This window comes from Agrobacterium sp. (genome assembly GCF_059499945.1).
The window spans coordinates 53,543-109,770 of sequence record NZ_JCABZP010000002.1; the positions used below are offsets into that span (position 1 = coordinate 53,543).

56 protein-coding genes (2 of these 56 running past the window's edge) are annotated in these 56,228 nt (G+C 59.9%); 26 read left to right on the top strand and 30 right to left on the bottom strand.

The features are described 5' to 3' along the window. Positions 1-1,568: the 3' portion of an alanine--tRNA ligase gene (alaS, locus tag AC5I5B_RS01280; RefSeq protein ID WP_111834509.1), read on the top strand. Its footprint begins 1,096 nt before the window's first position; 1,568 of the gene's 2,664 nt are visible here — the last part of the coding sequence; its start codon lies off the left edge, out of view; it ends in the stop codon at positions 1,566-1,568. Between the two features lie 88 nt (positions 1,569-1,656). On the opposite strand, the gene AC5I5B_RS01285 is transcribed toward alaS, so the two are convergent. After that, positions 1,657-2,283, bottom strand: coding sequence for a glutathione S-transferase family protein (locus tag AC5I5B_RS01285; protein WP_003507880.1), 627 nt, complete (start codon positions 2,281-2,283; stop codon positions 1,657-1,659). A gap of 350 nt (positions 2,284-2,633) precedes the next feature. Continuing rightward, a complete protein-coding gene (locus AC5I5B_RS01290; protein WP_003507881.1) occupies positions 2,634-3,848 on the bottom strand; it encodes an NADP-dependent isocitrate dehydrogenase in 1,215 nt (404 codons plus the stop codon). Between the two features lie 215 nt (positions 3,849-4,063). Here AC5I5B_RS01290 and AC5I5B_RS01295 point away from each other — a divergent pair, with 215 nt between their 5' ends. The 7 genes from AC5I5B_RS01295 to AC5I5B_RS01325 all read left to right on the top strand — a co-directional run bounded on the left by AC5I5B_RS01295 (position 4,064) and on the right by AC5I5B_RS01325 (position 10,384). After that, complete coding sequence (locus AC5I5B_RS01295; RefSeq protein WP_020012867.1) at positions 4,064-4,594, top strand: hypothetical protein; 531 nt, start codon at positions 4,064-4,066, stop codon at positions 4,592-4,594. A gap of 116 nt (positions 4,595-4,710) precedes the next feature. Further along, complete coding sequence (locus AC5I5B_RS01300; protein ID WP_003507883.1) at positions 4,711-5,553, top strand: RNA methyltransferase; 843 nt, start codon at positions 4,711-4,713, stop codon at positions 5,551-5,553. Then, positions 5,537-6,358 carry a glutamate racemase gene (murI, locus tag AC5I5B_RS01305; protein ID WP_020810915.1) on the top strand — a complete coding sequence of 274 codons (822 nt, stop codon included), beginning with the start codon at positions 5,537-5,539 and terminating at the stop codon, positions 6,356-6,358. Before AC5I5B_RS01300 ends, murI begins: the two co-directional genes overlap by 17 nt. Before the next feature lie 392 nt (positions 6,359-6,750). Beyond that, the gene (locus AC5I5B_RS01310) at positions 6,751-6,990 is read left to right on the top strand and encodes a hypothetical protein (protein WP_003507887.1); all 240 of its coding nucleotides are present in this window, start codon (positions 6,751-6,753) and stop codon (positions 6,988-6,990) included. A gap of 186 nt (positions 6,991-7,176) precedes the next feature. Then, the gene (locus AC5I5B_RS01315) at positions 7,177-7,815 is read left to right on the top strand and encodes a LysE family translocator (protein ID WP_111834508.1); all 639 of its coding nucleotides are present in this window, start codon (positions 7,177-7,179) and stop codon (positions 7,813-7,815) included. Between the two features lie 37 nt (positions 7,816-7,852). Continuing rightward, complete coding sequence (locus tag AC5I5B_RS01320; protein ID WP_080816717.1) at positions 7,853-8,740, top strand: EamA family transporter; 888 nt, start codon at positions 7,853-7,855, stop codon at positions 8,738-8,740. 126 nt (positions 8,741-8,866) lie between these two features. Then, positions 8,867-10,384, top strand: coding sequence for a helicase HerA domain-containing protein (locus tag AC5I5B_RS01325; RefSeq protein ID WP_162692652.1), 1,518 nt, complete (start codon positions 8,867-8,869; stop codon positions 10,382-10,384). A gap of 231 nt (positions 10,385-10,615) precedes the next feature. Here the strand turns inward: AC5I5B_RS01325 and AC5I5B_RS01330 are convergent, their stop codons facing one another. Then, positions 10,616-11,599, bottom strand: a complete 984-nt coding sequence (locus AC5I5B_RS01330) for a TerC family protein (RefSeq protein ID WP_003495337.1) — start codon at positions 11,597-11,599, stop codon at positions 10,616-10,618. Between the two features lie 452 nt (positions 11,600-12,051). On the opposite strand from AC5I5B_RS01330, the gene rpsD reads away from it, so the two are divergent. From rpsD to AC5I5B_RS01355, 5 genes are all read left to right on the top strand, one after another. Continuing rightward, positions 12,052-12,669, top strand: a complete 618-nt coding sequence (gene rpsD, locus AC5I5B_RS01335) for a 30S ribosomal protein S4 (protein ID WP_003516040.1) — start codon at positions 12,052-12,054, stop codon at positions 12,667-12,669. A gap of 69 nt (positions 12,670-12,738) precedes the next feature. After that, positions 12,739-13,668: a glutaminase gene (locus tag AC5I5B_RS01340; RefSeq protein WP_003495341.1), complete on the top strand. Its 930-nt coding sequence runs from the start codon at positions 12,739-12,741 to the stop codon at positions 13,666-13,668. 63 nt (positions 13,669-13,731) lie between these two features. Continuing rightward, on the top strand, positions 13,732-14,646 hold the full coding sequence (gene ttcA, locus AC5I5B_RS01345; RefSeq protein ID WP_111834506.1) for a tRNA 2-thiocytidine(32) synthetase TtcA: 915 nt from the start codon (positions 13,732-13,734) through the stop codon (positions 14,644-14,646). A 16-nt stretch (positions 14,647-14,662) separates the two neighbouring features. Next, positions 14,663-15,490: an inositol monophosphatase family protein gene (locus AC5I5B_RS01350; RefSeq protein ID WP_099085251.1), complete on the top strand. Its 828-nt coding sequence runs from the start codon at positions 14,663-14,665 to the stop codon at positions 15,488-15,490. Between the two features lie 30 nt (positions 15,491-15,520). Then, complete coding sequence (locus AC5I5B_RS01355) at positions 15,521-16,345, top strand: inositol monophosphatase family protein (RefSeq protein WP_111834505.1); 825 nt, start codon at positions 15,521-15,523, stop codon at positions 16,343-16,345. Positions 16,346-16,579: 234 nt separating this feature from the next. Here AC5I5B_RS01355 and AC5I5B_RS01360 read toward each other — a convergent pair whose 3' ends face one another. From AC5I5B_RS01360 to AC5I5B_RS01375, 4 genes are all read right to left on the bottom strand, one after another. Next, complete coding sequence (locus AC5I5B_RS01360) at positions 16,580-17,788, bottom strand: multidrug effflux MFS transporter (RefSeq protein WP_031234083.1); 1,209 nt, start codon at positions 17,786-17,788, stop codon at positions 16,580-16,582. 137 nt (positions 17,789-17,925) lie between these two features. Next, positions 17,926-18,261 carry a Grx4 family monothiol glutaredoxin gene (gene grxD / locus AC5I5B_RS01365; RefSeq protein ID WP_060723270.1) on the bottom strand — a complete coding sequence of 112 codons (336 nt, stop codon included), beginning with the start codon at positions 18,259-18,261 and terminating at the stop codon, positions 17,926-17,928. Between the two features lie 154 nt (positions 18,262-18,415). Beyond that, the gene (locus AC5I5B_RS01370; protein ID WP_003507905.1) at positions 18,416-18,847 is read right to left on the bottom strand and encodes a hypothetical protein; all 432 of its coding nucleotides are present in this window, start codon (positions 18,845-18,847) and stop codon (positions 18,416-18,418) included. Beyond that, positions 18,844-19,092 carry a hypothetical protein gene (locus AC5I5B_RS01375; RefSeq protein WP_003507906.1) on the bottom strand — a complete coding sequence of 83 codons (249 nt, stop codon included), beginning with the start codon at positions 19,090-19,092 and terminating at the stop codon, positions 18,844-18,846. Before AC5I5B_RS01375 ends, AC5I5B_RS01370 begins: the two co-directional genes overlap by 4 nt. A gap of 110 nt (positions 19,093-19,202) precedes the next feature. Here AC5I5B_RS01375 and AC5I5B_RS01380 point away from each other — a divergent pair, with 110 nt between their 5' ends. Further along, positions 19,203-20,351 carry a hypothetical protein gene (locus AC5I5B_RS01380; RefSeq protein WP_111834504.1) on the top strand — a complete coding sequence of 383 codons (1,149 nt, stop codon included), beginning with the start codon at positions 19,203-19,205 and terminating at the stop codon, positions 20,349-20,351. 136 nt (positions 20,352-20,487) lie between these two features. Here AC5I5B_RS01380 and AC5I5B_RS01385 read toward each other — a convergent pair whose 3' ends face one another. The 3 genes from AC5I5B_RS01385 to AC5I5B_RS01395 all read right to left on the bottom strand — a co-directional run bounded on the left by AC5I5B_RS01385 (position 20,488) and on the right by AC5I5B_RS01395 (position 24,544). Next, positions 20,488-20,721 (bottom strand): BolA family protein, encoded by a 234-nt coding sequence (locus AC5I5B_RS01385; protein WP_003516012.1) that lies wholly within the window; start codon positions 20,719-20,721, stop codon positions 20,488-20,490. Positions 20,722-20,737: 16 nt separating this feature from the next. Further along, on the bottom strand, positions 20,738-22,972 hold the full coding sequence (gene purL / locus AC5I5B_RS01390) for a phosphoribosylformylglycinamidine synthase subunit PurL (RefSeq protein WP_111834503.1): 2,235 nt from the start codon (positions 22,970-22,972) through the stop codon (positions 20,738-20,740). 153 nt (positions 22,973-23,125) lie between these two features. Then, a complete protein-coding gene (locus tag AC5I5B_RS01395) occupies positions 23,126-24,544 on the bottom strand; it encodes an aminotransferase-like domain-containing protein (protein WP_003507913.1) in 1,419 nt (472 codons plus the stop codon). A gap of 93 nt (positions 24,545-24,637) precedes the next feature. On the opposite strand from AC5I5B_RS01395, the gene AC5I5B_RS01400 reads away from it, so the two are divergent. Beyond that, positions 24,638-24,943: a DUF1127 domain-containing protein gene (locus AC5I5B_RS01400; protein ID WP_111834502.1), complete on the top strand. Its 306-nt coding sequence runs from the start codon at positions 24,638-24,640 to the stop codon at positions 24,941-24,943. A gap of 360 nt (positions 24,944-25,303) precedes the next feature. Here the strand turns inward: AC5I5B_RS01400 and AC5I5B_RS01405 are convergent, their stop codons facing one another. The 14 genes from AC5I5B_RS01405 to bcp all read right to left on the bottom strand — a co-directional run bounded on the left by AC5I5B_RS01405 (position 25,304) and on the right by bcp (position 37,945). Next, positions 25,304-25,753, bottom strand: coding sequence for a hypothetical protein (locus AC5I5B_RS01405; RefSeq protein ID WP_376903711.1), 450 nt, complete (start codon positions 25,751-25,753; stop codon positions 25,304-25,306). A 33-nt stretch (positions 25,754-25,786) separates the two neighbouring features. Next, positions 25,787-26,458, bottom strand: a complete 672-nt coding sequence (gene purQ / locus AC5I5B_RS01410; protein ID WP_111834501.1) for a phosphoribosylformylglycinamidine synthase subunit PurQ — start codon at positions 26,456-26,458, stop codon at positions 25,787-25,789. Between the two features lie 20 nt (positions 26,459-26,478). Further along, the gene (gene purS / locus AC5I5B_RS01415; RefSeq protein ID WP_003507918.1) at positions 26,479-26,721 is read right to left on the bottom strand and encodes a phosphoribosylformylglycinamidine synthase subunit PurS; all 243 of its coding nucleotides are present in this window, start codon (positions 26,719-26,721) and stop codon (positions 26,479-26,481) included. Between the two features lie 36 nt (positions 26,722-26,757). Beyond that, a complete protein-coding gene (gene purC / locus AC5I5B_RS01420; protein ID WP_003507919.1) occupies positions 26,758-27,522 on the bottom strand; it encodes a phosphoribosylaminoimidazolesuccinocarboxamide synthase in 765 nt (254 codons plus the stop codon). Between the two features lie 203 nt (positions 27,523-27,725). Further along, positions 27,726-28,289, bottom strand: coding sequence for an alpha/beta hydrolase (locus AC5I5B_RS01425; protein WP_003507920.1), 564 nt, complete (start codon positions 28,287-28,289; stop codon positions 27,726-27,728). Positions 28,290-28,370: 81 nt separating this feature from the next. Next, entirely contained in the window at positions 28,371-29,678 is a 1,308-nt protein-coding gene (purB, locus tag AC5I5B_RS01430; protein ID WP_003507924.1) for an adenylosuccinate lyase, read from the bottom strand. A gap of 81 nt (positions 29,679-29,759) precedes the next feature. Next, the gene (locus AC5I5B_RS01435) at positions 29,760-30,266 is read right to left on the bottom strand and encodes a hypothetical protein (RefSeq protein WP_111834500.1); all 507 of its coding nucleotides are present in this window, start codon (positions 30,264-30,266) and stop codon (positions 29,760-29,762) included. A gap of 61 nt (positions 30,267-30,327) precedes the next feature. Then, on the bottom strand, positions 30,328-31,005 hold the full coding sequence (rpe, locus tag AC5I5B_RS01440) for a ribulose-phosphate 3-epimerase (RefSeq protein WP_003507931.1): 678 nt from the start codon (positions 31,003-31,005) through the stop codon (positions 30,328-30,330). 131 nt (positions 31,006-31,136) lie between these two features. Next, positions 31,137-32,318, bottom strand: a complete 1,182-nt coding sequence (locus AC5I5B_RS01445) for an ABC transporter substrate-binding protein (RefSeq protein WP_162695537.1) — start codon at positions 32,316-32,318, stop codon at positions 31,137-31,139. A 773-nt stretch (positions 32,319-33,091) separates the two neighbouring features. Then, positions 33,092-33,517: an NUDIX domain-containing protein gene (locus AC5I5B_RS01450; protein ID WP_020810920.1), complete on the bottom strand. Its 426-nt coding sequence runs from the start codon at positions 33,515-33,517 to the stop codon at positions 33,092-33,094. Between the two features lie 8 nt (positions 33,518-33,525). Next, a complete protein-coding gene (locus AC5I5B_RS01455; RefSeq protein ID WP_111792474.1) occupies positions 33,526-35,031 on the bottom strand; it encodes a DEAD/DEAH box helicase in 1,506 nt (501 codons plus the stop codon). Positions 35,032-35,250: 219 nt separating this feature from the next. Then, positions 35,251-36,549: a M23 family metallopeptidase gene (locus tag AC5I5B_RS01460; RefSeq protein WP_003507935.1), complete on the bottom strand. Its 1,299-nt coding sequence runs from the start codon at positions 36,547-36,549 to the stop codon at positions 35,251-35,253. 86 nt (positions 36,550-36,635) lie between these two features. Next, positions 36,636-37,463, bottom strand: coding sequence for a ferritin-like domain-containing protein (locus tag AC5I5B_RS01465; RefSeq protein ID WP_003507936.1), 828 nt, complete (start codon positions 37,461-37,463; stop codon positions 36,636-36,638). A 14-nt stretch (positions 37,464-37,477) separates the two neighbouring features. Then, the gene (gene bcp / locus AC5I5B_RS01470; protein ID WP_003507937.1) at positions 37,478-37,945 is read right to left on the bottom strand and encodes a thioredoxin-dependent thiol peroxidase; all 468 of its coding nucleotides are present in this window, start codon (positions 37,943-37,945) and stop codon (positions 37,478-37,480) included. Between the two features lie 234 nt (positions 37,946-38,179). On the opposite strand from bcp, the gene AC5I5B_RS01475 reads away from it, so the two are divergent. Further along, a complete protein-coding gene (locus AC5I5B_RS01475; protein WP_111834499.1) occupies positions 38,180-41,563 on the top strand; it encodes a YhdP family protein in 3,384 nt (1,127 codons plus the stop codon). A gap of 45 nt (positions 41,564-41,608) precedes the next feature. On the opposite strand, the gene tyrS is transcribed toward AC5I5B_RS01475, so the two are convergent. Continuing rightward, on the bottom strand, positions 41,609-42,862 hold the full coding sequence (gene tyrS, locus AC5I5B_RS01480) for a tyrosine--tRNA ligase (RefSeq protein ID WP_111834498.1): 1,254 nt from the start codon (positions 42,860-42,862) through the stop codon (positions 41,609-41,611). Positions 42,863-43,062: 200 nt separating this feature from the next. On the opposite strand from tyrS, the gene AC5I5B_RS01485 reads away from it, so the two are divergent. Further along, positions 43,063-44,184 (top strand): anhydro-N-acetylmuramic acid kinase, encoded by a 1,122-nt coding sequence (locus AC5I5B_RS01485; protein ID WP_111834497.1) that lies wholly within the window; start codon positions 43,063-43,065, stop codon positions 44,182-44,184. Positions 44,185-44,425: 241 nt separating this feature from the next. On the opposite strand, the gene AC5I5B_RS01490 is transcribed toward AC5I5B_RS01485, so the two are convergent. After that, positions 44,426-45,103, bottom strand: coding sequence for an alpha/beta hydrolase (locus AC5I5B_RS01490; RefSeq protein ID WP_003507952.1), 678 nt, complete (start codon positions 45,101-45,103; stop codon positions 44,426-44,428). 210 nt (positions 45,104-45,313) lie between these two features. On the opposite strand from AC5I5B_RS01490, the gene AC5I5B_RS01495 reads away from it, so the two are divergent. The 7 genes from AC5I5B_RS01495 (at position 45,314) to sufA (ending at position 52,432) form a co-directional block, all read left to right on the top strand. Next, complete coding sequence (locus AC5I5B_RS01495; protein WP_111834545.1) at positions 45,314-46,483, top strand: cysteine desulfurase family protein; 1,170 nt, start codon at positions 45,314-45,316, stop codon at positions 46,481-46,483. Positions 46,484-46,680: 197 nt separating this feature from the next. Beyond that, positions 46,681-48,150, top strand: a complete 1,470-nt coding sequence (sufB, locus tag AC5I5B_RS01500; RefSeq protein WP_060726327.1) for a Fe-S cluster assembly protein SufB — start codon at positions 46,681-46,683, stop codon at positions 48,148-48,150. 72 nt (positions 48,151-48,222) lie between these two features. Beyond that, positions 48,223-48,978, top strand: coding sequence for a Fe-S cluster assembly ATPase SufC (sufC, locus tag AC5I5B_RS01505; protein ID WP_003507958.1), 756 nt, complete (start codon positions 48,223-48,225; stop codon positions 48,976-48,978). Between the two features lie 24 nt (positions 48,979-49,002). Continuing rightward, the gene (gene sufD / locus AC5I5B_RS01510; protein ID WP_111796303.1) at positions 49,003-50,274 is read left to right on the top strand and encodes a Fe-S cluster assembly protein SufD; all 1,272 of its coding nucleotides are present in this window, start codon (positions 49,003-49,005) and stop codon (positions 50,272-50,274) included. Then, positions 50,267-51,517: a cysteine desulfurase gene (locus AC5I5B_RS01515; protein WP_087744168.1), complete on the top strand. Its 1,251-nt coding sequence runs from the start codon at positions 50,267-50,269 to the stop codon at positions 51,515-51,517. The genes sufD and AC5I5B_RS01515 overlap by 8 nt, the downstream gene beginning before the upstream one ends. Positions 51,518-51,553: 36 nt before the next feature. Then, complete coding sequence (locus AC5I5B_RS01520; protein ID WP_003507963.1) at positions 51,554-51,937, top strand: SUF system Fe-S cluster assembly protein; 384 nt, start codon at positions 51,554-51,556, stop codon at positions 51,935-51,937. A gap of 105 nt (positions 51,938-52,042) precedes the next feature. Continuing rightward, complete coding sequence (sufA, locus tag AC5I5B_RS01525; RefSeq protein WP_003507965.1) at positions 52,043-52,432, top strand: Fe-S cluster assembly scaffold SufA; 390 nt, start codon at positions 52,043-52,045, stop codon at positions 52,430-52,432. Positions 52,433-52,627: 195 nt separating this feature from the next. Here the strand turns inward: sufA and AC5I5B_RS01530 are convergent, their stop codons facing one another. Next, positions 52,628-52,903 (bottom strand): hypothetical protein, encoded by a 276-nt coding sequence (locus AC5I5B_RS01530; protein WP_003507967.1) that lies wholly within the window; start codon positions 52,901-52,903, stop codon positions 52,628-52,630. A 167-nt stretch (positions 52,904-53,070) separates the two neighbouring features. Here AC5I5B_RS01530 and AC5I5B_RS01535 point away from each other — a divergent pair, with 167 nt between their 5' ends. Together AC5I5B_RS01535 and AC5I5B_RS01540 are read left to right on the top strand one after the other, a co-directional pair. Further along, positions 53,071-53,310 (top strand): hypothetical protein, encoded by a 240-nt coding sequence (locus AC5I5B_RS01535; protein ID WP_495752199.1) that lies wholly within the window; start codon positions 53,071-53,073, stop codon positions 53,308-53,310. Continuing rightward, entirely contained in the window at positions 53,288-53,797 is a 510-nt protein-coding gene (locus tag AC5I5B_RS01540) for a DUF6714 family protein (protein ID WP_495752200.1), read from the top strand. The genes AC5I5B_RS01535 and AC5I5B_RS01540 overlap by 23 nt, the downstream gene beginning before the upstream one ends. Positions 53,798-53,889: 92 nt before the next feature. Here the strand turns inward: AC5I5B_RS01540 and AC5I5B_RS01545 are convergent, their stop codons facing one another. The 3 genes in view from AC5I5B_RS01545 to AC5I5B_RS01555 are tightly spaced (at most 14 nt apart) and all read right to left on the bottom strand, a layout consistent with a single transcriptional unit that may run on beyond the window. After that, positions 53,890-55,098, bottom strand: a complete 1,209-nt coding sequence (locus AC5I5B_RS01545; RefSeq protein ID WP_003507972.1) for an ABC transporter permease — start codon at positions 55,096-55,098, stop codon at positions 53,890-53,892. Continuing rightward, positions 55,088-55,807, bottom strand: coding sequence for an ABC transporter ATP-binding protein (locus AC5I5B_RS01550; protein ID WP_020012822.1), 720 nt, complete (start codon positions 55,805-55,807; stop codon positions 55,088-55,090). Before AC5I5B_RS01550 ends, AC5I5B_RS01545 begins: the two co-directional genes overlap by 11 nt. A gap of 14 nt (positions 55,808-55,821) precedes the next feature. Then, positions 55,822-56,228, bottom strand: partial view of an efflux RND transporter periplasmic adaptor subunit gene (locus tag AC5I5B_RS01555; RefSeq protein ID WP_060723292.1) — the end only. 892 nt of this gene lie beyond the right edge of the window; 407 of the gene's 1,299 nt are visible here — the last part of the coding sequence; its start codon lies off the right edge, out of view — the gene reads right to left on this strand; it ends in the stop codon at positions 55,822-55,824.

Consider the following 56,228-nt stretch of genomic DNA (forward strand, 5'->3'; position numbering starts at 1 on the left):
GCCTGTCACTTCTCTCCGACGCCACCTCGACCCTGCACAAGGGCGACATGCTGGACGGCGAAACGGCTTTCAAGCTTTACGACACCTATGGTTTCCCGCTCGATCTGACGCAGGATGCGCTGCGCGCGCGTGAGATCGGCGTCGATATTTCCGGCTTCACCGACGCCATGCAGCGCCAGAAGGCGGAAGCTCGCTCGCACTGGGCCGGCTCCGGCGACAAGGCGACCGAAACCGTCTGGTTCGAACTGAAGGAAAAGTTCGGCGCGACCGAATTCCTCGGTTACGATACTGAAACCGCCGAAGGCGTCATTCAGGCGATCGTCAAGGACGGCAAGTCGGTGGACAGCGCCGCCGAGGGCGAGACGGTGCAGATCGTCGTCAACCAGACGCCGTTTTATGGCGAGTCCGGTGGCCAGATGGGCGATACCGGCGTTATTTCCGGCGACAATGGCGCCTTTGCCGTTTCCGACACCCAGAAAAAGGGCGAAGGCCTGTTCGTGCATACCGGCACCGTTTCCAAGGGCGGATTGAAGCTCGACGAAGCCGTGCAGCTGACGGTCGATCATGACCGTCGTTCGCGTCTGCGCGCCAACCACTCCGCCACCCACCTGCTGCACGAGGCGCTGCGCGAGGTGCTCGGCACGCACGTCGCCCAGAAGGGTTCGCTGGTCGCGCCCGAGCGCCTGCGCTTCGACGTTTCGCATCCGAAGCCGATGTCGGCCGAGGAGCTGAAGGTGGTCGAGGAGATGGCGAACGAAATCGTCTTGCAGAACTCGCCTGTTGTCACCCGCCTGATGAGCGTTGATGACGCCATTGCCGAGGGTGCGATGGCGCTGTTCGGTGAAAAATATGGCGATGAGGTTCGTGTCGTGTCCATGGGCACCGGCCTGCACGGCGCGAAAGCCAACCGTCCCTATTCCGTCGAGCTTTGCGGCGGCACGCATGTGGCGGCAACAGGCCAAATCGGCCTCATCCGCATTCTCGGCGAAAGCGCCGTTGGTGCGGGTGTGCGCCGTCTGGAAGCCGTGACGGGGCAGGGCGCGCTTGCCTATCTCGCCGAGCAGGATGAGCGCGTAAAGGCATTGGCTTCGTCGCTGAAGGTTCAGCCGGGCGAGGTACTGTCGCGTGTCGAGGGACTTCTCGACGAGCGCAAGAAGCTGGAGCGCGAGCTTGCGGATGCCCGCAAGAAACTCGCAATGGGCGGTGGTTCCTCGGATGCCGGCGCAAACGACGTCCAGCAGGTTGCAGGCGTCAATTTCCTCGCAAAATCCCTGTCCGGCATCGATGCCAAGGACTTGAAGGGCCTTGCCGATGAAGCCAAGGCAAATCTCGGCTCCGGCGTCGTGCTGCTGATCGCTGTTTCCGAAGATGGCAAGGCAAGCGCTGTTGCGGCCGTGACGGAAGATCTGACGGCCCGTTTCAGCGCTGTCGATATCGTCCGCACCGCGTCTGCCGCACTTGGCGGCAAGGGCGGCGGCGGTCGCCCTGATATGGCGCAGGCCGGCGGTCCTGATGGCGCCAAGGCGCAGGATGCCATCGAAGCGGTGGCGGCGGCCCTGGCGGCCTAGTCAGAGCAAATTCAAAAAGGGCGGGGTTTTACCCCCGCCCTTTTGATTCTGGTTCAAGCCTCCGGCGCAGAACAGCGGTTCCCGTCTTTCAGCCCGTCGCCTGCAAGTCCTTTGCCGCTTCCTCATCGAGCTGGGCGGCCCGCTTGAAGGCCGGGCGTTCGGTGAGATGGGCCATGTAATCGAGAAAGGCCGGGCGTTTTTCGATCGTGCCGAAATGCAGCCCCCAGCCGATATGGGCACCGACATAGACATCCGCTGCGGTAAAGAGATCACCGGCGATAAAGCGGTTTTCGCTGACGGCCCGTTCAAGCGTATTCATCACATCCGCATAGCTGCCGCAGCCGGCCATGCGCAGCTTCTCCTTCGGCACTTCGAAACCCATCGCCTTCATGCTTGCCGCCATTTCCAGCGGGCCTGCGGCAAAGAACATCCAGCGATAATAAAGCCCACGTGCCTTGGGCGTGGGCGCAAGGTTCGCGCCGGGAAAGGCATCGGCGAGATAGGCGCAGATCGCTGCCGCCTCGGTGACGATCGTATCGCCGTGTTTGATGGCGGGCACCTTCGCCATCGGATTTATCAGCCGATAGGCGGGCGATTTCATCGAGGTCTCGAAACCCAGTATTTCCGTTCGGTATGGAACGCCCACTTCCTCGAGCATCCACCGCGCGATGCGTCCGCGCGACATAGGGTTGGTGTAGAAGATCAATTCACTCATGCTTTTGCCTCCCCAAGCAAAATCCTCGAAGCATCCCGGGAAAACCGATGCGGATTTCGCGCCTGCGCTTCGCTTTTTTTAAGTCCGCAGCATCCTTCGCGTGTTCCCTAAGACCGCGCTGATGCTCCGATGAACGTTTGACTGTGCCGGGCAAGTTATGTGCAAGTAGATGCTATTTAAGTTTTGTCTTATTGTTGTACTGGCCGCAGCACGCGGAATCGAAGTCTGCGCCTAGTACAACAGCTAATCAAGATACTGTGAACAAAAAAGAAACCAGACGTTTCAGCTCTACGGTACACATAAAAAACCCGGCGCTGAGGCCGGGTTTTGAAGTCGCTGGGAAAGCAGGCTTAAGCCGCCATCGCCTTCTTGAGGTTCTCGTCGATCTTGTCGAGGAAGGCGGTGGTGGAGAGCCAGGGCTGGTCCGGACCGATGAGGAGGGCCAGATCCTTGGTCATGAAGCCGCTTTCAACGGTGTCGACGCAGACGGTTTCGAGCGTCGTTGCGAACTTTGCGAGCTCGGCATTGTCGTCCAGCTTGGCGCGGTGGGCGAGGCCACGTGTCCAGGCGAAGATCGAGGCGATCGAGTTGGTCGAGGTTTCCTGACCCTTCTGGTGCTGGCGGTAGTGGCGCGTAACCGTGCCGTGCGCAGCTTCGGCTTCGACTGTGCGGCCGTCCGGTGACAGAAGAACTGAGGTCATCAGGCCGAGCGAGCCGAAGCCCTGCGCAACCGTGTCGGACTGCACGTCGCCGTCATAGTTCTTGCAGGCCCAGATGTAGCCGCCGGACCACTTCAGCGCGGAAGCGACCATGTCGTCGATCAGGCGGTGCTCATAGGTGATACCGGCTTCGTCGAACTGCGCCTTGAACTCGGTCTGGTAGACTTCTTCGAAGATATCCTTGAAGCGGCCGTCATAGGCCTTGAGGATGGTGTTCTTCGTGGAGAGGTAAACCGGCCACTTGCGCATCAGGCCATAATTCATGGAGGCGCGGGCGAATTCGCGGATGGATTCGTCGAGGTTGTACATGGCAAGAGCCACGCCAGCGCTCGGGGCATCGAAGACGTCCTTTTCGATGACCTGACCGTCTTCACCGACGAACTTGATGGTCAGCTTGCCCTTGCCGGGGAACTTGAAATCGGTTGCCTTGTACTGGTCGCCGAAAGCGTGACGGCCGACAACGATCGGCTTGGTCCAGCCGGGAACGAGGCGCGGAACGTTCTTGCAGATGATCGGCTCGCGGAAGATGACGCCGCCCAAAATGTTGCGGATCGTGCCGTTAGGGCTCTTCCACATCTGCTTCAGGCCGAATTCCTCGACGCGGGCTTCATCCGGGGTGATGGTGGCGCACTTGATGCCGACGCCGTGCTTCTTGATGGCGTGCGCCGCGTCGACAGTGACCTGGTCGTTGGTGGCGTCGCGGTTTTCAACCGAGAGATCGTAATATTCGATGTCGAGATCGAGGTATGGCAGGATCAGCTTGTCCTTGATGAGCTGCCAGATGATACGGGTCATTTCGTCGCCGTCGAGATCGACGACCGGATTGGCTACCTTGATCTTTGCCATGAATTCCTCACCTTCGAAGCTGTGGCGTCTGATAACGCCGGTATTCGGAAAAATATCCGGTGCGGCTATAGCATTGCGAGCGTCTGAGGCAAAGCCATGGGGGGCGCTTTTTTGGCGCAGCGCAATAACGCTTTGCGCATTGCCAAACCATAATGCCGGAATACAGTCAGGCGAATCGCTTCGCCCGCTTGTCGGGCCTACCCCGGGATCACATCATGCGGAATATTCTGCTTCTGACTGCCGCCGTCCTCTTTTCCCACAGCGCCCTTGCTGCCGGGCCCACCGATCCCGTCCAGAAGGTGATGGATATCACCGTCAAGAACTGGTCCGGCGACGCCGAAAACTGGAAATACATCTTTGATGAGGACATGCTGACCAGCCTGTTCAGCAAGGATTTCGTCGCACAATATCACGAAGCGTCCAAGAAGCCGGCCTACGAGGCAGAAAGCGGGGAGAAGGGTGATCCCTTCGGTTACGATGTCGTGACCAACTCCCAGGATGGCTGCCCGCTGCAGGAAGTTTCAGTGACGGCCGGTGCGGTGAAGGACGGCGTGACTGACGTGACGGCGAAATTCAAGCTCTGGGCCTGCATGGACGAGGCGGAGATGAAGGCGACGGTTGACGAAGTGCATTTCGACGTCGTCGAGGAGGATGGCCGGCCGGTCATCAGCGATATTCATCGCGTTGGCGACGAGGGCAGGGATTCGCTGCGCGAAGAGATGGCGACGATCATCAAGGGGGAGTGAAGAGGACGCTCACACCCCTCCGCCTTTGATTTTAGCGCCGATCTGTGCCAGTGAGGCGCGCTTTAGCGTATCGGTTCGAAAATCGACGCGCCGCTTCAGAAAACGGACAAAAGACGATGGCAGGCACAAACAGCGAGCTTGAACTTGTGGCGGAAGGCCCGGCGATCATTCTGGTCGAACCGCAGCTCGGCGAAAATATTGGTATGGTGGCGCGGGCGATGGCCAATTTCGGCCTCGCCGAATTGCGCCTGGTCAATCCGCGTGACGGCTGGCCGAGCGAGAAAGCGCGCGCTGCCGCTTCCAAGGCCGATCATGTCATCGATGCAACGAAGGTGTTCGAGACGCTGGAAGAGGCGATCAAGGACCTGAACTTCGTTTATGCCACGACCGCGCGCGAGCGTTACGGTTTCAAGCCGGTGCGTGCGCCCGTCACCGCCGCCGAGACATTGCGTGCAAAATTCAAGACGGGCGAAAGGACCGGCATCCTGTTCGGGCGCGAGCGCTGGGGCCTTACCAACGAAGAGGTGGCGCTGGCCGACGAGATTGTGACCTTCCCGGTCAATCCCGCCTTTGCCTCGCTCAACATCGCGCAGGCCGTGCTTTTGATGTCCTATGAGTGGATGAAGTCAGGCATGGACGATCTGGGCGAAACGCTTTTCCAGTCCGTCGAGCAGCGGCCCTCCACCAAGGAGCAGGTTTTCGGCCTGTTCGAACATATCGAGGAAGCGCTGGACGCGCGTGGTTATTTCCATCCGCCCGAAAAAAAGCCGAAAATGGTCGACAATCTGCGCGCCGTGCTGTCGAGACGTGGTTTTTCCGAGCAGGAAATCAGTGTTTTCCGTGGCGTGATCAATTCGCTCGACCGTTTTCCCCGGCAATGGCCCAAGCAGGCAGGCCGGGCGGGAACGGCAGAGGGAATATTGGCGAAGGGAACCGGGGAGCATGCTGAAGACGAGTGAGGCGGCCGCCGATGTACTGAAACCGGTGCTGGTGTTCGATTCCGGCATTGGCGGGCTGACGGTTCTGCGCGAGGCGCGCGTGCTGATGCCTGAGCGCGGTTTCATCTATGTGGCCGACGATGCGGGTTTTCCCTATGGCGGCTGGGAGGAGGAGGCGCTGAAGGCGCGCATTCTCTCGCTCTTCGAAACGCTGCTGCAGGATTATAGCCCGGAAGTCTGCATCATCGCCTGCAACACGGCCTTCACGCTCGCGGGTGCCGATCTTCGCGCCCGCTTTCCGCAGATGACTTTTGTCGGCACCGTGCCCGCCATCAAACCGGCGGCGGAGCGCACCCGTTCGGGCCTGGTTTCCGTGCTGGCGACACCGGGCACCGTCAAGCGCGCTTATACGCGCGATCTCATCCAGTCCTTCGCCACCCAATGCCATGTCCGTCTCGTTGGCTCGGAAAATCTGGCACGCATGGCGGAAAGCTGGATCAGGGGAGAGCCGGTCTCGGACGAGGCGGTTCTAGCCGAAATAGAGCCCTGCTTCATCGACAGCGACGGCAAGCGCACAGACATCATCGTGCTTGCCTGTACCCATTATCCCTTCATGGCCAATGTGTTTCGCCGGTTGGCGCCCTGGCCGGTGGACTGGCTCGATCCCGCCGAGGCGATTGCCCGGCGTGCCCGCCATCTGGTGCCGCTGCCACAGGATGCGGAGCACCCTGACGGTTTCGATTTTGCCGTCTTCACCTCAGGCAAGCCGGATTTTGCCACCCGGCGGCTGATGCAGGGATTTGGTCTCAGCGTTTCGTTGACCTGAGTTTCGCTGCCCAGCCGCCTGTTGTATTTTTGCATCTGTTTTGCCCGTCTTTTGCAATTCGAGATTGCGACCTCTTGTCGCGCCGGATTTCTTATGTAAGATGTTTCTCGTCTGTAACCGCTATGAATGGAGGCGTGGAATGACCAATGACATGAATATGCGCCTTAACGGCATGTCTGGCTTTTCCGGCATGGTCTTCGGTGGTTATGTGATGCGAGGCATCTCCCTCCGATAAGGCTTAAAGCCTGATTTCCCTGCCGTTAGGCATTTTCACTTCGTCCGACATGTGACTTGCGCGTCCGCGTGGCATGACTGCTGCGCCCGCCGTTTCGGCATGTCGTTTTCCATCGATAAAGGACCTGGCCGCTTTGCCGCGCCGGGATGGATTTCCCATGCAGAAAAATCAACCATTGGTAGCATATGCGCTGCCGGATGCGGTCGATCGCTTGTTCGTCACATTCGGCGTCTGGAAAACTCTCAAAGCGGTTCTCACAGCCGCGCTGGTGCCGCGTGCGCCGCCGACTGATCCTGCCGATCTGCCTGAGCGCCTTTTGGTCGACATCGGCCTTGACCCCTCGCGCGTAAAGCGGCGGCGGGATTGGGAGGTTCCTCACTGGGCGCCCCGGTTTTGATGTGATGGCCTCTCCCGCGCAGACATGCGGGAGGGGCCGTATCGAACTTTGACCGCCGATGGCGGAGAAAATCCTGCACAGACGTTTTTCGGGTTGTTACGAGAGAGCTGCACGGTTTGTAAAATCCGGCTTGAAGCGAAACATTTTCCGTGGCTTGCTCAAGACTCGGGATAAAGGAGACTCATTATGCCACTGGAGAACTGGCTGGCCTTCGTGGCCGCATCCGCCATCATGCTTGCCATTCCGGGACCGACGATCCTGCTGGTAATTTCTTACGCACTCGGCCACGGCCGCAAGGCGAGCACCGCGACGGTAACGGGCGTGGCGCTTGGGGATTTCACCGCCATGAAGGCCTCGATGCTGGGGCTCGGGGCGCTGCTTGCAACATCGGCGGCGCTTTTCACTGGTCTGAAATGGATCGGTGCGGCTTACCTCATCTATCTCGGCATCAAGCTGTGGCGTTCGCCGGTTGGCGGAGAAGGTGCCGAGGGGACAGGCGTGACGGGCCGTGAAAGGCCGCTCAAAATCTTCCTGCATGCCTATATCGTCACGGCGCTGAACCCCAAGAGCATCGTGTTTTTCGTGGCCTTCCTGCCGCAGTTTCTGGTGCCGACGCTGCCCTTCTGGCCGCAGGTGCTGATTTTCGAAGCGACATTCCTGGTGCTTGCCACCTGCAATGCGGCGCTTTATGGACTGCTGGCAAGTGCCGCCCGCAATACGATCCGCAAGCCGAAGGTCCAGCGCATCGTCAACCGAACGGGTGGCGGTCTCCTGATCGGCGCCGGTCTTATCACCTTTGGCTGGAAGCGGGCGGTTTCGGCGTAAAGCACGTCTCGATCACCTGAAATTCGGACATAACAAAATGGCATTGCCGCATATTCTTCTCGCCCTGATCACCGTGTTTTTGTGGGGCTTCAACTTCGTCGTCATCAAGGTGGGCGTCGCCGATATGCCGCCTTTGTTTCTGACGGGGGTGCGTTATCTCTTTGCGGCCGTGCCTTTGGTGTTTTTCCTGCCAAAACCCAATGTGCCGTGGCGGCATATGATCGTTTACGGCATGGCGATGGGTTTCGTGCAGTTCGGTCTGCTTTATCCGGCCATCAAGCTCGGCCTGCCGGCGGGGCTTGCTTCGCTGGTCATGCAGTCGCAGGCCTTCTTCACGCTGGCGCTTGCCGTGGTGTTCCTCGGCGAGCGGCCGTTGCCTTCACAGATCCTCGGCGCGATCATCGCTTTTGGCGGGCTGGCGGTCATCGGCGTGGAGCGCATGACGGCCGCAGCGCTGATACCGCTCCTGATGGGGGTCGGCTCGGCAATTGCCTGGGCCTGCGGCAACATCGTCAATCGCCGTATCGGCCAGGTGAATGCGGTTTCCTTCGTTGCATGGACGAGCCTTGTACCCGTTCTGCCGTTGATCCTGCTTTCGCTGGTGGTGGAAGGACCCGATGCGATCGCGGAAGGCCTGCTCAATGCGACGCCGACGATGGCTTTCGTGGTGATCTACATGGCCTATGGAGCGACCATTGTCGGCGCGGGCATCTGGAGTTACCTGCTTCTGCGTTATCCGGCCGGAACGGTAGCGCCGTTTTCGCTGCTGGTGCCGATTGTCGGTTTCATCAGCGCCTATCTCGCTTTTGCGGAGCATATCACCGTCTTCGAAGTGGTCGGCGCCGCATTGGTCATCATCGGCCTGATGCTGAATGTGTTCGGCAGGCGGCTTTCATTTTTGCGGGTCTCGTCCGGGACCGCATAGATGCGGCGTAATTGCCTGTGCATTATCGGCATGGGGCAGACGCAACAGGCGATTTTTTGGTAAAGAGCATGTTCGGCCGCCGCCAAGGGAATCGGCCGGATGACATGCAGCACGAGGAATGGAACATTGCAGGTCGGCATCGACATGGGAACCCTATCGGGCGGGCAACAGGCCAAGCTCGATATTGAAGAATTGCTTGCGACACGTTTGCTGGTGCAGGGCAATTCCGGTTCCGGCAAGTCGCATCTCCTGCGCCGGCTGCTGGAGCAATCGGCGCAATGGGTGCAGCAGGTCATCATCGATCCCGAGGGCGATTTCGTCACTCTTTCCGATAAGTTCGGACACGTGGTGGTGGATGGCGAGCGCACCGAAGCGGAGCTGGCCGGCATCGCCAACCGCATTCGCCAGCACCGCGTCTCCTGCGTGCTGACGCTCGAAGGCCTTGATATCGAGCAGCAGATGCGTGCCGCAGCCGCTTTCCTCAACGGCATGTTCGATGCGGATCGCGAATATTGGTATCCGGTGCTGGTCGTGGTGGACGAGGCGCAGATGTTTGCACCCTCCGTCGGCGGTGAGGTGACCGAGGATGCGCGCAAGGCGTCTCTGGGTGCGATGACCAATCTGATGTGCCGCGGCCGTAAACGCGGCCTTGCCGGCGTCATCGCCACGCAGCGTCTTGCCAAGCTCGCCAAGAATGTGGCGGCGGAAGCCTCGAACTTCCTGATGGGCCGCACCTTCCTCGATATCGACATGGCGCGCGCCGCCGACCTGCTCGGCATGGACCGGCGACAGGCGGAAATGTTCCGCGATCTGCAGCGCGGCAATTTCGTGGCGCTTGGGCCTGCGCTATCGCGCCGCCCGCTGCCCATCGTCATCGGGGCGGTGGAAACCTCGGCGCGCTCGTCCTCGCCGAAGCTGATGCCGCTGCCGGATGCGCCGCAGGATGTGGAAGACCTGATCTTCACGCCGGATCCGGAAGAATTCACGCGCGCCGTGGTGCGCCGCACGCCGCCGGCACCGCGGCCGACCACCGATATTCTCGCCGAACTCTCCCGTTCCACGCCCGCCGCCGTTGGTCCTTCATCGGAGCAGTCTCCGCGTGCAGGTCAGCCGGAACTGACGCCGGAGGAGCGTGAGGAGAAGATCGGTGCGGTTCTCGTTGAAATTCTCGATGATCCGCAATCGGCCTATCGCACGGATGCCGTGCTCTATCAGGATTTTCTGGTGCGCGCCCGCATGCGCCGTATTCCCGGCACGCCGATGACGCTGGCGGAATTCCGCCGGCAGGTGGCGATTGCTCGCTCCGGCGTGGATGCGGCGATGGCGGCAAGCGAAGGCTGGGAAAAGGCGCTGGAGTTGTCGATGTCTGTTTCCGATGACCTGCAGGGCGTTTTCCTGCTTCTGGTCAAGGCTGCACTTGGCGAGGAACCTTGCCCGTCGGATGCCCGTATTGCCCGCGCCTATGGCACCCATTCCGCCCGCCGCGCCCGGAGGCTGCTCGGTTATTTCGAGGAGAAGGAGCTTGTGGTGGTGCATGCCGATTTCTCCGGCAAGCGCATCGTGGCGTTTCCCGACCTCGATGCAAAAACCGCACCCGGCGACGCGGATGCGGCTGAGGATGATGCGAGACTGGCGGCGGAGTGAGGTTGGCGGGCTGCTTGTGTAGGCATACCTCTCCGTCCTGCCGGACTTGATCCGGCATCCAGCCACGGCGCGTCTGCACCGTGAGAAGAGTCTCTCGCGATCAAGGACTAGATCACGCTGGACCCCGGATCGGGCCCGGGGTGACGGCGTGTGTATGGTGCTCCGAAACCACGCGCATCTGTCTGCGGAAGTTCCTTTGAGGAGGCGTTTCCGCCTCCTCGTTGAATATTCTTATTCTATGGCCTTGGCTTCCTTGCGTGTCGCGATCAGCGAGCCGATGATGCCGGTTGCGAGGATGGCGACGGTGACGCCGAGCGAGACTGCCGGCGGGATCTTGGCGATGCCGAGCATGTCGGCCACGAAGATTTTCGAACCGACGAAGACCAGAACCGCAGCCAGCGCATATTTAAGATAAGCGAAGCGGTGGATCAGGGCGGCAAGCGCGAAATAGAGGGCGCGCAGGCCAAGGATCGCGAAGATGTTCGAGGTGTAGACGATAAATGGATCGGTGGTGATCGCGAAGATCGCCGGGATCGAATCGACCGCGAAGATAAGGTCGGCGATTTCGACCATGATGAGCGCCAGGAAGAGCGGCGTCACGAAGGTCTTCAGCTTGCCGGTGGTCGCATCCGTCTCCTTGACGAAGAATTTTTCGCCATGCAGCTTTTCCGTTACCGGAAGGCGGCTGCGCAGGAATTTCAGGATGCGGTTATTGCCGATATCGGCCTCGTCATGGTCGGACGAGAACAGCATTTTGAGGCCGGTGAAGACGAGGAAGGCCGCAAAGAGATAAAGCACCCAGTGGAAGTTTTCGACAATGGCCGCGCCGCCGGCAATCATGATACCGCGCAGGATGATGACGCCGAGGATGCCCCAGAGCAGCACGCGGTGCTGATATTGGCGGGGAATGGCGAAATAGGAGAAGATCATGGCGATGATGAAGATATTGTCCATCGCCAGGCTTTTTTCGACCACGAAGCCGGTGACATATTCCATCGCCGACTGCTGGCCGGACTGGTACCAGATCCAGCCGCCAAAGGCCAAACCGATGGCGATATAGAAGCCTGACATCAGCAGGCTTTCACGGATGCCGATTTCCTTGGAGTTCTTGTGCAATACGCCAAGATCGAGCGCCAGGAGGCCAAGGACGAGAGAAATGAAGACCGCCCACATCCATGTGGGGGTACCGAGAAAATCGTTGAGGAGGAACTCCATCAGTCAACCTTTAGCCGGACGAGGTTGGCTTTGCGGATGGGGAACGTGCGTGAAGAATATGCGTGGGCCCCAACCTAAAGAAACTCGACATCACGTGTTGTCCGGTAACACGCCAGAGGGGCCCGAGTTCTGATCACGATGGAGAGATGGGTGGGCGCTCGGGCTTTTCAAGGGCAGGATCGAGAAAAAAAGCGGCGGGTGTTGTTTGACAAATTTGTAAAACATGTTTAGAAGCCGCCCCAACGCCGGGCAGTGATGTCCGGTGTGTTTTGTTGACTGCCCTGCAGTTTAATAACTGACGTTCGGCGGTCAATATCACCGACATGTCCCGTGGTTTCTCCATTTGCATGTGAGAAGCCTGTCAGAGGCCCTGAAACGGGCTTCAGAGGAGGGCGTGTTTCCTTAAACCGGTTTGGCAACAGGCCGGCATAACCTTTTGAGAAGGAAATACGATGAGCAAGCGCGAATCGGCTAAGTACAAAATTGACCGCCGCATGGGCGAAAACATCTGGGGCCGTCCGAAGTCCCCGGTAAACCGCCGCGAATACGGCCCGGGCCAGCACGGCCAGCGCCGCAAGGGCAAGATGAGCGACTTCGGCACGCAGCTGCGCGCCAAGCAGAAGCTCAAGGGCTACTACGGCGAACTGCGCGAAAAGCAGTTCCGCGCCACCTACGACGAAGCAAACCGTCGCAAGGGCGATACCTCCGAGAACCTGATCGGCCTGCTCGAGTCGCGTCTGGACGCCATCGTCTACCGCGCCAAGTTCGTTCCGACCGTTTTCGCATCGCGTCAGTTCATCAACCATGGCCACGTCACGGTTAACGGCGTTCGCGTCAACATCGGTTCTTACCGTTGCAAGCCGGGCGACGTTATCGAAGTTCGCCAGAAGTCCAAGCAGCTGGTGACCGTTCTCGAAGCTGTTCAGCTCGCAGAACGCGACGTTCCTGATTACATCGAAGTCGATCACAACAAGATGGTTGCGACCTATGCTCGCATCCCGGCTCTGTCTGACGTTCCGTACCCGGTCGTCATGGAACCGCATCTGGTCGTCGAATTCTACTCGCGTTAATCAGCGCGTTTCAGTATTGAGAAAGCCGCCCCTCGGGGCGGCTTTTTTGTTTGCTGGGGAAGGCTTTGCATGCAGGACATTCAGGCGATCGTCGATTCCATTTACGACAGCATGGTGCCGCGCCTGGGCGAGGGCAAGGTTGCGGATTACATTCCGGAACTCGCCAAGGTCGATCCGAACCAGTTCGGTATCGCCATCACCACTGTCGACGGAACCACCTATACGGCCGGCAATGCGCTCACGCCGTTTTCGATCCAGAGCATCTCCAAGGTCTTCATGCTGACGCTGGCGCTCGGCAAGGCAGGCGAGACGGTATGGAACCGGGTGGGGCGTGAGCCGTCGGGGTCGTCCTTCAACTCCATCGTCCAGCTGGAGCATGAGCACGGCATTCCGCGCAACCCCTTCGTCAATGCCGGTGCCATCGTGGTGACGGATATCGTTCTTTCCGGCCACCAGCCGCGCGAGGCGATTGGCGAGCTTCTGCGTTTCGTCCGTTATCTCGCTGATGATGACACGATCAGCATTGATGACACCGTGGCGAAATCCGAGCAGGCGACGGGTTTCCGCAATTTCGCGCTTGCCAATTTCATGCGGTCCTTCGGCAATCTGCATCACCCTGTTGAATATACGCTGGGCGTCTATTTTCATCAGTGCGCGCTGTCCATGACCTGCGCGCAGCTTTCACGGGCCGGTCTTTTCCTTGCCAATCGCGGCCGCAATCCGCTGAGTGGTCATACGGTTGTGTCAGACCGACGCGCGCGGCGCATCAATGCGCTGATGTTGACCTGCGGCCATTATGACGGATCGGGCGATTTCGCCTATCATGTCGGCCTGCCGGGCAAGAGCGGCGTGGGCGGCGGTATCATGGCAGTGGCGCCGGGCAAGGCGTCGATTGCGGTCTGGTCGCCGGGTCTGAACAAGGTCGGCAATTCGGCGCTTGGGTCGCATGCACTGGAAATGCTGGCGACGAAAACCGGCTGGTCGGTATTCGGGGCTTGATATTGCGGGCGGATGCGGGCATTTCCTGCATTGAAAATGGCTGAATGCCAGAGCGGGCTAATCATGAACATTGTCACCAGCATCGCAGATGAGGTCGAGGCCGATCAGGACCTGGCCGGAGAAAATGGCGCTTCGCATCCGCTGTTCGACGCGGCACCCCGTTCTGTCTCCTTCAACAAGCTGCGCAAGCGGCTGTTGCGCAATGTACGTCAGGCCTTCGGGGATTTTGGCATGCTGAACGGCCAGAAGCGCTGGCTGGTAGGCCTTTCCGGCGGCAAGGACAGCTACGGTCTTCTGGCGCTGCTGCTTGATCTGAAGTGGCGCGGCCTTTTGCCCGTGGAACTCATTGCCTGCAATCTGGATCAGGGCCAGCCGAATTTCCCCAAGCACGTCCTGCCGGAATATCTGGCGAAAATCGGCGTCGCACATCGCATCGAATATCGCGACACTTATTCCGTTGTGAAGGAAAAGGTGCCGGCGGGTGGCACCTATTGTTCGCTCTGTTCGCGGCTGCGGCGCGGCAATCTCTACCGTATTGCGCGGGAAGAGGGCTGCGACGCGCTCGTGCTCGGCCATCACCGCGAGGATATTCTCGAGACCTTCTTCATGAACTTCTTCCATGGCGGCCGTCTGGCTGGCATGCCGGCAAAGCTGATGAACGACGAGGGCGACCTGATGGTGCTGCGCCCGCTCGCCTATTGCGCCGAAGATGATATGGCGAAATTCGCGGCGGCGATGGAATTCCCGATCATTCCCTGCGACCTCTGCGGTTCGCAGGACGGGCTTCAGCGCAATGCCATGAAGGAGATGCTGGCAGACATCGAAAGGCGTATGCCCGGCCGCAAGGACGTGATGCTGCGGGCGCTTGCCCACGTCAATCCGTCGCACCTGCTCGATCCGAAGCTTTTTGATTTCTCGGCGCTTTCTGTCACCGGGGCGTCACCTGAAGAGCGTAGGGAGGCCAACTCCCCCTTATGAAGAAGTGCCCCGCCCGATGACCCTTTCCGATAAAGATATCGACTTTCTCATTTCCACCGTTGCCGCTGCCGGCGTGAACGAAATTCTTCCCCGCTTCCGAAACCTGAGCGCCGGCGCTATCTCGGAAAAAACCTCCGCCGTCGATCTCGTTACCGAGGCGGATGTTCTCGCTGAAAAAGCAATAACAGCCGCTCTGCTGCAGCGGTTCCCGAAGGCCCATATAGTCGGCGAAGAGACCTATGAGGCGGACCAATCCGTCATTCCGGCGCTTGCCGATGCGCCGCTTGCTTTCGTGATCGATCCCATTGACGGCACTTTCAATTATGCTTCCGGTTTTCCCGCTTTCGGCACGCTGCTTGCGGTTACAGTCAAGGGCGAGACGGTGGCGGGTTTCATTCATGATCCTGTCATGGGTGACACCATCGTCGCCCTGAAAGGCGAGGGCGCGTTTCTCAACCGCAGGAACGGTTCGCAGGCGAAGCTCAAGGTCGCCGATCCCGTGCCATTGTCCGAAATGGTCGGCATTTTCTCCTGGGGCCACAGCCATCAGGATCGCCGTCCGGTGATCGCCGCCAATATGGCGAAGATAAAGATGGCGCTTTCAATCAATTGCTCGGCACATGAATACTGGCTCGCCTCGGCCGGCAAGCTGCATTTCATCGGCCATGAGAAGCTGATGCCGTGGGATCATCTCGCCGGCGTGCTTGTTCATCAGGAGGCGGGTGGTTATACGGCCCGTTTCGACAATACGCCCTATCGGCCGGGACAAACGGAGGGTGGCATCCTGTCCGCTCCCGACAAGGAAAGCTGGAAGATGCTGCGACGGGAAATCGTCGCTTTATAGTCGTTACGCTCAGAAAGAAGGATATCGCCCATGGCTCTCGAACTCGACATCGCCTCTCTTGCCAACGCGCTTCAGGAGGCGGCGGCAGTGGAAATCCTGCCGCGGTTCCGCAATCTGGGCGAGGGCGATGTGCGGATAAAGAGCGAGGCGATCGACCTTGTGACCGAGGCCGACGAGGCTGCGGAGCGGCTTATCCGCGCCCGTGTACAGGAAATCATGCCTGATGCGCTGTTCATCGGCGAAGAAGCGGTGGCGGCGGACGCCTCGCTGCTCGGCAAGCTTGCCGATGCCGATCTTGCCGTGGTGGTCGATCCGATCGACGGCACCTATAATTTCGCCTCCGGCCTGCCGCTCTTCGGCGTGATGATGAGCGTTATCTCGAAGGGCGAGACCGTTGCCGGCCTGATCTTTGATCCGATGGGCAATGACTGGGCGATTGCCGAAAAGGGTTCCGGCGCCTGGCTTTGCAGTGCTGATGGTTCGCAGACGCAGATGTCGGTCGTGCCGGCGCCTGAACTGTCGCAGATGGTGGGCATCGCCAATACCGGCTATTTCGACGTTGAGACACGGCGCAAGATTCTGACGAACCTCGCCGATGTGCGGCTGTTCACCAGCTATCGCTGCGCGGCGCATGAATACCGCCTGTTCTGCGGCGGCCACATGCATTTCCTGATGTATAACAAGCTGATGCCCTGGGACCATCTGGCCGGCACGCTGCTTTCGCAGGAAGCGGGCGCCTATGCGGCGCGTCTCAACGGCTCGCCCTATCTGCCGCGGCATGTGGATGGCGGGCTGTTGCTGGCACCCAATCAGGAGACGTGGGAATTGCTGCGCGAGAAGATTTTTACGGTTTGAGGCGGCGAATTAATGTGGGGCTGGGCAGGAAGGCTTTCTCCCGTCATGCCGAACTTGATCCGGCATCCAGTAGCCGCGCGTCTGCGCGGTGGAAAGAGTCTTCTCAGCCCAAAGACTTGGGCTGGCTAGACCCCGGATCTAGTCCGGGGTGACGGGCTGCGGATGACGTGAACTCGTAATCAACAAAAAGGGCGCGGAACAGAATTCCGCGCCCTTTCATTTTTCTAACGGCCCTTACCGTGTCGGCTTGTTGTGGGCCTGAAACAACACGCCCTTTTCCCCGATCAGCACGAAGATCAGACCGATGATGGAGACGACGAAGAAGCCGGCCACCATGGGCAGTGCGGTGCCGTCGAAAGCCTGGCCGATGGCGGCACCAATCAGCGAGCCGCCGACCGTTCCCATGAAACCGATAACGGACGAGGCCGTGCCGGCGACGTGGCCGAGCGGTTCCATGGCGAGCGAGTTGAAGTTTGAGCCGATCCAGCCGAACTGGAACATGGCGAGCGCGAAGAACACGATGAAGATCGCAAAGGGCATCGGTTCCGGGCCAAGCACCTGCACCACCAGCCAGATGAAGGTGATGGCGATGAAGCCCAGCAGGGATCCGTGCGACAGCTTGCGCATGCCGAACCGGCCGACAAGCCTTGCATTGATGAAGGACGAGAAGGCCATGAACAGCGCCACGCCCGCAAAGGCCGCTGCGAACCATGCACCCAGCCCATAAATGCCCTTGTAGACCTGTTCGGCCGAATTGATGAAGCCGAACAGCGCACCGAAGATAAAGGTGCTGGAGAGCGTGTAACAAAGCGCAATGCGGTTGGTGAGCACGATCTTGAAGCCGCCAAGGATAGAACGGGCGGTGAAGGGGCGGACATCGTCCGGATGCAGGGTTTCCGGCAGGCGGAAATACATCCAGGCCGTCACGACGGCGGCAATTCCCGCCATGAAGGCGAAGATCAGATGCCAGTTACCGAAAAACAGCACGATCTGACCGGTGCCGGGTGCGATGACCGGAACGACCATGAACACCATCATGATCAGCGACATGACTTCCGCCATCTGGCGGCCGCCATAGATGTCACGCACGATCGAGATGGTAATGACGCGTGTCGCCGCCGAGCCGATGCCCTGAATGAAGCGCAGGATCAGCAGGCCGGAGAATGACGGTACGAAGACTACGGCGAGGGCTGAAACGATATAGATCGCAAGTCCGACGAGCATCGGCTTGCGGCGTCCGAAACGGTCCGAGATCGGACCGTACAGAAGCTGCGCGACGCCGAAGCCCAGAAGATAGGTGGAAATGACATATTGGCGGTGGTTTTCATTGACGACGCCAAGCGATGCGCCGATTTCCTGAAGACCCGGCAGCATGATGTCGATGGCAAGCGCGTTCAGCGCCATCAGCATCGCGGCAAGCGCGATGAATTCCGTGCGCCCCATCGAGCCTGCGCGCGAAGCGGTGGATTGTGAAAGTTCTGTCACAGGATTGCCCCAAAAAGAACGGCAAAGGCGTTGCATGAAGCAACGCCTGGCATAGTTTTCTGACAATCAGGGTGGGCCGGATGAACCGGCCGAAATCAGGCCGCGCCGCGGACGCTGATACCCTGTTCTTGGAAGTGGCTTTGCAGTTCGCCGGACTGGAACATCTCTCTTACGATGTCACAGCCGCCGACGAATTCGCCCTTGACGTAGAGCTGCGGGATTGTCGGCCAGTTGGAATAGTCCTTGATGCCCTGACGGATGTCGGCATCGGCAAGCACATTGACGCCCTTGTAGTCGACGCCGAGATAATCGAGGATCTGTACCACCTGTCCGGAAAAACCGCACTGCGGAAATTGCGGGGTGCCCTTCATGAAAAGAACGATGTCGTTGCTCTTCACTTCGCTGTCGATCATGTCGTTAATGCCGCTCATAGGCCTATTCCTTTCACATGCGGTTCAAGGCCGCTGCTTTCCGTTTGTTCCTAGATAACATGTCGCGGCGCGATTTCCACCCGGGAAGCGTAAAAAACTGCGGGTGTGGCATCATTGGAGAGGGATCGAAATTTCGCGTCCACGTCGCAGCGGGTCAGGTGTCGGGATAGACCAGAAGTATTTTGCCGATCGTCTTTCGCGGTCTGGAGACGAGCGGGACTAATATGCCTGTCTCGTCAGCGAAAAGATCGAGTTCTTTCTGGTTCTGGAGTGTCATCACTGAGCGGCCGGTCGCTAGCGAACAATCTCGTTCGCAATCCACCTGCATTTCACTCACCAGTCGGTCGTTTTGGTGGTCGATTTTGAGATCGACAATTAATTTAGGCTCTTCCTGTTTAAGCAGACGGCAGGTTTGACCAATTTTGCAAAGCGCGGTGCCGGCTATCGGATCAGCATCATGAAGCAGCACGGCGAAGCCGATTTTGATCTCTTTGTTACTTCTGTCGTCGGTGAAGCCCATGCGTGTTGCGGAAAGAAACAGGAGGGCGCAGGCGAAAAACAGGCAAAGCCGCTCGTTGCGGATCATCGATATCTCTGTCGGCTGCGCGCAGCGGCCGTGCGTCTTTTGCTCACCTGCTTCTTGGCTGGCTTGGGTTTGACGGCTGCGTTGATCGCGGCTTCCAGGACCGAGCCGACGATGCCGCCGGCAAGGGAACCGGCGCTTTTCGTCCGGCGGGCCCTTCGGGTCTTGCGGATACCGGTCTTGGTCAGCACTTCGGCCAGAGCGCCCTTGACGACGCCGTTGAGCAATTGATCGACGATGCCAGACAAATTTCCCTCGCCAATAAATAAATCATATTTCGGTCGCGATTTTTACTATACGTGCATCGCCCACTGTATCAAGCGATCCTTTCGGGTGCCTCCAGCCCGAAGGTTTATGCATGCCGACCGTCAAGTCACGCCTTGTTCTTTATTTCCCCGGTTTCGATCCGCTCGATGCGGCGGCCCATCATCTGCGTTACCAGCGGGCGGCGGCGCTGGCCGGCAAGACTTGGGATGTCGACTATGCGGTGGGACCGCTCACGAACACGCCGGCGGGTGAAACATTCACGGTGGAGGCTTCGGCGGGCGACTGGCGGACGCGCTCCGACATTTTCGTTTACGATCATAATGCGGTGATATCGCAGTTACGGGATGCGCCGGTCCGGCAGCAGATCTGGCTTGGTTTCAAAGCCGGTGCAGGCATTATCGCCGAGGGCGGTGCGGCGCGCTACTTCCGCCATGCCTGGCGTTTTGGTCTGTTCTTCATCTTCCCGTTCCTGCTGATGCTGGTCGGCGGTGCTGTTGCTGCGGCTATTGCGCTCTCGCCTTCGCTGCTCGGTTTGCCTCTCTGGCTCTTCGCAATCAGCCTTCCCGCCGCCGCCCTGTTTTTCGTGAAGGCGTTTCTGCCTTTTGCGGAGCGGTTTCACACCCTGCATCTTTATGCGGACTGGCGCTTCGCGCTCGCTGTCGGCCGCGATGAAGCGATTGCCCGCGACTGGATCGAAGAGAGGGCCGCACTTGTTCTGACGACGCTTGAGCAGCCCTCGGACGAGGTTCTGGTCATTTCGCACAGCATGGGCGCCAGTCTTGCGCTCGCCGTGATCGGCCGCGTGCTGGAACTCAGGCCGGATGCGCTGGATGGCCGGAAGCTGTCCTTTGCAACGCTGGGCGGCGCAGCGCTGCAATGTGCGTTCCTGTCGAGTGCGGACAGGCTGCGTGAGAGCGTCGGCGTGATTGCACGTCACCCTGAGGTGACATGGTTCGATATCCAGTGCCTCACCGATCCCATTCACCTCTACAGGTGTAACACGGTGGCGCTGACCGGCCATAAGGATGCGCCGCTGCCGAAGATCGTGCCGATCCGCTTCAAGCATTCGCTTTCGCCGGAGCGGTATAAAAAGAACAAGCGCAACTTCCTGCGCATGCACCGGCAATATGTTCTGGGGCCTGATCGCAAGTCCGGTTACGATTTTACGCTGCTAACGGCTGGACCTTTACCGGCCGCATCTTTTGCCGATCTGGAATCGCAGAGCCCGCCTGCTTTGTAAGCGGCTACTGCTCATTCTACCGGATATGAAAAGGCCCGCGTGAGAGTATCACGCGGGCCTTTGATTTTAGTCCGGAGCCTTTATGCGTTGGCAGGACAGTGAAACTGTCTTGCCCGAACGGCTTTGACGGCCACGGTCATTCGGGAGCCGAGGTCTGCAGGGCAAGGGCGTGCAGAACGCCGCCCATATTGCCCTTCAGCGCGTCATAGACCATCTGGTGCTGCTGCACGCGGGTCTTGCCCTTGAACGCATCCGCAACGACTTCCGCCGCGTAGTGGTCGCCGTCACCGGCCAGATCGCGGATCGTGACCTTTGCCCCGGGAATTCCCGCCTTAATCATGTCTTCAATGTCGCCGGGTTTCATGGGCATGGTGTTTCTCCTTAATTCATTCTGCGGCGAGCAAAGTTTCGCCGTCCATGAATTGAGGGAACCACGATTCATAGGCCAAGTGCAATTCTTTAATCTCGACAGCCCGCGCCGTGCCCAGCTTTACGCTCGCACCGCCGGTAACGCCGATTGCGGGGCAGGAAACGCCCGCCGCCTTCGCCGCTGCCTGCACCTTGTCGAGATCACCCTTCTTCACCGTCAGGACGTAACGACCCTGGTCTTCGCCATAGAAGGTGAGGACCGGATTGTGGCCTTCGACCGCATCGATCGTCGCGCCGATGCCGGAGGAAATTGCCATTTCGGCAACCGCAAGCGCCAGACCGCCCGAGGAGCAATCGTGAACCGCTGTCGTAAGACCATCGGTGATGAGCGTACGGACGAAATCGCCGTTCTTCTTTTCGGCTGCCAGATCCACATGCGGTGCGGGGCCATCGATGCGGCCATGGATGTCGCGCATGTAAACCGACTGGGCGATGTGGGTGCCGAGACCGGCAGGCGCGCCGACCAAGAGCACCACTTCGTCAGCGGCGGCAAAGCGGATGCGCGCCATGCGGCCCCAATCCTTCAGGAGGCCGACGCCGCCGATGGTGGGGGTGGGCAGGATCGCCTGACCGTTGGTCTCGTTGTAGAGCGAGACATTGCCGGAAACGATCGGGAATTCCAGCACGCGGCAGGCTTCGCCGATGCCCTTGATGGCATGCACGAGCTGGCTCATGATCTCAGGCTTTTCCGGATTACCGAAATTGAGGTTGTCGGTAGCCGCCAGCGGCAGGGCGCCGGTTGCGGTGATGTTGCGCCAGCATTCGGCGACGGCCTGCTTGCCGCCTTCGAAGGGATCGGCCTCGACATAACGCGGCGTCACGTCGGAGGAGAAGGCGAGCGCCTTCTTGTCATGGCCTTCGACACGGACCACGCCGGCATCGCCACCCGGCAGCTGCAGGGAGTTGCCCTGGATCAGCGTATCGTACTGCTCATAGACCCAGCGGCGCGAGGAGTTGTTGGCCGAACCAACCAGCGAAACCAGCGCATCGGCAATATCGGCCGAGGGAATGTCATTTTCCGAAAGCGGCGCCTGAACCTTGGCGGGCGTCCACGGACGGTCATATTCCGGGGCCTGATCGCCGAGATCCTTGATCGGCAGGTTGGCGACTTCCTCGCCATTGTGCAGCACGCGGAAGCGCAGGTCGTCGGTGGTCTTGCCGACGATAGCGAAGTCCAGACCCCATTTAACGAAGATCGCCTTGGCGACCTCTTCCTTGGAGGGCTCGAGAACCATGAGCATGCGCTCCTGGCTTTCCGACAGCATCATTTCGTAAGCCGTCATGCGCTCTTCGCGCACCGGCACGGCATTGAGGTCGAGTTCGATGCCGAGATCGCCCTTGGCGCCCATTTCAACGGCCGAGCAGGTGAGGCCGGCGGCACCCATGTCCTGAATGGCGATGACCGCGCCGGTCTTCATCAGTTCAAGGCAGGCTTCCAGCAGGCACTTTTCGGTGAAGGGGTCGCCGACCTGAACGGTCGGGCGCTTTTCTTCGATCGACTCGTCGAATTCGGCAGACGCCATGGTCGCGCCGCCGACACCGTCACGGCCGGTCTTTGCACCGAGATATACCACCGGCAGGCCGACGCCCTTGGCTTCCGAAAGGAAGATCGCATTGGACTTGGCAAGGCCAGCAGCAAAGGCGTTGACGAGGATGTTGCCGTTATAACGCGGGTCGAATTCCACTTCGCCGCCGACGGTCGGCACGCCGAAGGAATTGCCGTAACCGCCGACACCGGCGACGACACCGGCCACGAGGTGGCGGGTCTTCGGATGGTCAGGAGCACCAAAACGCAGCGCATTCATGGCAGCGATCGGGCGTGCGCCCATGGTGAAGACGTCACGCAGGATGCCGCCGACGCCGGTCGCCGCACCCTGATAGGGCTCGATATAGGATGGGTGGTTGTGGCTCTCCATCTTGAAGACGACGCAGTCGCCATCGTCGATATCGACAACGCCGGCGTTTTCACCGGGGCCCTGAATGACGCGCGGGCCTGTTGTCGGCAGGGTCTTCAGCCACTTCTTGGAAGACTTGTAGGAGCAGTGCTCGTTCCACATGGCCGAGAAGATGCCAAGCTCGGTAAAGCTAGGCTCCCGTCCGATCAGGTCGAGGATACGCTGGTATTCGTCGGGCTTCAGCCCGTGGGATGCAACGAGTTCCGGGGTGATCTTGATGGAGTTTGGAATCGACATAGGTCTCACGCGGTTCGAGCCGAGGAAAGTTTCCGGTTCTTTAGCGCAAGAGGCTCAATGGCGCGACAGGAAAATGCGCTGTTTTGCCGGTTAATTGGCGGTTTATGCCGTTATTCGCGGCGGCGCACGGTCTGCGCACCAACGCACATCGGGTCATGCCACGCTCTCATATCCGGCGGAGCCATTATCGAGCAGGTGGCGGAGGACGCCGAAGGCATGCGTCAGTTCCTCGCGGGTGGAGGGGCCTGAAAAGCTGATGCGGACGCGGTGGAAAACCTTGTCCGTCCGTCCGGCCTTGAACTCGTCCTCGTCGTCGATCAGCACGCCTTCCTTCATCGCCGCATTGCGGAAGGTGCCGGAAAGCCAGGGTTCGGGCAGTCTCAGCCACAGGAAGGCGATATCCGGCAGCGAATTGAAATCCAGTCCGGCAAAGGCCCGCCGGGCAATCGCTTCGCGTTGATTGATTTCTGCGATGCAGTCCTTGCGAATGTCATCGGCGTCGCCGCTATTGACGAGGCGCGCGTTCAACTCGGCCAGCATGAAGGGCAGGCCGCCCGTCAGCATCGAGTGGGAAATGCGGATACGAGAGGAATATTGCGCTGGACAGGCGACCCAGCCGCCGCGCACGCCGGCGGCGACGGATTTCGACAGGCCGCCGACCACGAAGGTGATATCGGGCGCAAATTCGGCGATCAGCGGGATCGCCTCGCGGGTCATCGCGCCGTAGAGATTGTCCTCGATGATCCACACGCCGTAACGGCGGGCAATATCGGCAATCGCGCGGCGGCGCTCTTCCGGCAGGGTGGCGCAGGTCGGGTTCTGGCCGGCCGACATCAGGAAGATCATCTTCGGATGCTGCTGGGCGCAGACGCGCTCGAAATCATCAGGGACAATGCCGTTCTCATCCGCTTCCACCAGCGTCACCCGCCGACCGGCAAGGGCGGCGCTGCGGCTGATGTGGGAATAGGTGACGGGTTCGAAGACGATACGGTCGCCCGGCGCGGTCATCGCCGTCACCACACTCATCACCGCCGCATGGGCGCCAAGCGTCGAGACGATGTTTTCCGGTTTCGGCGACCAGCCGTTCTGGGAAAGCCAGCGAACGCCCGCCATGCACCAGCTGTCGGGGAAGGAGCGGGCGTAATTGGTGATGTCGTAGGCATGCTCACGGGTGACGGCCTCGATGTGCCGGGCGATCAGCCCGCTCTGGCCGACATCCGGTGCAGCCGTCGTGTTCAGCCTGAATTCGGCGCTGCTGTCGATGGCGTGGCGTGTGCTGCCGAAGGCCGCCGCTGCCGGTTCCAGGGGCAATGAGGGGGCAGGGGTCTTGCGCTCATTGACATAGGTGCCGCGTCCGACCTCACCGCTGACGAGGCCACGTTCGTGAATGAGCGCATAGGCCCGGCTGATTGTACCGATTGTCACACCGAGATCGTAAGCAAGATTGCGCTGGGGCGGCAGTTTCGAGCCGGCCTGCAGGGTGCCGTCGGAAATCGCGCCTTCAATACTGTCGGCGAGGCGAAGATAAATCGGGCCGTCGCCCTCGGTGATGTCGGGAAGCCAATTTGTCATGGTGACAATTTATGCATTGTATCTATCGAGAAGTCAATTGTATTTATTGTCTGCATTAATTGAGGATCAACGAACGGAGACAATAGGTGCAATATGCGCAAGATGGATCAATACCTTTCGACAGCGGATACACTCTATCCTGATGGCTACGAACGGGAACGCGTGTTCCGCGATGCCGGCGACATGGTCGCACCGGCGCCCTTTCCGGCCAAGATCGCCCACACGCTTATTGGTCGCCTGATTGCGGGCATGTTCAATTGGCACCGGAAACGGCAGGGACGGCTCGCTTTGCGGGAATTGTCCGACGATCTTCTGAAGGATATCGGCGTTACGCGGGATGAGGCCCTCAACGAGGCCGCAAAATCGCGGCTTCTCTCCTGGCCCTCCCGGTCGCTTTGATTTTTTGTCGGAGAGCGGTGCCTTCTTTCCCCGGCGCCATCAAGCCATTCGGCAGCCCGCCACGCCACTCCCAACCGGCGCTGGCGGGTTTTTTTATTGGATTGCCGAGAGCCTCTTTGCCAAATCGACAAGTACGTTACAGGGATTTTTTGCGCCGGGCACACATCCGTGTCCCTCATTCCTGTGCTTGTCACAGGAATCCAGCCGATGCGCGTCTGCGCGACGGAAGGACTACTCTCAGCCCAAGGACTTGGGCTGGCTGGATCCCTGTGACAAGCACAGGGATGAGGATAGAAACGATGCATCCCAAGCTAAGAACTAACCGATGCGCCCGCCGCGGACCGTTTCCGCGCTTGTCGATCAGCAGCCCTTGCCGCCGTTCGCCCAGCGCTTGACGTCGGTTGCGATGCGGCCGGAAATGGCTTCGTTCATCACGGGTCCGAAAGCGTCGAGCTTTGCCGGATTGCCTTCGGCCTGAACCACCAGCATGGGGCGCGATTCCGGGCTGTTGCGCGGCACGAGCAGGATGCGCGGGCGGCCGGAGAAGGAGTTGAGTTCAGGGGCCAGACGATAGGCCTTGAAGGCCGCATCGCCCGACTTGAACCAGCAGGCATTCGCGCCAAGCGCGATCCGTTCCATGGTCGGCAGGGCCGCGCGGGAGACGGAGGCAGCCGGCTGCGGTTTCGGCTGGCAGGCGGCAAGTGCGGCGGCAGCGAGGATCAATCCGGCGGCTTTATGGGCATTGTGTCGAAGAAGACGGGGCATCAGGTCATCCAGAAGAAAGGCCGAAACGGCGCCGAAAGCCGGCATCAAAAAAGGCGGGCCTGAAGCCCGCCCGGTCTATCAGGCTGCGATGACGCCGAGCGCCGAAGCGAAGAGGCCGCGGCCGTCATTGCCGCCATGGGCGGCTTCGATGAGGTTTTCCGGATGCGGCATCATGCCGAGGACATTGCCCCTGGCGTTGATGACGCCGGCAATGTCGTTCAGCGAGCCGTTGGGGTTGGTGTCCTCGGCATAACGGAACACCACCTGGCCGTTGCCTTCCAGCGCCTTCAGCTCTTCGGCTTCGACGAAATAGTTGCCGTCGTGATGGGCGACGGGGCAGCGCAGGATCTGGCCCTTGTCGTAAGCGCGGGTGAAATCGGTGTCGTTGTTGGCGACTTCGAGCTTCACTTCACGGCAGACGAATTTCAGCGAGGCGTTGCGCATCAGCGCACCGGGCAGCATGCCGGCTTCGACCAGAATCTGGAAGCCGTTGCAGACGCCGAGAACCTTGACGCCTTTTTCGGCCTTTTCGCGGATGGCCTGCATGACCGGCATGCGCGCGGCGATGGCGCCGCAACGCAGGTAGTCACCATAGGAGAAGCCGCCCGGAATGACGATCAGGTCGACATCGGGAATATCCGTTTCCGTCTGCCAGATGGTGACGGGCGCGCTTCCGGAAATTTTCGTCAGCGCCGCGATCATGTCGCGGTCGCGGTTGAGGCCGGGAAGTTGGACGACAGCGGATTTCATGGACGGCGGCTCCTGCGGCTTCAGAGGATGGCGATAGCGTAGTTTTCGATGACCGTGTTGGCCAGGAGCTTTTCGCACATCGCCTTCAGGTCGGTCTCGGCCTTGGCCTTGTCGGCGCCTTCCAGCTCCAGGTCGAAGACCTTGCCCTGACGGACATGGCCGACGCCACCGAAACCGAGGCTGCCGAGCGCGCCTTCGATTGCCTTGCCCTGCGGATCGAGAACGCCGTTCTTCAGCGTAACAGTCACCCGTGCCTTGATCACCTGATCTTCTCCTGATTTTACCCTACGAGGCCAATATTACTTTACGAGGACCGGACCAGTGCCGCGGATCGGTTCGTTTTCATTGATGATGCCGAGACGGCGCGCCACTTCGGAATAGGCTTCCACAAGTCCGCCCATATCGCGGCGGAACAGGTCCTTGTCCATCTTTTTCTGGGTCTCGATGTCCCACAGGCGGCAGCTGTCTGGCGAAATCTCGTCGGCGAGGATGATGCGCATCATGTCGCCTTCGAAGAGCCGGCCGCATTCGATCTTGAAATCGACGAGCTGGATGCCGACGCCGAGGAACAGGCCGGACAAGAAGTCGTTGACGCGGATGGCGAGCGCCATGATGTCGTCAAGCTCGGCGGGATTGGCCCAGCCGAACGCCGTGATGTGCTCTTCGGAGACCATCGGGTCTTCCAGCTCATCCGACTTGTAATAGAACTCGATGATCGAGCGCGGCAGCACCACGCCTTCCTCGATGCCGAGGCGCTTGGAGAGAGAGCCGGCGGCGACATTGCGCACGACGATCTCAAGCGGGATCATCTCCACTTCCTTGATCAGCTGCTCGCGCATGTTGAGGCGGCGGATGAAGTGGGTGGGAATGCCGATCTTGTTCAGATGCGTGAAGACATATTCGCAGATACGGTTGTTCAGCACACCCTTGCCGTCGATGACTTCATGCTTCTTCTTGTTGAAGGCGGTCGCATCGTCCTTGAAGAACTGGATAAGCGTGCCTGGCTCCGGACCTTCGTAGAGGATCTTGGCCTTGCCTTCGTAAATACGGCGGCGACGGTTCATAATTGCAGGTCTCTTGGTTGACGCCGATTCTGGTGGCGTTGCGTTTGGTCTTTGAAGCGGTCCCATAAAGGAAAAGAGTGCATTCTACAATGCGGCTCGCATATTTCCCTTCAATTCTTGTGACAGGCCGGAGAAACCGCGGCACCCGGAAAATAGGCTTCCGGGGCAGATCGAAGGGGAGGCGGCCCGCACGGCCGCCGCCGTCAGGGCTCGACAGCCTTCAGCCTGCTCAGGAACTGGGCGAACACCATGCCGCCTTCCGGCCACGGACCATGGCCGGACTCGCTGTTGATATGGCCGGACATGCCGGCGTCGATCAGCAACGAACCCCAGGCGGCGGCAATGTCATCGGCGTGTTCATAGGAGCCGAAAGGATCGTTCCGGCTGGCGATGGTGATCGTCGGGAAAGGCAGCGGGTCGCGCGGGTAAGGCCCGAAGGTCATCAGGTGCTTGGGCCGGATATCGGGATTGGCGACATCGGGCGGCGCAACGAACAGCGCACCGGACACCTTCTTGCCGATTTCCGGCAGGGCGTGGATGACGGTCGGCACGCCAAGGGAATGGGCGACGAGGACGATGGGCTTGGTGGAGGCGTTGACCTCTTCCACCAGCCGGGCGACCCAATCTTCCTTCACGGGTTTGGCCCATTCGGCCTGCTCGACGCGACGGGCGGTGGAAAGCTTGCGCTCCCAGCGGCTCTGCCAGTGGTCGGGGCCGGAATTGGTATAACCGGGGACGATCAGGATATCTGCTTCTGAAACTTTCATGCGCCCATATCTGTGTTGTGATGCCGCCGCGATCAAGGTCGCGGCGACATTAACTTCAAGGTCTCTTACTCAGCTCAAGTCTCAGGCGTTGCCGAAGACGCGGGTGAAGATCGTGTCGACATGCTTGGTGTGGTAACCGAGGTCGAACTTTTCGCGGATGACCTCTTCGGGAAGTGCGGCGCGCACTTCCTCGTCGCCCAGCAGTTCCTCAAGGAAGTCGGCGCCCTGTTCCCACACCTTCATGGCGTTGCGCTGGACGAGACGATAGGCGTCCTCGCGGGAAACGCCTGCCTGCGTCAGCGCCAGCAGAACGCGCTGCGAATGCACGAGGCCGCGGAACTTGTTCATGTTCTTCAGCATGTTGTCCGGGTAGATCACCAGCTTTTCGATGACGCCGGCCAGACGGTTCAGCGCGAAGTCGAGCGTGACGGTCGTGTCGGGGCCGATGGCGCGCTCGACCGAGGAGTGGCTGATATCGCGCTCGTGCCATAGTGCAACGTTTTCCATTGCCGGAACGACGGACATGCGCACCAGCCGGGCAAGGCCGGTGAGGTTTTCGGTCAGAACCGGGTTGCGCTTGTGCGGCATGGCGGACGAACCCTTCTGGCCCGGCGAGAAGAACTCTTCCGCTTCCAGAACCTCGGTGCGCTGCATGTGGCGGATTTCGATGGCGACGTTTTCGATCGACGAGGCGATGACGCCGAGGGTCGCGAAGAACATGGCGTGGCGGTCACGCGGGATGACCTGCGTGGAGACCGGCTCGGGGATGAGGCCGAGCTTTTCGCAGACATGTTCTTCGACGCGCGGATCGATATTGGCGAAGGTGCCGACGGCGCCGGAGATCGCGCCCGTGGCGATTTCGGCGCGGGCATTGACGAGGCGCTCGCGATTGCGGTGCATCTCGGCATAGAAGCGGGCAAAGGTCAGGCCCATGGTGGTCGGCTCGGCATGGATGCCGTGGCTGCGGCCGATGCGCACCGTGTTCTTGTGTTCGAAGGCGCGGGTCTTGAGCGCCGTCAGCACCCGGTCCATATCGGCGAGCAGCAGATCGGCGGCGCGCACGAGCTGGATGTTGAGCGTGGTGTCGAGCACGTCGGAAGAGGTCATGCCCTGATGCACGAAACGGCTGTCAGGGCCGACAAATTCGGCAAGATGGGTTAGAAAGGCGATGACGTCGTGCTTGGTGACGGCTTCGATTTCATCGATGCGGGCGACGTCGAAGGTGGCGCTGCCGCCTTTTTCCCAGATCGTCTGGGCAGCCGACTTGGGGATGACGCCGAGTTCGGCCAGCGCGTCACAGGCATGTGCCTCGATCTCGAACCAGATGCGGAACTTTGTTTCCGGCGACCAGATGGCGACCATTTCCGGCCGGGAGTAACGAGGGATCATGGCAATGACTTTCTTTGTGGAGGAATTTTGCTGCCCGTTTAGCAAAGTGTTCCGGTAATCTCAATCTATCAAGCCACATGCCTATGTTGCTCGTTGCGCACGTCGGCAAAGGAATGCACCCGCAGGCAGGAGTGGAACGGCGGCAAAGGGTAAATACAATCCAAGACCCAGAACGCAGAACTGGTAAATCGCGCCGAGCGATGTGAAGAGCTGCTGGAAAAACCAGATGCGGGAGAATGCCGGCGCGTGCCATTGCGCATAGAAAATCCGGTACTCGAAAGCGAAGAACGCCGCCGCGACAGCCAGCGTGAAAAAAGCGATGGCAAGACAGGCCGCCGCGAAACGCAGCGGCAGGGCGGTGGACGGGGGGAGGAAGTGCAACGCGGCCATGGCCAGCATCCAGCCGAAAAGGCCGCCCACGAAGAAAAGCGTGATTATGTCGGTGGCGTGGTCGGTTTCCAGCCGGTTCCTGACATAGAGGCCGATGGCGGCGGCCGCGGCTGAGCAGAGGGCCCAGACAAACGCGCCGAGCAGCGTAAATAGCGCTGCCGAAGCCGTGTCACGGAAACCCCGCCTGTCGCTTCCCATGAAAATCCCCCCAACGCCTTGCTGTGCCGTCTCCGGCCTGTCCGCATTCAGCGGTGGCGGGTTACGTCCGCCCGGCTTCCGCCGCCGCACGCAACTGAGCGACGGTCTTGCGGTAGTCGGCGACGCCATCGCCCTTGAAGACGGCCGAGCCGGCCACCAGCGCATTCGCACCGGCGGCAACGATTGCGCCCGCGGTTTCCGCCGTCACGCCGCCATCAACTTCCAGTTCGATCGGCCGGTCGCCGATCATTGCCTTTGCCGCGCGGATCTTGTCGAGCATGGCCGGAATGAACTTCTGCCCGCCGAAACCGGGATTGACGCTCATGATCAGGACGAGATCGACATCATCAAGCACGTTCTCGATGACCGAAAGCGGCGTGGCGGGGTTCAGCGTCACGCCGGCCTTTCTGCCGAGCCCGCGGATCGTCTGCAGCGAGCGGTGCAGGTGAGGCCCTGCTTCCGCGTGCACGGTGATGCTGTCACAGCCGGCCTTGGCGAAGGCTTCGAGATAGGGATCAACGGGTGCGATCATCAGATGGCAGTCGAAGAACGCCATGCTGTGCGGGCGCAGCGCCTTGATGACATCAGGGCCGAAGGAGATGTTGGGGACGAAGTGGCCATCCATGACATCGAGGTGGATCCAGTCCGCGCCGGCTTCCGTGACATCGGCGACTTCCTGTCCGAGCTTGGCGAAATTGGCGGCCAGAATGGAAGGGGCTATGCGGATGGGCAGGGACATGGGGCAAACTCCTCTCGACGCGTTGCGTAAGCTGCCTTTAACATCAAGTATCCGGGTTTGAAACGGCTGGCCGCGCGGTTGCCGGAGGTTTTCAGCCGCGTTTCATCGAATTTCGGTTGCTGCCGCGTTGCCTATTGTTTTTCCGCCTTGTCCGCCGGTTCGAAACGCTGGCCGTTCCAGCGCTGCAGGCGATAGGGATTGTCGGAAAGGTCGTGTGACGGGTTGAAGCCGAGATCGCCGATGACGGTCTTGAAGACGGCGCCGCCAGCCAATATTTCCGGCCCGGGTTTCGACTGCGCCTGCACTGCCTCCGCAAGGGCGGCGGTGAGTTCGGCCGCGGCATAAGCGGGCAGGATATAGCCCTCAGGTTCGATGCCTGCGCCCCGCAGTTCGCCGGCGGCGGTCTGGGCGGAGGGCAGGGCGTCATAGGCCGGACGCGTGACGGCCAGCACATTCGCGGTCAAGGGAACCGGATTGTTGGCGGCGTTCATGGCGTCGCCGCCCATGATGGTCAAGGGAAGGTTTTCGGATGCGGCATCCCGGGCGATGATGGCGACGTCGTTGCGCTCCGCGCCCACGAAGACATGGGAGATGCCGGTGCGCGCCAGCCGGCGCACAAGCGCCACCTGCTGTTCCTGGTTGGGCCGCATCGTATCGGTGAAGGTGGGCTTGAGGCCGTTTTCCTCGAGCGCCGAGCGGATGCGGTCCACCAGCTCGCGGCTATAGATCGTGCCGTCATCCACAAGTCCGATGGAGTGTCCCTTCCAGTCGCGCAGGATGATTTCGGCGATCCTGTCCGATTCGGCCCTGTCAGACGGGGCGAGGCGGAAAAGCGGCCAGCCGTATTTCAGCGCATCTTCCATCAGGATCGGCGCGCGGCTGGAAAGCGTGATCGCGGGAATGGCGGCCGCTTTCAATGGCGGCAGAACGCCCTGAAGCGTCTCCGTGCATAAAAACCCGATCGCGGCGCTGACCTTGGCGGCCACGAGGCCATCGGCAATCGCGCCGCCGCTGCCGTCTTCGCAGCTCTCATGGATTTCGACGACATCAAGCCCGAGCTTGGCCGCCGCCGCCTTCGCCCCCTGCCGCATCTGCTGGCCCAGAAGCTCGTAAGGACCGTTCTGAGGGGCAACAATGCCAATCGATGCCGCGCTTGCTGAGCCCGCGAAGGCAAAACCGGCGATGATCGTTAGCAGGCGAAGTGAAAGCATGACGCGATAGAAATCCTGTTGTCCCGGCTTGATGTTTATCGGCAACAACCGGTTTTCCAAAGGAAAAATCGCTGCGGTTTCATCATAATCGCATATCGCCATCCGCAGGGCGGCGGTTTTGATCGGAAGTTACCCGATTCGAGGGCGCGGAGCAGTCCAGCAACTTTTAATTGTTTTCATTCGGTGCAATTGCGCGCGACCGGTCTCGCGGTGCGGCTGTTCTTGCGGTGGAGTTGTTCCTCCTTTGCACCGAATGGGCGAGGAGGTATTTCGTGTTCCTGCCGTGAGTTGCGTTACTTCATAAATCTATTACATGTGCCGCGTATAAGCACAGTTTAGAAAAGACTGAGCTAGGTTTATGCTTTTCAGAGTGCAGCACAAAAACATGCACATTTTATTATCAATTGCATAATTTATTGATATATATGACGAATATATAATCCTTCCAATTATTCACCGCTTTTACGCCATGTTTTTTTCGCATTTGCGAGAAGATTTGCTTGACGGAAAGTAAATGATTAGCTTAGATGTAACTGTTTCAGGGGACGACTGAAATTGGCTGTAACAGGCCTCGGAAAGTGTTCCGATTATAAGCACTGCCAGACTATATTACATTCTATATTCTATTTTTTTCATTACGTATAAACCGCTTCAGGCAACTGGGGCGGTTTTTTACATGAAGCTAATTTAAGCAATTTTAAATTGAATTCTGAAAGCCTGGCGCAAAGACGTTCTTTCATTTTTGTATTTCTGGAAAAGATATAGCGCGGAGAGGGTAAATCCAACTCCGGCGTATAGATCGTATGACTGTGTGAAATTGCCCGTCGAACGCCCTTGTTGCCTGCAGGCGGGTCCGGTTGGCCGCTTGTGCGGCCTTATTTCAGGGCGGCCAGGGCGTCCCTGGCAAAGGCGGAGATGGGTTCGGGAAGTTCACCCGGATCGAACCAGCCGATAGCGGAAAGCTTGTCCGGTTCGGTCAATGCCGGCTCACCCTGCGCATCGCGGGTAACGAAGATCAGCGAAACCCAGTGGTGGCGGTCTTGCGTATCGATAAATTCGCTATGGCAGAGAAACTCGACGTCGCCGATCTCAAGGCCGGTTTCTTCTTCGGCCTCGCGGCGTGCTGCGGCGAGGGAAGTTTCAAGGTGATCGACCTTGCCGCCCGGAATGCTCCAGTATCCGGCTTCCGGCGCCTTCAGGCGCCGGCATAAAAGTACGCGCTCGTTACGCAATATGACAAGGCCGACACCAACGCCCGGAAAATCGAGGCCGGGCTTGATGGTTGATGTCATATTGTCCATTGCGCTGGTCAAGCCTTGGCGTTGGCCACGATCAGCATGAAGGCGGGAATGTCGTCGCCGAAACCAACCGGTGTCGGGCCATCGTCGTGGTCGCGATAATGGCGGCGGCGGTCGCGGTTGTCGTCATTGGCGTGCGGTTGGTTGCGGCTGTTGCGCTCGGAATTGCGCGGGGTCTTTTCCGGTCTGCGTTCTGCCTTCACCTTGTCTTCTCCGTGAGCCGCAATGTCCGTATCCACAGCGGACTGTGCATCCTGATTGATGTTTTCGACCGGCGATGCGGGTGCATCGCGACGGTTCCTGTCGCGACCTCTACCGCCACGTTCCTTGGGCCCTCGGCGGCTGGAATTGCTCTCGAAGCTTTCCATGGGCGCGGGGAGTGAGGACAGGTCACCGCTCAGCCACTCGATCTTCTCGGCGATCAGCTTTTCGATCGCGTCCAGATATTTTGCATCGCTTTTGGTGACGAGGGTGAAGGCCTTGCCCGAACGGCCCGCGCGACCGGTGCGGCCGATGCGGTGGACATAGTCTTCAGCGTGAATGGGAACATCGAAGTTGAAGACGTGGCTGACATCGGGAATGTCCAGTCCGCGTGCTGCAACGTCGGAGGCGACCAGCAGCGTCAGATTTCCATCGCGGAAATTCTGCAGCATCGTGGTGCGCGAACGCTGGTCCATGTCGCCATGCAGGGCGCCGACGGAAAAGCCGTGACGATCCAGCGAACGGAACAGGTCTGCCACATCCTTCTTGCGGTTGCAGAAGATGATCGCGTTCTTGAGTTCGGTCTCTTCGGCACGGACGAGATCGCGCAGCACGGCGCGCTTCTCATAGTCCTTGTTGTGCGCGGCGACGATGCGCTGCGTCACGGTCTTTGCCGTGGAAGAAGGCTTGGCGACTTCGATACGGGTCGGGTTCTGAAGGAACCGGTCAGCCAGCTTCTGGATTTCCGGCGGCATGGTGGCCGAGAAGAACAGCGTCTGCCGGGTGAAGGGGATCATCTTGGCGATACGCTCGATATCGGGAATGAAGCCCATGTCGAGCATGCGGTCGGCTTCGTCGATGACGAGGATTTCCACGCCGGTCATCAGGAGCTTGCCGCGCTCGCAATGGTCGAGAAGGCGGCCGGGCGTGCAGATCAGCACATCGGCGCCGCGCTCCAGCTTGCGGTCCTGGTCTTCGAAGGAAACACCGCCGATGAGGAGGGCGACGTTCAGCTTGTGATTCTTGCCATATTTCTCGAAGTTCTCCGCCACCTGCGCTGCAAGCTCACGGGTCGGCTCGAGGATCAGGGTGCGCGGCATTCTGGCGCGCGCACGGCCCTTTTCGAGCAACGTCAGCATCGGCAGAACGAAGGACGCGGTTTTGCCCGTGCCGGTCTGTGCGATACCGCAGATATCACGCTTTTCCAGCGCCGGCGGAATGGCGCCAGCCTGAATGGGTGTCGGCGTCGTGTAGCCGGCATCTGCAATAGCGGAAAGAACTTTTTGGCTCAGGCCAAGATCAGAGAATGTTGTCAAAGGAAGAACTTTTTCCGTTCTGGTTCGGTAAGAACACCTGCGTGCCGCTGCGGCACTTGCAAAGACTTGGCGCGGGGATATGCCCAAATTGCCGGAAAGTCAAGGAAACAACGGGGAAAGCGCGCGAAACAGCGGGGTTCGGGCGGGGCTTCTGGGCCTTTGGTGCAGATTTCAGCGATTTATCGTGAAAAGCGCAAAAAAAGCATTAAAATCGTGCTGCTATTTTAAATAGGTTTTGAGTTCCGTTCCAGCGATCAGGAACCGCATGGGATCAACAGGCGTATCGTTGCGGCGCACCTCATAATGCACATGCGGACCGGTGGAGCGACCGGTGCTGCCGGCACGGCCAATGACGTCGCCTGCTTCGACCTTGTCGCCGGCTTTCACCAGAATGGCGGAGAGATGGCCGAATCGCGTCGAAACCCCCTGACCGTGATCGATCTCAACCATATTGCCGTAGCCGCCTGAGTTTTCCGCCACCGTCACCTTGCCCGCGCCGGTGGATTTGACGTCAGCACCGGTCTCGGCGCGAAAATCGATGCCGGTATGCAGGGCCGGGCGGCCGAGAAACGGATCCATCCGGTTGCCGAATCGGCTTGTGATCGCCCGGCCGGGAGCAGGGTTGCCGAAGGGCAGGGCGGTTGCGGTTTCCTTGACGATGTCGAGCCTGTTCAGGGCATTGTCGAGATTGGTAAGCGACAGGTTGAAGGGATCGCCTTCACCGCGCTCGGGATCGGCATAGGGGCCGCCTATGTCGTTCGTGCCGCTTTCCTCGATTTTCAGGCCCGCCTGCCGGATGATGTCCTGCATCGCGTTCGCCTTGTCTTCGGCGTCGCTGGTCAGTCTGGCTATGCGCGATATCTGCTGGCGTTCGATATCCTTCAGCGACAGTGTCACCTTAGAGAACACCCGATCGGCCCGATCGGATGGCGTTTCGCCGGCTTCGGGTACATACGCGGCGCGTCTGTCTGATGTGGCGGGCTTTTCCGCCTGTGGCCTGCGTGGCGCCATCAGCTTTTCAATGGCCGAAAGGCCGCCGGAGAGGTCAGCGCGTTTTTCCGGCGCCATGGCGTTCGAAAGAGACGAGGGCGCGGCCGGGGAGGCGGCGATGCCGGAATTTTCGGCGCGCTCCAGCAATTCACTCATGCGGCCGTGCCGCGAGGTTAGCGCCGCCTGCTGTTCCAGCAGCTTTTCCACTTTCTTTTCAACAACCTGCTGATCGAGCAGCTGCCGGGAAGTGACACGGTCCACCTGTGCCCTCAGCGCCGCGATGCGGTCTTCATAGTCGTTCTGCATGCGGGTCTGGCGCGCCATGGTCGCGCCGATCAGGTCGTCACGCAAGATGAGATAGCTTGTGGCGCCAAGATAGCCGAGTGAAAACAGGCCGATCGTGCAGCCGGCAAGCGCCGCCATCCACGGCCGGATGGTCATGTGCCGCACCCTGTCGCCGCGCGCGAGAATGAGCACGTGCGGCTCACGCTTTTTGCCGAATACCCGGTTTTCCGCCGTATCAGTCACAATCTCTCTCCGGACTGGCCGATTTCTTAAGGGAAATCATAATTCGTTAAGGTTAACGAAGTTTTGCCGGAGGTGAGTTGCGGGTGTCAGCTATTGCTGACGGCGGTCAGCGAGCGGTAAAACGAAGGCGTAAGACCCGCCTCGGCTCGGGCAAGGTCGTTGAAGGGCGGTTTCAGCGGGCCGCGGAAATTGGCGCGCACCAGCTGCCTGAAAGTTGCGGCCGGATCCTTCTTCTCACGCGCGCACAGGAACCGGAACCATTTCGCGCCGATGGCGACATGGCCCTTTTCATCATTATAGATGACGTCGAGAACGGCGGCGCTTTCGAGGTCGCCGGTCTCGCGCATCCTTGCCTGCAGGGAAGGGGTGACGTCCAGTCCGCGCGCTTCCAGGATGAGCGGGACGACCGCCAGCCGTGCGGTGAGATCGTTGCGGGTGGAATGAGCTGCCTGCCAGAGCCCGTCATGGGCGGGCAGATCGCCGTAGTCGGCGCCGAGGCTTCTCAGGCGGTCGCGCACCAGCCGGAAATGTTTTGCCTCTTCGAAGGCGACCTGCATCCAGCCATCGAAAAAGGAATGCGGCACGGGCTCGCTGGCATATCGGGCGACGATGTCGAGTGCGAGATCGACGGCGTTGAGTTCGATATGGGCGATGGCATGCAGCAGCGCGATCCGTCCCTTGACGCTATGGAGCGAGCGGCGTTCCACGGCGGTTGGCGACACGAGTTCCGGCTTCTCGGGCCTGCCCGGACGTTCGGGCAGCGGCGGGTCGAGCGGGGAGCGCAGCGACAGGCGGCGTGCAAACCAGCGCGTCGCCGTTTCCTGCGCTAGCGCGGTTTTTCTGTCGAGATCGGCGCTCACGATGGCATCCGTCGCGCCGCCTCGGAGCGAAATGATCTTGAACGGGGGCGTCACGACGGATTGGTCCCTCAGAGTTTTTTCACGGCCTCAAGAACGGCCTGCGCGTGACCCGCGACCTTCACCTTGTTCCAGACTTCCGCGATTTTTCCATCCGGCGCGATGAGGAAGGTGGTGCGTTCGACACCCATGTATTTTTTGCCATACATGCTTTTTTCCTTCCAGACGCCGTAGGCTTCCACCACCTTCTTCTCCTCATCGGCGGCCAGCATGACGGAGAGCGCGTGTTTTGCCGCGAATTTGTCGTGACTTTTGACGCTGTCGGGCGAAATGCCGATGACGACGGCGTTGGCTGCCTCGAATTCGCCGCCCAGCGCGCTGAAGTCGATGGCTTCGGCGGTGCAGCCCGATGTGTCGTCCTTCGGGTAGAAATAGAGGATGACGGCCTTGCCTTGCAGTTTGGACAACGTCACCGTCCCTTCACCGTTACGGGGCAAAGTAAAATCGGGAGCGGTGCCGCCAATCGTCAAGTCTGTCATAATCTACCTTTCTTTCGCCGGGATGTTGAGTGAAAGTCGCCACATTCGATATATAGCGAAACCGCGCGTCGTCCAGATCATGATTGAGATTTGAGGTCGAAACGATCTTAAATCTCAATCATGATCTGGGCTAAAGAATTAGAGCGGGATTCCAGACGGAAACCGCTTATACTTTTCGCCATCCGCTCCGGTGTTGCGGCGAAACAAAAGCTATTCAAGGGCAAACAAGGGCGTATGGCTGAAGTCAGGGGTGAAAAGGTCAAGTTCGGCAGGCGTGATATCATTGCGCTGCATGATCTTCCTTCGGCGCAGGCCGAAGATCCCATCATCGTTCATTGCCCCGCGCCGCGCTCCATGGTGCGAGCCTTCGTCAAGATTTTCGCGGCGCTTTTCGTGCTGGCCTTCCTCTCCATCGGCGGCATCATTCTTTCCGTCGAGACCGGATCGATCGATGCGACGCTTTCCAGCCAGGCGCAGCAGGCGCTGGAAAAGGCGCTCGGTCCACACTACAGCGCACGGATCGGTTCTTCGGCTATCAGGTTTTCCACCGGGCTGCGCCTTGCGCTGGTGGCTGAGGACGTGGATATCGTTGAGAAGGAATCCGGCCAGCATCTGAGCCGGGCGCGGGCGATCGGCATGGCGCTCGATCCGCTTGCGCTTCTGACCGGCCGTGTCTCGGTGCAAAGCCTCGAAGCTGACGGGATGGAGCTCGATACCGCGCTTTTGCCCAAGGGTAACGGGTTCGATCTCACCAGCGTCAAGCTCGACGCCGTGCCGCAGCAATTGCAGGATGCCTTCGGACAGCTCGACAAGCTCGCCCAGGCTTTCCTGAGCAGCGGAACCGAGGAGATCGATATCTCTAGCGTTTCGGTTCACCTGCCGCCCGGCGAACTCGGCAAGCCGCGTACAATCGAAGTGCGCGAATTGTCGCTGACGCCGGATCAGCAGGGCGGCTATTCGCTTAATGGCGAAACGCTGTTTAACGGTGAAATTGCCAGCGTGTCGCTCAAAACCTCCGGCGCGGGCGGTGTGATCAACGGCTTCGAGGCCCGCATCGACGGTTTCGATATCGGCCCGTTCCTGGAAAAATACGATCCCGACGGCAATCTTCATGAGGGCCTGAACGTCAAGACCGGCGTCAACATTGTCGCCCGGCGGGCCACGCAGGGGCAGGAGCCGCGCCTGGACGTTTCCCTCGGCATGGGCAACGGCACGCTTCGGATTGGCGGCGAAGCCCAGACCTTCACGGCAGGCACCGTCAATGCGCATTATGACTTTGCAAAAAGCACCCTCGTCATCGACAATTCGCGGCTGGAGCTCGGCCGGACTATTATTCCGGTCGCCGGTGAAATCAGCGATACGGAAGACGGCTTCGGTCTTTCGTTGCGGATCGACAATGGCGTTGCTTCGTCCGAAGCTTCGGGGGAGGCCCCAGTTCCTTTCAGCCTGAAGGCGGACGGGCATTTCACGGCGGCGACGAAACAGCTTGATGTTCCCGCGCTTTATGTCTCGGGCCCGCTCGGAGACATGGCGGGATCGCTGAAAATCCGGTTCGGCCAGGGGTCGCCGGAAATCAGTTTCGGCGGACAGATTCCGAAGATGGAGGCCACGGCGGTCAAGCAGCTCTGGCCGTTCTGGATGGCGCACAAACCACGCGACTGGGTGGTATCCAATCTTTACGGCGGCACCGTAACCAATGGTTCAATCGCGATCTTCATCCCGCAGGGACGGATGTGCGGCCCCGGCTGCCCTCTGGTGCTGGGCGAAAGCGAAATGCAGATCCGCTTCGATATCGATGATACGCGTCTCAATACCACCGGCGACATTCCACCGTTGCGCGATGTCGATGCGCATTTTGACCTTGTCGGCGGCAAGATGGCCGTCGATATCAAGCAGGGCACCACCTATTTCCCGTCGAACCGCTCGCTCGCGCTGGAGAACAGCCGCTTTCTCATTTCCGCTGTTTACGACAAGCCGCTGCTCGGAAATCTCGAGTTGAACGTTTCAGGTTCGGCCGACGCCGTGGCCGAGCTTGCGACACTCAAACCCATCAATGCGCTCAAGGACACGCAGTTCAAACCGGAAGATTTCACCGGTGATGTCAAAGCCCACGCGAATCTCACCGTTGGCCTGCTTTCCAGCCACAACCCGCCGCCGCCGGTCTGGACGGCCGATCTCGACCTGAAAAACCTGTCGCTGACGAAGCCCTTCGCCGGCCACAAGGTGACCGCTCTCGACGGCTTCATGACGTTGGACGACCGCCAGCTCAAACTGGAGGGCAAGGGCCGCGTGGACGACGTGCCGATGGACATCGTGATGACGGAGCCGGTGCGCAAGAAGAGCGATATCGCGCCGACACTGTCGCTGAAGGCAACCCTCAATGAGACGCAGGTCGCCAAGCTCGCCCCTGAACTGTCCACGGTCCTCGGCGGCACGACGGCGATCGAAATCGACGGCGCTGACCCCAAACGCCAGGACATCCGGCTTGATCTGACCAAGGCGTCGATCATTCTGCCCGGGCTCGGCTGGAGCAAGGGTATCGGCATTCCCGCCAATGCCACCTTGACCATGGAAGTGGCTGATGGGCGCACGACGATCAGCGACTTCTCACTCGATGGTGACGGTTTCGGCGCTGCCGGCGATATCGCCTTCAGCAAGAACGGGCTGATTTCCGCCGATCTCAGCCGCGTGCAACTCTCGCCCTCCGACAATTACGCCGTTTCGGTCGCCGCGTCGAAGAACGGCTATATCATCAATGCATCGGGCAAATCCGCCGATCTCAGGCCCTTCATTTCGAAGCTGCGCAGCCCCTCCAGCGGCAGCGACGGCGCATCCCGCTCGCAGCCCACACTTTCCGTCAAGGCGCAGTTCGACAAGGTTTACGGTTTCAACGACGAAATCCTCGGCAATGTCAGCGCCGATGTCAGCGTGCGGGACGGCAAGGTACGCTCGGTTGATTTCCGCGGTGTCACCGGCAACGGCCAGGCGGTCGTCGCCCAGACCACCAATCGCGGGGCGACGGGAACCGTAACGCTGACCAGCAGCGATGCGGGTTCGCTCGCCCGTTTTGCCAATATCTACAGCCGCATCCGCGGCGGCCTGCTCAATCTTGCGCTGACGACGTCCAATGGCAGCGACTGGAGTGGCTCGCTCGACCTGCGCAATTTTGCCGTCGTCAACGAAGCCAAGCTGCAGGACATCGTCGCCACACCGACGGGTGAGGACGGCAGGAGCCTCAACAATGCGGTGCGCCGCAATATCGATGTCAGTTCGGAAAAATTCCAGCGCGGTTTTGCCCGCCTCGTTTATGTCAACGGTTCGGTGGCGGTGGAAAACGGCGTCGTGCGCGGTGAACAGATCGGCGCGACATTCCAGGGGCTCTTGAAGGACCAGAGCGGCCGCATGGACATGACCGGCACCTTCATGCCTGCCTATGGCCTGAACCGGCTGTTCGGGGAACTGCCGTTTATCGGCATCTTCCTTGGCAATGGCCGTGACCGGGGTCTGCTCGGCATTACCTTCAAACTGTCAGGCCAGACGGACCAGCCGAAGCTGACGATCAATCCGCTGTCGTTGATCGCGCCCGGCGTCTTCCGGCAGATCTTCGAATTCCAATAAAAAGGGCCGCTTTCGCGGCCCTCAATAACAGCTTTAGCGCGGGCGTTACGCCGGGCGAACCAGCACGTGCTTCTTCTTGCCGACCGAGAGCTTGATGACGCCGTCGCCGGTCACTTCACCGGAACCAACGTTCTGACGCTCATCGGAAACGCCGATGTCGTTGATCTTCACCGCGCCGCCCTGAACATGGCGGCGGGCCTCGCCGTTCGAACCGGCGAGACCGGCGCGCACGATGAGCGAGAGAACGCCGACGCCGGCTTCGAGTTCGGATGCCGGAACCTCGATGGAGGGCAGGTTTTCGGCGAGCGCGCCTTCCTCAAAGGTCTTGCGCGCGGTTTCGGCAGCTTCTTCCGCAGCGGCGCGGCCATGCAGGATCGCCGTTACTTCGGTCGCGAGGATTTTCTTCGCCTCGTTGATCTCCGATCCGCCGAGTGCTGCCAGACGGGCGATCTCATCCATCGGAAGCGTCGTGAAGAGCTTCGCGAAGCGAACGACATCCGCATCTTCCATGTTGCGCCAGTACTGCCAGAAATCATAGACCGGCAGCAGGTCCTTGTTCAGCCACACGGCGCCCGATGCCGACTTGCCCATTTTCGCACCGGAGGAGGTGGTGAGCAGCGGCGAGGTCAGCGCGTAAAGCTGCGGTGTCCCCATTCGGTGACCGAGGTCGATGCCGTTGATGATGTTGCCCCACTGGTCAGAGCCGCCCATCTGCAGGCGGCAGCCGGTACGCTGGTTCAGCTCCACGAAATCGTAGGCCTGGAGGATCATGTAATTGAATTCGAGGAAGGACAGCGACTGCTCGCGGTCGAGGCGCGTCTTCACGCTGTCGAAGGACAGCATGCGGTTGACCGAGAAGTGGCGGCCGACGTCGCGCAGGAATTCGAGGTAGTTGAGTCCACGCAGCCAGTCGGCATTGTTGATCATCAGTGCCGGGTTCTCAGCGCGGTCATAATCGAGGTAGTTGGCAAAGACGTGCTTGAGCGAGGTGATGTTGTCCTCGATCATGTCGATCGTCATCAGCTTGCGGGCCTCTTCCTTGAAGGAGGGGTCGCCGACCATGCCGGTGCCGCCGCCCATCAGGGAAATCGGCTGATGGCCGGTCTTCTGCATCCAGTGCAGCATCATGATCTGGGTGAGGTGGCCGACATGCAAACTCGAAGCCGTCGGGTCATAGCCGATATAGGCGGTCACGGTTTCCTTGGCGAACAGTTCGTCGAGACCTGCCTCATCGGAGATCTGGTGAATGAAGCCGCGCTCATCGAGCGTGCGGAGGAAATCGGACTTGAACCTGGACATAACCTTTTACTTTCTGGTTTGATCTTTGCCGTCGCTGGAGCGCCGCACGTCCTTTCGGACGCGCAAAGGACGCTCCACAATGCCGTAAGCAGCCAATGAACGACGCGGCTTTATCATTGTTTTTTGAAATGTGCACCCGTTTCGGCCATGAATAACGGCGATTCACGTCATCATGATTCGATATTGAAGGGGAGCGGCGCATGGGCGAGGTCAAAACGGCGATCGGGCTGATGAGCGGGACATCGATGGACGGCATCGATATCGCCCTGTTGCGCACGGATGGCGAAAGCGTGGTGCGGCACGGGCCGAGCGGTTATTTCCCCTATGATCCGGGCCTGCGGGCCATCTGGCAGAAGGCGCTTGTGACAGCCAAATCCATTCGCGAACGGCGCGAGCGTCCCGGCGATCTTGGTGAGGCAGAGCGCAAGCTGACGCTTGCCCATACCGCGGCGGTCAAATCCTTCCTCCACCGTCACCGGCTTGAAGCCGGCGATATCGATGTGATCGGTTTTCATGGCCAGACGGTGCTGCACCGCCCGGATGAGGCGCTGACCGTGCAGATCGGCGACGGCGCGCTTCTGGCTGAAGAAACCGGCATCGATGTGGTTTACGACATGCGGGCGAACGACATGGTACATGGCGGGCAGGGCGCGCCGCTCATTCCCGCCTATCACATGGCGCTCTCCGCCAATCTGCCGGCAGAGTTCGAAACGCCTGCCGTCTTCGTCAATATTGGTGGCATATCCAACCTTACCTATATCGGCGAAGGAGGGCGACTTGCCGCTTTCGACAGCGGTCCCGGCAACATGTTGATCGACCAGTGGATCGAGGCGCATACGGGGAAAGCCTTCGACAAGGGTGGCAGGACGGCGGCGGGCGGCAGTGTCGTTGCCTCGCTCGTCACCCGCTACATGGAAAGCCCGTTCTTCTCGGCCAATATCCGCCGCTCCCTTGATCGCAGCGATTTTGTGCCACCGCAAAAGGGCGAGGCCTCGTTTGCCGACGGCGCGCGCACGCTGTCGCATCTGACGGGCGCTGCAATCCTCAAATCGGCGAGCTATCTGCCGGAAGAAGCAAAAACCTATGTGGTCTGCGGTGGCGGGCGTCTCAACCCGGTGATTATGGAAGAATTCGCGAGCCTTGCCGCAAAGGTGGGCGCGCGGGTGATTGCGGCGGAAGAGGCGGGTTTCGATGGCGGGGCGATGGAGGCGGAGGCCTGGGCCTATCTGGCCGTGCGATCGCTTAAAGGCTTGCCGCTGACCTACCCCGGAACGACGGGTGTGAATGAGCCGGTGACGGGTGGGGTTTTGGTGAGGGCGTAATAGACGACGGCGGGTGTGGCTCACCCCCCTCTGCCCTGCCGGGCATCTCCCCCTCAAGGGGGGAGATCGAATCGTGGCGACCTATCGGCCACCTTGAACGTAGCAGCTTAGGTAAAGAGCAGGCGTCTGGCTGATCTCCCCCCTTGAGGGGGAGATGCCCGGCAGGGCAGAGGGGGGTAAGCCAAGCCCGCCGTCGATCACTGTAGCTAGATCAAGACCTGCCCCGACGATGCGCGGCTTATCAGCGAATACGCTTCGCTGCCGGTTCCGGAACCAGTTCGCCATTCAGGCGGCGGTCGAGGTAGTCCTCGCATTCGCTCATCAGCTCATCAACCTTGCCGTTGAAGAAGTGGTTGGCGCCGGGAAGGGTGCGGTGGGTGATGAGGATGCCCTTCTGGGTCTTCAGCTTTTCGACCAGACCGTTCACATCCTTCTCTGGCGCGACCTTGTCGGCATCGCCGTTGATGATGAGGCCGGAAGACGGGCAGGGGGCGAGGAAGGAGAAGTCGTAGGTGTTGGGCTGCGGCGCAATCGACATGAAGCCCTCGATTTCCGGACGGCGCATCAGAAGCTGCATGCCGATCCAGGCGCCGAAGGAATAACCGGCAACCCAGCAGCTCTTCGAATCCGGATGCAGGCTCTGCACCCAGTCGAGAGCGGAAGCGGCGTCGGAAAGCTCGCCAGCACCATGGTCGAATTCGCCCTGGCTGCGGCCGATCGAGCGGAAATTGAACCGGAGCGTGGTGAAGCCGCGCTTCTGGAAAAGATAGAACAGCTGATAGACGATCTGGTTGTTCATCGTGCCGCCGAACTGCGGATGCGGATGAAGGATGATCGCTATCGGCGCGCTCTTTTCCTTGGAGGGTTGATAACGGCCTTCGAGGCGACCCGCAGGGCCGTTAAAAATGACTTCGGGCATTGGTACTCCGGTCGTGTTTTTTCATTCTCCAACCGCATTCTTCCGATGAGAAGACTTGACGAACTGTGTCATCTTTTCTAGAACGCAGTTTAGAATAATTCGAAACTTTGCGTGTGCTTAAGCACTCGGTCGTGTCATAAGGCAAGCGCAACTGTAATTTCAAGAAAAATGCGTTTTGGCGCAATTAAGATTGAGCGAAACTATTCCGCGATGACGGGTTTGACGCGCACATATATGGACTGGAACGCCACGGCGCCGCTTTTGCCCGCCGTGCGGGAGGTTCTCGTCTCCGCGCTGGAGATTGCCGGCAACCCGTCCTCCGTGCACCGGGAAGGGCGTGCCGCCCGCGCGGCCGTTGAGGCTGCCCGTCGTGATGTGGCGGTGCTTTGCGGCGCACAGGCATCCCACGTCACCTTTACCAGCGGGGCGACGGAAGCGGCCAATCTGGTGCTGACGCCGGATTTCAGGATGGGGCGCGCTCCCGTACGCTATGGTCGTCTTTACGTTTCGGCGATCGAACACCCCGCTTTTCGTGAAGGAGGCCGGTTCGGCAAGGCTGACGTTACGGAAATTCCCGTTACGTCAGCGGGTGTCATCGATCTTGCGGCCCTTGAGGCTCTGCTGTCTGCGCACGACAAGTCCACTGGTCTGCCGATGGTCGCCTGCATGCTGGTCAATAATGAGACCGGCATTCTTCAGCCGGTGGCTGAAGCGGCGCGGCTTGCACATGCAGCAGGGGGATTGATGGTTGTCGATGCCGTGCAGGCTGCTGGCCGCGTTCCGCTCGATATCAATGCATTGGATGCCGATTTCCTTGTGATCTCGTCCCACAAGCTTGGTGGCCCGAAGGGTGCTGGGGCGCTGGTGTCCCGCGGCGAGGTGATGATGCCAAAGCCGCTGATCCATGGTGGTGGCCAGGAAAAGGGACATCGTTCCGGTACTGAAAATACCCTGTCGGTCATCGGTTTCGGTGCCGCCGCCGCTATTGCTGCGCAAAACCTCGAGACCGAAGCGACGCGTCTTGCAGCGCTGCGCGCAAGGCTGGAAGACGGCATGCGGGCAGTCGCGCCTGACGTGATCATCTACGGTGAGGATGTCGGCCGTGTCGGCAATACCACGTTTTTCACCTTGCCCGGTTTGAAGGCGGAGACGGGCCAGATCGCCTTTGATATAGAAGGCATCGCGCTCTCGGCCGGTTCGGCCTGCTCTTCCGGCAAGGTGGGGGAAAGCCATGTGCTGACGGCGATGGGGCGCGACCCCAAGCTCGGCGCACTGAGGATTTCCCTTGGCCACGCGACTGATGAGGCAGATATTGAACGCACGCTTGCGGCGTTTACGAAAATTGCCGGGCGGCGCAAGCTGGCCGGTCAGGCCGCGTAAAATGCGGCAAAGAATTGCGGAATAGCAATTTTCCGCTTGCCGGGATGTGTGAAAAGCGCCATCCCGCACTTACATGGGTATAAGCTCCGCCCGTTTATGCGGCACGGACGATTTGCCCGAAGATGGATAAGGCGGCTTTCCGCCTTGATACGTTGACAAGCCACCGGACCTTGGCTCCGGCGAGATTGGAGAACGACATGGCAGCGGTTCAGGAAACGATCGATCAGGTCCGCCAGATCGATGTGGACCAGTATAAATACGGCTTCGAGACACAGATCGAAGTCGACAAGGCCCCGAAGGGCCTTTCGGAAGAGGTTATCCGCTTCATCTCGGCCAAGAAGCAGGAGCCGGAATGGATGCTGGAATGGCGTCTTGAGGCTTACAAGCGCTGGCTGACGATGGAAGAGCCGACATGGGCGCGCGTCAGCTATCCCAAGATCGACTTCAACGATCTCTATTATTATGCCGCACCGAAAAGCACCCCCGGCCCGAAGTCGCTGGACGAGGTCGATCCGGAACTGCTGAAGGTTTACGAGAAGCTCGGCATTCCGCTGAAGGAACAGGAACTCCTGGCCGGCGTGGAAAACCGCCGCGTGGCCGTGGATGCGGTGTTCGACAGCGTGTCCGTCGTCACCACCTTCAAGGCGGAACTGGCCAAGGCCGGCGTGATCTTCATGTCGATTTCCGAAGCCGTTCGCGAGCACCCGGATCTGGTGAAGAAATATCTCGGCTCGGTCGTTCCGACGACTGACAATTTCTACGCGACGCTGAACTCGGCTGTCTTTACCGACGGTTCCTTCGTGTTCGTGCCGAAGGGCGTGCGGTGCCCGATGGAGCTTTCCACCTATTTCCGCATCAACGAAAAGAACACCGGCCAGTTTGAACGCACGCTGATCATCGCCGAAGAAGGCGCCTACGTCTCCTATCTGGAAGGCTGCACCGCGCCGCAGCGCGACGAGAACCAGCTTCACGCCGCCGTGGTCGAACTCGTGGCACTCGACGATGCCGAAATCAAATATTCCACAGTCCAGAACTGGTATCCGGGCGACAAGGACGGCAAGGGCGGCATCTACAACTTCGTGACCAAGCGCGGCGATTGCCGTGGCGACCGTTCGAAGATCTCGTGGACGCAGGTTGAAACCGGTTCTGCCATCACCTGGAAATACCCGTCCTGCATTTTGCGCGGCGACGACAGCCGTGGCGAATTCTATTCGATTGCGGTTTCCAACGGCCATCAGCAGATCGACAGTGGCACCAAGATGATCCATCTCGGCAAGAACACGTCGAGCCGCATCATCGCCAAGGGCATTGCCGCCGGTTTCTCGGAAAACGTCTATCGCGGCCAGGTCTCGGCTCACCGCAAGGCGACCAACACGCGCAACTTCACGCAGTGCGACTCGCTTCTGATCGGCGACAAGTGCGGTGCCCATACCGTGCCCTATATCGAGGCGAAGAACTCGTCTGCTCATTTCGAGCATGAGGCGACCACGTCGAAGATTTCCGAAGACCAGCTGTTCTATTGCCTGCAGCGCGGCATTCCCGAGGAGTCGGCCATCGCACTGATCGTCAACGGCTTCGTGAAGGATGTCATCCAGCAGCTGCCGATGGAATTTGCGGTTGAAGCGCAGAAGCTGATCGGCATTTCGCTGGAAGGTTCGGTCGGCTGATCGTCATACGAATACGCACTTTGAGTGCGCGGTTTCGCGCACCTTCGCTCACACTATTCTTAGGATAAAACCATGCTTGAAATCATCGACCTGCACGCAAAGATCGCCGATACCGAAACCGAGATCATCAAGGGCCTCAACCTGAAGGTTGCTGCCGGTGAAGTTGCGGCCATCATGGGCCCGAACGGTTCCGGCAAGTCGACGCTGTCCTACATCCTGTCGGGCCGCGAAGACTATGAAGTCACCTCCGGTGACATCCTCTATAACGGCGAAAGCATTCTGGAACTGGATGCCGCCGAGCGCGCTGCCAAGGGTATTTTCCTGGCCTTCCAGTATCCGGTCGAAATTCCCGGTGTTGCCACCATGCAGTTCCTCAAGGTTGCTATGAACGAGCAGCGCAAGGCGCGCGGCGAGGCCGAGCTGACGACGCCGGACTTCATCCGTCGCGTCAAGGAAGCTGCCGGCGACCTGAAGATCGACATGGACATGCTGAAGCGTCCGCTGAACGTTGGGTTCTCCGGCGGTGAGAAGAAGCGCGCCGAAATCCTGCAGATGGCGCTGCTGGAGCCGAAGCTCTGCGTTCTCGACGAAACCGATAGCGGCCTCGACATCGACGCGCTGAAGATCGTGGCTGATGGCGTCAACGCGCTGAAGTCGCCGGATCGCGCCACTGTCGTCATCACCCACTACCAGCGCCTGCTCGATTACATCGTGCCTGATAGCGTTCACGTTCTTTACAAGGGCAAGATCATCCGTTCGGGCGACAAGGCCCTGGCGCTGGAGCTGGAAAACAATGGTTACGCCGACATCATCGGTGAAGCGGCCTAAGCCAGAGGCCAGGAGGTGATGTCCATGAACATTCAAACGACCAATCGGCTGACGCCAGCGGAAACCGCGCTGATCGACGCCTATACCGCCAAGTTCAGCGAATTGCCGGGCAATGGTGCGGTTGTCGCCGCCCGTGACGTGCTGTTCGACGATCTGAAGACCGGCGGTCTTCCGACCCGCCGCATCGAGGCGTGGCACTATACCGATCTCAAGAGCCTGTTGCGTGCCATTCCCGAGGACCAGCCCGCACCTGTTATCGAAAAGCAGGCGTCTGTTGTCGCCGGCTCGTCCGTCGCCTACGTGCTGCATGGCACGGCCAATGTCGGCAAGATCGAAGACATCAGCGTTTCCAGCTTTGCCGAGAGCCTGCTTGACGGCTCGGCCGCCACAGGCCTTGCGGAAGCCAGCAAGGACGACGTGATCGGCCGTATCAACGGCAGCTTCGTGCGCGACGGCCTGATGCTCGACATTCCCGCTGATGCCGAGATCGAAAAGCCGATCGAATTGCAGGCGATTCATGGCGCAGGTCAGGTTCACAGCCGCTTCCCGGTGCGCTTCGGCAAGGGTTCCAAGGCGACCGTCATCGAGCGTCACCTTTCGGTGACTTCGGATGCCGCCCTGGTTTCCTCCGTCACCGACATCGTTGTCGAAGACGGTGCGGAAGTGACCTGGATCATCCTGCAGCAACAGGGCGCGGCCGATATTCATCTTGGCCAGCTGCGCATGAAAATCGGTGCGGACGCCAAGATTCGTCTGTTCGTCATCAATGCCGGCGGCAAGCTGGTACGGCAGGAACTGCGCATCGACGTGGACGGCGAGGGTACTGACCTCATCGTTCGCGGCGTCAACCTGTTGGGCGGCGAAACCCATACCGACGTGACGATGGTTCTTGGCCACAACGTGCCGAACACGACCTCGACGGAAGTGTTCCGCAACGTGGTCTTCGACCGTGCAAAGGGCATTTTCCAGGGCATGATCCGGGTTGCCCCCGATGCCCAGAAGACCGATGCGAAGATGGCGTGTAATACGCTGCTGATGTCTGACGATGGCGAGTTCTCGGCAAAGCCGGAGCTTGAAATCTTCGCCGACGACGTTCAGTGCGGTCACGGTGCGACGGTTGCCGATATTGACGACAACCATCTCTATTATCTGATGGCGCGCGGCGTGCCGCGGGCAAAGGCGCGGGCGATGCTTGTCAACGCCTTCGTCGCTGAGATCGCCGAGGAACTGGAAGAAGAAAATCTGGTAGAGGCGCTGGAGACTATCATCTCCGGCTGGCTGGAACATCATGCCTGAGAGCGAACGCGCCGCATTGGCGGCCCCTTATGACGTTGAAGCCGTGCGGAAGGATTTCCCGATCCTGTCGCGCGAGGTCTATGGCAAGCCGCTGGTCTATCTCGACAACGGCGCGTCCGCTCAAAAACCGCAGGTGGTAATCGACGCCGTTTCTCATGCCTATTCCAATGAATATGCGAATGTGCATCGTGGCCTGCATTTCCTCTCCAATGCCGCAACCGACGCCTATGAGGCGGCGCGCGAAAAGGTGCGCCGTTTCCTGAATGCCGGTTCGGTGGACGAGATCGTCTTCACCAAATCCTCCACCGAGGCGATCAATACGGTTGCTTACGGTTACGGCATGCCAAAGATCGGCGAGGGCGACGAGATCGTCATCTCGATCATGGAACATCACTCCAACATCGTGCCGTGGCATTTCATTCGCGAGCGGCAGGGCGCCAAGCTTGTCTGGGTGCCTGTCGATGATGACGGCGCGTTCCATATCGAGGCTTTCGAAAAAAGCCTGACGGAGCGCACCAAGCTCGTTGCCATCACCCATATGTCGAATGCGCTGGGCACCATCGTGCCGGTCAAGGAAATCTGCCGCATCGCCCATGAGCGCGGCATTCCGGTGCTTGTCGATGGCTCTCAGGGCGCGGTTCACATGCCGGTCGACGTGCGCGATATCGATTGCGACTGGTACGTCATGACCGGCCACAAGCTTTACGGTCCCTCGGGCATCGGCGTGCTCTACGGCAAGGCTGACCGCTTGCGCGAGATGCGGCCGTTCCAGGGCGGCGGGGAGATGATCCTCGACGTTTCCGAAGACAACGTGACCTATAACGAGCCGCCGCACCGTTTCGAAGCCGGCACGCCGCCGATCGTGCAGGCCATCGGTCTCGGTTACGCGCTTGATTATATGGACAATCTCGGCCGTGCCGCGATTGCCGCGCATGAGGCAGATCTTGCGGCTTACGCCGCTGAGCGGCTGCGCGAGATCAATTCGCTGCGCATCATCGGCAATGCGCCTGACAAGGGCGGCATCTTCTCCTTCGAGCTCGAGGGCATCCATGCCCATGACGTTTCGATGGTGATCGACCGGCGCGGCGTTGCCGTGCGCGCCGGCACCCATTGTGCCATGCCGCTCTTGAAACGGTTCGGCGTCACCTCCACATGCCGGGCATCGTTCGGCCTTTACAATACCCGCGCCGAAGTAGACTCTCTTGTTGAGGCGCTGGAATATGCGCGCAAATTTTTCGCCTGATATCGGAATAAGAGATCAGGATTGAGGTTTAAGACCATGACTGCCGAAGCCACTGCAAAGACCCAGGATGCGACCGAAGCCCAGGAAAAGGTGTCCACCATTCCGCCGGATGAGCTGGCGCGCCTCAGCGACGACGTGATTGCGGCGCTGAAAACCGTCTACGACCCGGAAATTCCAGCCGATATTTTCGAACTCGGTCTCGTCTACAAGATCGATATCGAAGACGACCGGATGGTCAAGATCGTCATGACGCTGACGGCCCCGGGTTGCCCGGTGGCCGGTGAAATGCCGGGCTGGGTGGAAAATGCCGTGGGCGCCGTCGAGGGTGTTTCCGGTGTGACCGTCGAAATGACCTTCGATCCGCCGTGGACGCCGGACCGCATGTCGGAAGAAGCGCAGGTCGCCGTCGGCTGGTACTGACGTGATTTTGACAGGTGTCATCCCTTGATGACACTCTCAGGCGCTATTAAGTTGAATTCCATAAGCATCGAGCCTTGAACTCGATTGTCGAAGGAGAATGGGCCCATGGGCTTTGCGATCATGACCATGACCGGGGCTGCCGCCTCGCGTGTTAAAGCAATCGTTGAAAATTCCGGCCCTGATGCCAAGGGCGTGCGCGTCGGCATCAAGAAGGGCGGCTGCGCGGGCATGGAATATACGATCGACCTTGTGACCGAAGCGGATGCGAAGGACGATCTGGTCGAATTCGAAGGCGCCAGGGTCTGGGTTCAGCCTTCTGCCGTGCTTTATCTGCTCGGCACGCAGATGGATTTCGAAGTGACCAAGATGCGCTCTGGCTTCACCTTCAACAATCCGAACCAGACATCCGCCTGCGGCTGTGGTGAATCGGTTGAGCTGAAGCCTGCCGATCTGGCAGCGCTGGCAAAGCAGCGCGAGGCAGAGGCCAGCGTCTGATTGGTTACGGCTATCTCTGCGATGGAGAGGCAGACCTTTCTTATGCACGCAGCGCTCCCACAAACGCGACGTCATCCCCGTCAAATCGCTTGAGACGTTTGTAGATCCTCGGGTCAAGCCCGAGGATGATGGATGAGAGGTTTGAGGTTCTTTTTCCGCAAACTGCGCCCGGCGTAAAAATCAGCTTTCGAAGGATCATGACTGCTGTTTGAGGGTTTCGATAAAATCCGCCAGCGGATGAATTGATGGCGTCGTCGTCAATAGAGGTTCGAGAGCCGCCGCGATCATCCCGCAATCCCCCGCGGAAAGTGGCCGAAGGCTTGAAGTGACCTTGTTATAGTCGGGCTTGCCGCGTGACGCGAGGGAACGATTGATCACAAACACTTCCGTCTGCCCGTCAGTTCGTTCCACGAAGAGAGCGAGCGAACCGCCGTCCGCGGCAGCGGCGCTGTCCGATACCGATTTGAACATCCAGACTCCATCCGATAAACTTGAGGGTGAGCCTATCCGATTGACGCCCTGAAGCAAGGTTATCGGATATTCCGCGAGGTTTGGCAGGAGGTGCGTGACCACCTGCCACCCATACTGAAAAGGTATTTCGGACAGCTGACAGGACTGATCGTGGGGAGGAAACCGGGATGGAAATCAATAGCGCCTCGATTGATATCTGGACCATAGGTCTGATCGTCGCCGGCGTCGTGGCTGGTCTGACGCTGATCGTCGGCATTATTTATCTTACATTTTACTGGGAGGAGAAGGCGCGCCTGCGAGCGCGGTCTGCGACATCCAGGGGTGACACGCAGAATGGCCTTCAGTTCGAGCGGACCGAGGGTGGAGAATGGCCGACGGTGCACGGTGACGGGGGAACGCATCATTGAACAGGCGGATTATTTGATGCGACCGGAGCCAGATATTATCGCAAACGCGAAAGCGGCGGTGAGAGAAGCATTCGCGGGTGTCACCCTGGGTGGTGGCGTCGGCCTTTCCGAGGCGCAGGCGCTTGACGATTATGCGAATAATGAGGTTCGCGCCGCGTGTCGTGCTGGCGACGAGAAGAATGACTGGGCCGCTATCCCCGTGGAGGACCTCAACAGACATTCCGGCAGCCCCGCCTTCCTTGATGCTGAAGGAATGCGATTTCATCTGCCCGCCTATATGACTGCTGATCTCGATGGCGACTACAGGCACGAATTCGCACCCTATTCGTGCGGGTGCCAGGAGAAATTTTCCTTACTGACTCTGCTGCAACGGAATGCCGTGGAAGCGTATCTCCGCGCCATCAGTGAGAAGGAAAACCTGCCGCCCTATCAGGACGATATAGAGCGCGCGCTCGAAGAATGGGTGGATATGCGTGCTCCACGGTGAGCGATTAGAGCGGATCGGGTCAATCCCCAAGGAGGAGTTGCAGCTTGCCGTTTCTTCTCACACAAAGCCGGTTGCGGTTTGAACGCCGACTTTCACTCATGTCGCAACGCTTCTATCGGGCTCAGGCTTGCCGCCCGCCGTGCCGGGAAATACCCGAAAATCACCCCGATGGCCGCCGAAAAGGCGAAAGCGAGGAAGATGATCGAGGGGCTGGTGACAAAGGGCACGGTGAGATAGCTGACGACGGCATAAGCGAGGCCGAGGCCGGTAAGGATGCCGACGAGGCCACCGAAGGCCGACAGCATGACGGCTTCCACCAGAAACTGCGTCAGCACCTGTTTTTCCAGCGCGCCGATGGCAAGTCGAATGCCGATCTCGCGGGTGCGTTCCGTCACTGAGACCAGCATGATGTTCATGATGCCGATGCCGCCCACCAGAAGGCTGACGGCGGCGACCGCGCCCAAAAGCCCGGTCAGCAGCGTCGTCGTGCCGGTCATGGCCGAGGCGATCTGCGTCATGTCGTTGACGGTGAAGTCATCCTCACGGCCGATGCCGATGCGGCGGCGCTCGCGCAGCAGGTTCTGCAGGTCGCTCTGCACCTTGGCGGTGGAAACGCCATCCTGCGCTGAAACCATGATCGAGGAAATGGTGGTGGTGCCGCCAATGCGCCGCTGGTGGATTTTAAGCGGCATGATGATCGTGTCGTCCTGGTCGTCACCGAGGCCGGACTGGCCTTTTCTGGCCAGCACACCGATGACGGGGCAGGAGATGTTGCTGACGCGGATCGTCTGCCCCACAGGGTTTTCTGCCCCAAAGAGTTCCTGACGCACCGTTTCGCCGATGATGCAGCCGATCTGGCCGCCGCGATCTTCGGCGGGCTGGAAGTCGCGGCCGAGCGCAATGGTCCAGTCCTGCGCGATCAGATAATCGTTGGTGGTGCCGATGACACTTGTCTGGTGGTTCTTGCCGCCGAAAATGACGGTTGCGGCGGAACTGCGGTTCTGCGGCGCAACGGCACGGATGCCTGATATCTGGTTGCGGATGGCCTCGATATCGCGGTCGTCAAAGCGTTTGGCTTCGGTGCTCGCCCTTCCGGGGCCGAACTGGCCGGGGCGGACGAACAGCATGTTGGTGCCGAGCCGTGACAGTTCCGATTTCACCTGTTCCGTCGTGCCATTGCCGATGGTGACCATGGCGATGACGGCGGCCACGCCGATGACGACACCAAGCACGGTGAGGAAGGAGCGCAGCAGGTTGCGGCTGATGGCGCGCAGCGCAAGACGCGACGTTTCAAAGAACATCTGATGTCTCCTTTTTGTCCGCGGCGCTATCGGAGGCGAGATGGCCGTCGACAAAGCGCAGGAGGCGTCCGGCGTGGGCGGCGATATCCTCTTCATGCGTGACCATGACGACGGTGATGCCCCTGTCACGATTGAGTGCGGTGATCAGTTCCATGATCTCGACACTGGTTTTCGTATCGAGATTGCCGGTCGGCTCGTCGGCCAGAAGCAGGGCAGGGCGGGTGACGATGGCGCGTGCAATGGCCACACGCTGCTGCTGGCCGCCGGAAAGCTCCTGCGTGGTGTGGTCCTCGCGGCCCTTCAAACCTACCTGCGCCAGCGCCTCCATGGCGCGCTCGCGCCGTTCCGAGGCTTTCATGCCGCGATAGATCAGCGGCAGCTCGACATTTTCCACGGCCGAGGTGCGCGAGAGAAGATTGAAACCCTGAAACACGAAACCCAGCATGTGCCGGCGCAGCAGCGTCAAATGTTCATTGTCGAAACTGCTGGTCGGCACACCCTGGAACAGATATTCGCCTGATGTCGGCACATCCAGACAGCCTATGATGTTCATCGAGGTGGATTTGCCCGATCCTGACGGCCCCATGATGGCGACGAACTCCTTCTCGCGAATGGAGAGGCTGACGCCATCGAGCGCGCGGATCGTCGCTTCGCCGCGGCCATATTGCTTGACGACATCGCGGAATTCGATGAGCGGCGGCTGTTGCATGCGCTTGTCCTCCGTCAGCCGGCGTTGCGGGCCGTTGCGTCGGTGATCACCTGGTCATCGGCCTTCAACTCGCCCGATTTTACCACGGTATGCTGGCCGTCGGTGGAACCGGTTTCAATGGAAACGGAGACCGGATTGTTGTTGCGCAGCACCCAGACCGTTCTTTTGCCTGTCGCAGCCTGGCCGGCGTCGCGGTTCTGCGAGCGGCCCATGCGGGGCGGGCGGAACAGGCTCATCAGCCCGCCGCCACGGGAGGCGGATTCGCGCGGCGGCGTATAACGAAGCGCGGAATTCGGCACCAGCAGCGTGTCCTTGATTTCCTCGACAATGATATTGGCGGTCGCCGTCATGCCGGGGCGCAGCAGCAGTTCCTCATTGTCGACAGTCAATATGCCCTTGTAGGTCACCACGTTGGACACGG

Excerpts from the sequence above, each read along its gene's own strand:
- AC5I5B_RS01285 (WP_003507880.1), bottom strand. The coding sequence starts at position 2,283 with ATGAGTGAATTGATCTTCTACACCAACCCTATGTCGCGCGGACGCATC.
- AC5I5B_RS01290 (WP_003507881.1), bottom strand. The coding sequence starts at position 3,848 with ATGGCAAAGATCAAGGTAGCCAATCCGGTCGTCGATCTCGACGGCGAC.
- AC5I5B_RS01295 (WP_020012867.1), top strand. The coding sequence starts at position 4,064 with ATGCGGAATATTCTGCTTCTGACTGCCGCCGTCCTCTTTTCCCACAGC.
- AC5I5B_RS01300 (WP_003507883.1), top strand. The coding sequence starts at position 4,711 with ATGGCAGGCACAAACAGCGAGCTTGAACTTGTGGCGGAAGGCCCGGCG.
- murI (WP_020810915.1), top strand. The coding sequence starts at position 5,537 with ATGCTGAAGACGAGTGAGGCGGCCGCCGATGTACTGAAACCGGTGCTG.
- AC5I5B_RS01310 (WP_003507887.1), top strand. The coding sequence starts at position 6,751 with ATGCAGAAAAATCAACCATTGGTAGCATATGCGCTGCCGGATGCGGTC.
- AC5I5B_RS01315 (WP_111834508.1), top strand. The coding sequence starts at position 7,177 with ATGCCACTGGAGAACTGGCTGGCCTTCGTGGCCGCATCCGCCATCATG.
- AC5I5B_RS01320 (WP_080816717.1), top strand. The coding sequence starts at position 7,853 with ATGGCATTGCCGCATATTCTTCTCGCCCTGATCACCGTGTTTTTGTGG.
- AC5I5B_RS01330 (WP_003495337.1), bottom strand. The coding sequence starts at position 11,599 with ATGGAGTTCCTCCTCAACGATTTTCTCGGTACCCCCACATGGATGTGG.
- rpsD (WP_003516040.1), top strand. The coding sequence starts at position 12,052 with ATGAGCAAGCGCGAATCGGCTAAGTACAAAATTGACCGCCGCATGGGC.
- AC5I5B_RS01340 (WP_003495341.1), top strand. The coding sequence starts at position 12,739 with ATGCAGGACATTCAGGCGATCGTCGATTCCATTTACGACAGCATGGTG.
- ttcA (WP_111834506.1), top strand. The coding sequence starts at position 13,732 with ATGAACATTGTCACCAGCATCGCAGATGAGGTCGAGGCCGATCAGGAC.
- AC5I5B_RS01350 (WP_099085251.1), top strand. The coding sequence starts at position 14,663 with ATGACCCTTTCCGATAAAGATATCGACTTTCTCATTTCCACCGTTGCC.
- AC5I5B_RS01355 (WP_111834505.1), top strand. The coding sequence starts at position 15,521 with ATGGCTCTCGAACTCGACATCGCCTCTCTTGCCAACGCGCTTCAGGAG.
- AC5I5B_RS01360 (WP_031234083.1), bottom strand. The coding sequence starts at position 17,788 with ATGGGGCGCACGGAATTCATCGCGCTTGCCGCGATGCTGATGGCGCTG.
- grxD (WP_060723270.1), bottom strand. The coding sequence starts at position 18,261 with ATGAGCGGCATTAACGACATGATCGACAGCGAAGTGAAGAGCAACGAC.
- AC5I5B_RS01370 (WP_003507905.1), bottom strand. The coding sequence starts at position 18,847 with ATGATCCGCAACGAGCGGCTTTGCCTGTTTTTCGCCTGCGCCCTCCTG.
- AC5I5B_RS01380 (WP_111834504.1), top strand. The coding sequence starts at position 19,203 with ATGCCGACCGTCAAGTCACGCCTTGTTCTTTATTTCCCCGGTTTCGAT.
- AC5I5B_RS01385 (WP_003516012.1), bottom strand. The coding sequence starts at position 20,721 with ATGCCCATGAAACCCGGCGACATTGAAGACATGATTAAGGCGGGAATT.
- purL (WP_111834503.1), bottom strand. The coding sequence starts at position 22,972 with ATGTCGATTCCAAACTCCATCAAGATCACCCCGGAACTCGTTGCATCC.
- AC5I5B_RS01395 (WP_003507913.1), bottom strand. The coding sequence starts at position 24,544 with ATGACAAATTGGCTTCCCGACATCACCGAGGGCGACGGCCCGATTTAT.
- AC5I5B_RS01400 (WP_111834502.1), top strand. The coding sequence starts at position 24,638 with ATGCGCAAGATGGATCAATACCTTTCGACAGCGGATACACTCTATCCT.
- AC5I5B_RS01405 (WP_376903711.1), bottom strand. The coding sequence starts at position 25,753 with ATGCCGGCTTTCGGCGCCGTTTCGGCCTTTCTTCTGGATGACCTGATG.
- purQ (WP_111834501.1), bottom strand. The coding sequence starts at position 26,458 with ATGAAATCCGCTGTCGTCCAACTTCCCGGCCTCAACCGCGACCGCGAC.
- purC (WP_003507919.1), bottom strand. The coding sequence starts at position 27,522 with ATGAACCGTCGCCGCCGTATTTACGAAGGCAAGGCCAAGATCCTCTAC.
- AC5I5B_RS01425 (WP_003507920.1), bottom strand. The coding sequence starts at position 28,289 with ATGAAAGTTTCAGAAGCAGATATCCTGATCGTCCCCGGTTATACCAAT.
- purB (WP_003507924.1), bottom strand. The coding sequence starts at position 29,678 with ATGATCCCTCGTTACTCCCGGCCGGAAATGGTCGCCATCTGGTCGCCG.
- AC5I5B_RS01435 (WP_111834500.1), bottom strand. The coding sequence starts at position 30,266 with ATGGGAAGCGACAGGCGGGGTTTCCGTGACACGGCTTCGGCAGCGCTA.
- rpe (WP_003507931.1), bottom strand. The coding sequence starts at position 31,005 with ATGTCCCTGCCCATCCGCATAGCCCCTTCCATTCTGGCCGCCAATTTC.
- AC5I5B_RS01445 (WP_162695537.1), bottom strand. The coding sequence starts at position 32,318 with ATGGCGATATGCGATTATGATGAAACCGCAGCGATTTTTCCTTTGGAA.
- AC5I5B_RS01450 (WP_020810920.1), bottom strand. The coding sequence starts at position 33,517 with ATGGACAATATGACATCAACCATCAAGCCCGGCCTCGATTTTCCGGGC.
- bcp (WP_003507937.1), bottom strand. The coding sequence starts at position 37,945 with ATGACAGACTTGACGATTGGCGGCACCGCTCCCGATTTTACTTTGCCC.
- AC5I5B_RS01475 (WP_111834499.1), top strand. The coding sequence starts at position 38,180 with ATGGCTGAAGTCAGGGGTGAAAAGGTCAAGTTCGGCAGGCGTGATATC.
- tyrS (WP_111834498.1), bottom strand. The coding sequence starts at position 42,862 with ATGTCCAGGTTCAAGTCCGATTTCCTCCGCACGCTCGATGAGCGCGGC.
- AC5I5B_RS01485 (WP_111834497.1), top strand. The coding sequence starts at position 43,063 with ATGGGCGAGGTCAAAACGGCGATCGGGCTGATGAGCGGGACATCGATG.
- AC5I5B_RS01490 (WP_003507952.1), bottom strand. The coding sequence starts at position 45,103 with ATGCCCGAAGTCATTTTTAACGGCCCTGCGGGTCGCCTCGAAGGCCGT.
- AC5I5B_RS01495 (WP_111834545.1), top strand. The coding sequence starts at position 45,314 with ATGACGGGTTTGACGCGCACATATATGGACTGGAACGCCACGGCGCCG.
- sufB (WP_060726327.1), top strand. The coding sequence starts at position 46,681 with ATGGCAGCGGTTCAGGAAACGATCGATCAGGTCCGCCAGATCGATGTG.
- sufC (WP_003507958.1), top strand. The coding sequence starts at position 48,223 with ATGCTTGAAATCATCGACCTGCACGCAAAGATCGCCGATACCGAAACC.
- sufD (WP_111796303.1), top strand. The coding sequence starts at position 49,003 with ATGAACATTCAAACGACCAATCGGCTGACGCCAGCGGAAACCGCGCTG.
- AC5I5B_RS01515 (WP_087744168.1), top strand. The coding sequence starts at position 50,267 with ATGCCTGAGAGCGAACGCGCCGCATTGGCGGCCCCTTATGACGTTGAA.
- AC5I5B_RS01520 (WP_003507963.1), top strand. The coding sequence starts at position 51,554 with ATGACTGCCGAAGCCACTGCAAAGACCCAGGATGCGACCGAAGCCCAG.
- sufA (WP_003507965.1), top strand. The coding sequence starts at position 52,043 with ATGGGCTTTGCGATCATGACCATGACCGGGGCTGCCGCCTCGCGTGTT.
- AC5I5B_RS01530 (WP_003507967.1), bottom strand. The coding sequence starts at position 52,903 with ATGTTCAAATCGGTATCGGACAGCGCCGCTGCCGCGGACGGCGGTTCG.
- AC5I5B_RS01535 (WP_495752199.1), top strand. The coding sequence starts at position 53,071 with ATGGAAATCAATAGCGCCTCGATTGATATCTGGACCATAGGTCTGATC.
- AC5I5B_RS01545 (WP_003507972.1), bottom strand. The coding sequence starts at position 55,098 with ATGTTCTTTGAAACGTCGCGTCTTGCGCTGCGCGCCATCAGCCGCAAC.
- AC5I5B_RS01550 (WP_020012822.1), bottom strand. The coding sequence starts at position 55,807 with ATGCAACAGCCGCCGCTCATCGAATTCCGCGATGTCGTCAAGCAATAT.